Source organism: Brevibacillus sp. AY1 (assembly GCF_029870785.1).
In the GTDB taxonomy this organism is placed as follows: domain Bacteria; phylum Bacillota; class Bacilli; order Brevibacillales; family Brevibacillaceae; genus Brevibacillus; species Brevibacillus invocatus.
Genome location: NZ_JAFLPN010000013.1, coordinates 1 through 57,671 on the forward strand (window position 1 = coordinate 1; position 57,671 = coordinate 57,671).

The following is a 57,671-nucleotide window of genomic DNA, read 5'->3' on the forward strand; positions in this document are numbered from 1 at the left end:
TTTTAAAAAAGGATAAAGAAGAGATTGGGGCAGTCTGTATATTTTTAAGATGAGCAATTATGAAATTGATTCAAGTGTAATGAAATTTACTTATAGGTTTCTCACAATGATTCTCAGCTTCGTAGATGTAAAAATGTTCCTAATAGGGTGCCTAAGATAAACGAACGGCAGTTCAGCGAAAAAAAGGACATGAGTCCGGTACGATCGCGATAACCTCTCACGAACGCACCTGGTGAAAAACCATGCTGGCTCATCCGGCCGCCGCCCACGCTTTTACGACGCAAACGCGGGAGAAGCTGAACAAAATTTTAGAATCGGATGAGGTTTTTGACTTGTCGGGAGCATTTGCAGAAAAAGCCAAAAGCTTGGAAAAGCAAGTCTATCATCCCCTCCTGCGCAGCTTTCGCGATCTCCTGCTGAGACAACAAGGAATTTCTATCACCTATACCAATAAAAACGGAAAAACCTACCTGGATCAGTCGGGTTTCCCGTATAAACTTGAATATTCAATGGTTAAACGAGAATGGTATTTGCTTTGGTACCATTTCAGAATGAACACCTTCATGGCTACCCCAATGACTCGCATCCTGCATGCCTATGAAGCTTTTGTCGATGTACAGGAGGGAGCGGATACGATTTTCTCGGGAGACGTATTCAAGTGGTTCAAGGAGAGCAGCTTCAGCAAAGGATGTATGAAACCTCCGTAAAAGCTCTTCAGCGTTACGGTGTGGATGTTTAGGAAAAAAACAAGCTAGCTGTCTCGTGCAGCTAGCTTGTTTCGTTTTACATCCATCCACCGAGTACGGCTCCTTTAACAAAGAAGCGCTCGATGTTCTTCTCCACAGTCGGATCTGGAATGAGGGGTGGTGCATGATGCGGCTTGATCCGAGCATCTATGATGACAGTATCACAAGCCCAATGCTTGAATTCGTAGTAGCTATTGACTCCGTAAATATCATGGGAAGGATTGCTTCTGGTAAAAGTAGCCCATAGAAAGTTTTTGAGATTCGCACTCATAAATGTACTGTCATCGCACAGAATGATCATCGGACAATCAGCGAGCCCCCCTTTTTCCCGAAGAGCATCGCACAGCTGCTGCAATTCCTGCTGCTCCACCTTGTAATCTGTAAAAGAAGGAGCCTGCAATGCAACTACACCTGGCATGACGAGCCGTGCATTTCCATAGCTACGGATTTCCTTCAAAGCTTCCGGTACTTCTGTGCACAATTCCCTTTTTTTATCTCCATAGGCGGCAAAGACAACCTTGCTTCCGCTATTTAAGCCGGTTCCCGAATAATCCAGCGTATCGATGGTCGTATTGGTGTAAAAATGGATATCTCGTCTCAGATCGATTCGCTCCAATATATAGCGCAGAAAAGCTTCTTCATCATGCGTAGTGATCGGCTGTTGATCTTCTGCTGTAATGAACAAAAACTTCGCCAAACTCAGCTGTCCGGTTCCGAGAATTCGATTGGCGATCGTGAGAATTTCTGTAGGCTGCTTGACTGGCTGATACGGTGTATAGCGCTCGCTGCCAATCGCAAAAAGCAATGGATGTACACCTGCTGCATCGACTGCATGCACTTCTTTTACACCCGGAATTTCCTGTCTGACTGCATCGCCTGTCAGCTCATGGATCAGCGCTCCAAAAGAAGTATCCTCCTGAGGCGGTCTGCCCACAACCGTAAAGGGCCAGATGGCATTTGGTTTCGCGTACACTTTATGAACCTTCATGACAGGAAACGGGTGAATCAAGCTGTAGTAGCCCAAATGATCGCCAAACGGTCCTTCCGGTTTGGTTTCTCCCGGATGAATTTCTCCTGTAATGACAAAATCCGCATCGTTGCTGATGCAATAACCATCGATATAGCTGTGCTGAAAACGACGACCACCAAGCAAACCGGCAAAAGTCAGCTCACTCATTCCCTCTGGCAGTGGCATGACGGCAGACAATGTATGCGCAGGTGGTCCTCCGATAAAGCAGCTCACCTTGAGCGGAACGCCCATACGGTTTGCTTTTTCCTGATGCACGCCGATGCCGCGATGAATCTGATAGTGCAAGCCAACTTCCTTATTCATTTCATACTCGTTGCCAGTCAGCTGTATACGGTACATGCCCAGATTGGAATTCATGATTCCCGGTTTTTCCGGGTCCTCTGAATACACCTGTGGCAAAGTGACAAAAGCACCGCCATCCATCGGCCAGCTTTGGATCAGTGGCAGGTCGGTGATTTTAATTTCTTGCGCCGTTACTGGCAAGCCCGTTGATTTTTTTGCAGGAAGTGCTTTTAATGCAGCCATTCCGTTCCCAACCTGCTTCAGCGGGCTGCGCAATGCTTTCATCGGATCATTGCGCAACGCAATAATATTTTCGGCAGCTTGCCAGGTTTGACGGAATATGAATTTGCTGCGTTCCATCGTACCGAACAGGTTGGATACTGCGCGAAATTTAGAGCCCTTTACGTTTTCAAACAACAGGGCAGGACCATTCGTTTCATATACTTTTAAATGGATCGCCGCCATCTCCAGATACGGATCTACTTCTTCTTTTATTCGAACCAAATGTCCATTTTTCTCCAAGTCGAGAAGGCATTCTTCCATATTGCTGTACATTTCTGTGGCTCCTATCTTAAGAGTCTACGAACGCTCTTCTTATTTTACCAATACTTCTGCTGCTTTCCCACTATGCAGTGATAGTAGGATTGAGAAAGGGGCTTTCTTCACCATAACGGCTGTTTAGAACATCCTATTATTTTTTCTAGTCATTTTTGTTTAGCATATGAATGGCGTGACCGAGGACTCCTTCAGCTGCTTCTTGCCACATTTCACTGAGGGTCGGGTGCGCATGAATAGTCCATGCGAGATCTTCTACTCGTGCAGCCATTTCTAGTGCCAGTGCACCTTCTCCAATAAGATTGGAGGCGTCTTCTCCGACAATATGCATCCCTAGCAGCATATGCGTTTTAGCATCAACAATCACTTCAGCGAAACCATTGCCTGCTCCAGTTGTGATCGCCCTGCCGTTTCCACGATAAGGAAAGGAAGCAGATTTTACCTGGTATCCACGCTCAACTGCCTGCTCCTTTGTCAAGCCTACACCCGCAATTTGAGGTTCAGTAAAAATGACGTATGGGACGTACGGCGTATCAAAGCTGCTAGGTAGTCCTGCGATGCTTTCTGCTGCGACAACCCCTTGCTTTGCTGCTCGATGCGCCAACGCAGGACCTGAGGTCGTGTCTCCAATAGCAAAAATATGACGCTGATTTGTTCTTCCCGTTTGATCCACTGGAATGTATCCCCGTTCATCTAGGTCAATGCCTGCTTGCTTCAGTCCGATCTCATTTGTATTGGGTATACGTCCTATCGTGATGAGTGCTTTTTCGTGAACAATAATTTCTTTGTCCCCCTTTTCTGAGCAAATCATCACTCGTGCAAATCCGTTTTCAACAGTGATTGCTTCCACTTTTGAGGATGTTTTTATTCGCATCCCCAATTTTTTGGCGTGTTTGACGACGTCTTGGGTCAGATGAGCAGAAACCTGTGACAGGATTCGCTCAGCCGCTTCGATGATAGTCACCTCAGTGCCCAGCTTGGCAAATGCCATACCAATCTCCATTCCGATGTAACCGCCGCCAATGATCGCCAATGATTCCGGAACCCTATCTAATTGCAACACATCGGTTGAGTCGAGTATGACTGCTCCATCCGTATGTAGAGGTGACGGAATGTATGGACGCGAACCAGTAGCGATGATCGCATGCTGAAATGTAAAACGTTCAAAATCTCCATCCGTCTCCACGCCGATCCGATCAGAGGACAAAAATATAGCGTTCCCTTTGACGATCGTCACTCCGTTTGCTTCGCACAGTTGTGTGACTCCTTTTTGTAATGTTTTGACAACATCCGATTTCCAAAACTTCCAGTCCGGCATTGAAAAAAAGGCGTTACCTTCTGGTAGATGGATTCCCAAACTAGACAGTTGAGACAACTGGTGATATCGTCCTGCGGCATGGATAAGCGCCTTGGATGGAATACACCCTCGATTGAGACACACGCCACCCATTTCTTCTTTTTCTATCAGCACAACCGATTTTCCCAATTGACCAAGCCTGATCGCAGCAGCATAGCCTCCTGGTCCCCCACCGATAATGACCACGTCTGTTTCAACAGCAATCTCTCCTACTACCATGGCGTTCAACTCCTATCCACTACATCATTTCTGCAAACAATACATGGGGATCTTCCAACAATTCCTTGATTCGATTCATGAATTTGACAGCAGTCACCCCATCGATCAAACGATGGTCAAAAGAAAGGGACATATTTATCATCCAGCGAATGACGCCCTGATCTTCTCTTACAACCCAACGTTTCTCCATTTTATGCAAACTAATAATGGCCACTTCCGGGTGGTTAATGATCGGCGTAGCATGCAGGCTGCCTATGGGACCGACATTGCTTAACGTAAACGTTCCTCCTGTGATTTGCTCCAGTTTCAGCTTTCCATCACGCGCCATTTCTGCCAGATGACTGATCTCCTCTGCCAGTTGGAATAGACTTTTACGATCTGCATGTTTAATGACAGGCACGATCAGGCCTTCCGGCGTATCCGTTGCGATGCCGATATGATAATCGTACTTTAAGACGATTTCCTGTTTAGCATCATCTAGAGACGCATTGAAGATAGGAAATTCTTTGAGTGCAATGACCAGGGCTTTTATAAAAAACGGTAGAAATGTGAGTTTTACACCACGTTTGTCTGCATACGCTTTCATCCGGTTGCGTGCATTTCGGATCTCGTCCATTTCCACCTCATCATAGGAGGTGACATGCGGAATATTCGTGACGGATTTCATCATTTGTTCCGCAATTTTTTTCCTCATTCCTTTCAGCGCAATACGTTCTTCCCTTTTGGTTGAAATTTTTTCCGAAATCTCGGGCAGGGACGAAGATAAATCTGGGTAGTTCGTACTTTTGACTGCTTTGGTCGCGCCTTGTTCTCGATTCACAAAAGCCTTCACATCTGATTCTGTTACGCGGCCCGCCGGTCCAGTCCCCTGTATTTGATCCAGATCAACATTCTTCTCACGTGCCAGTTGACGTACATAAGGAGTGGCAAGTGCACGGTACGAGGTATGGATTGTATGAGCGGTCTCTTTCTTTTGACCTTCATCCGACTGCGTGCTTGGGCGAATATTTTCTGGAGCTGAATGCTGGTCGTCTATCGTCAACAACCGCTCTCCCACTTGAACCAGCTCGCCTTCTTCACAATATATTTCCGTTACAATACCCGAAATAGGCGCAGACAACTCTGCATGTACTTTATCGGTCTGTACTTCCACAATAGGCTGATCCTGTTCAACGAAATCCCCAGACTTTACGAGAATACGCAGAATTTCGCCCTCATGCATACCCTCTCCCACATCCGGGAGTCTAAAATTCACCATGTCGCAAAACCCCCACCCGTCTAATATTGAATCGTTTCGACAATGCCTTGTTTGACTCGAGCAACTGTCGGCAGGTAATCATCTTCAATCGCAAATTGAGGAACCGGCACGTCATAACCGGTAACGCGTTTTACTGGTGCTTTTAAGTACAGCAAAGCTTCATCGTTAATGATCGAAATGATTTCTGCACCCATGCCAGCTGTTTTGTGGGCTTCGTGAACGACTAAAGCCCGCCCGGTTTTTTTGACTGATGCAAGAATCGCATCCCGATCCAAGGGACTGATACTGCGCAAGTCCACAACCTCACACAGCCAGCCACGCTCCCGTTCCAGCTGTTGTGCTGCCTCTTCTGCTACACGTATCATGGCTCCCCAAGCAAAGATGGAAAGGTGACTGCCCTCCCGTATCACTCTGGCTTTTCCAATCGGTACGCGATACAGTTCTTCCGGTACCTCTTCCTTAAAGGCGCGATACAGCTTGGTCGGTTCCAAAAAAATGACGGGGTCCGGATCTTCGATAGCGGAAATAAGCAACCCCTTTGCATCAAAAGGAGTACTTGGCACAACGACCTTTAACCCCGGTACATGTGCGAAAAAGCTTTCCACACTCTCGGAGTGCAGCTCTGGTCCGCGGATGCCGGCTCCAAATGGTGTGCGAATCACCATAGGTACGTGATATTGACCGCGCGTCCGATACCTCATTCTCGCAGCATGTGAGACAATTTGTTCAAATCCCGGGTAAATGAAGGCAAGAAATTGAATTTCTACGACAGGAATCATGCCATTCATCCCCAGCCCGATCGCGGAACCAATGATGCCTGCCTCGGCAAGAGGAGTGTCCACGATGCGTTCACGACCATATTTTTCAAACAACCCCTCCGTGGCTCGAAAAACACCGCCATTGACTCCGATATCCTCGCCCAACAGCATCACTCTATTGTCGTCTGCTAGTTTCTGGTCCAAGGCTTCTGATATCGCCTGAATCATGCTTAGTTTTCTACTCATGCCAATACACCTCGCTTTCCTTCGGGGAAAATCGCATCTTTTTGTTGTTCTTCTACCATCCAACTTGGCACCTCGTAGACGTGCTTGAACATATCAGCGGCTTGGGACTTCGGGTAGCTTTCCGCCTCGATTAGCGCTGCCTCAATTTGTTCTGCCACCTTGGTCTGGAGTGCCGTCTCCTTCCATTCATTCCATAGGCCGCTTTGCTCTAAATAGACCTTCAAGCGTTGTACGGGATCACGCTCTGATCGCCACTCCTCGGCCAACCGTTCTTGATCACGGTATTTTTTGGGATCGTCTGCGGTAGTATGTGCTCCATATCGGTACGTGACGGCTTCAATCAAGGTTGGACCAAGACCTGCTGTCGCCCGTTCCATGGCGGCTTTCACCGTTAGCCAAACTGCAAAAATATCATTGCCATCGATACGAACACCAGGAATGTCATAGGCTGACGCCCGTTGAGCAACCGTACGGGAAGCTGATTGTTGAGAGAATGGAACACTGATTGCATATCCGTTGTTTTGGCAAAAGAAGATCGTAGGCGTCTTGAATACACCAGCCATGTTCAGCGCTTCATGGAAATCGCCTTCTGAGCCAGCTCCATCTCCAAAGTAGGCCAGACTGACATGTGGTTCACCTTTTCTTTTACTTGCCCATGCCGTACCTACTGCATGAACCATTTGCGTAGCGATGGGAACACAGGGAGGCATGATATGTCGATCAGAAGGACTGATGCTTCCGTCCATATGTCCCATCCAATATAGAAAAATTCGAGTCATGGATTGTCCATGTACAATCGAGGCAGCATGATCCCGGTATGTGGGAAACAACCAGTCACCCGGCAATAGTGCCATTGCGCTACCAACCTGTGAAGCTTCCTGCCCTTCGAAAGGAGCATAAGTTCCCATTCTTCCTTGGCGCTGAAGATGGATGGCTTTACGGTCAAAGGCTCGGACTAGCACCATATTCTCGTACATTTTCAACATGGTCTCTTCACTGATCTGGTTCCGGGTATCTTCGAGCAGTTGACCCTTAGGGTCTAGAACTTGATAAAGGTCAGTCATGAAGGGTGCCTCCTTTTCATGTTTCAGTCATTCAGTTCTAAAATGAAAACAATCGCATCACTATGTAGCAATTCATGTGCCAATGGATACAAAAGCATATTGTCAGTAATTTTAGAAAATTTTTATCTATCTTTGCATTTTTGCACATGCAATAATGAGCATGAATGATTCATTTTGCATATGCAGCTATGAACATCCCATGCCTCAACCAAGTAAGGAGGACAAACCAACCATGTACAGGACCAAGTACTTCCAAACAAACGACAGTAGTGAGCTTATGCACCTCATCATGACGATTTTTCATACTTCCCACGATGGATTAGCAATCTGTGACCCGAATGGCTATGTCCTTCTGTATAATGAAGCCTACCTGCAATTAACCGGCGTTCCCGCTGACATTCTCAATCATTACAGCTACATGCAACAGCTTGAATTGGATATTGTAACCGAATCAGCTGCCGTACGGGCCATTCAGACAAAGCAGATATACAGTACCGCAATTGAGTATGCAAACGGCAGGAAAACGATCAATACAGCTACCCCCGTGCTGGATCAAAACGAGGAGCTGTTGTTCGTTGTTGGCAATATTCGGGATATTACAGAGTTGAATCTGTTACAGCAAGAACTCGAAGAAACCAGGCAAATCAATTCCCACTATCAAAAAACACTGGAGCAAATTCAAAACGACAGCGAGAACATGGAACAGCTCGTCTATCGCAGTGCCATCATGCATCGAGTCATTGGATTGGCCGAAAGATTTGCGCAAAATGATTCACCGATTCTCCTACTTGGCGAGTCAGGTGTCGGAAAGGATGTAGTCGCCCATTACATACACCGAAAAAGCGGCAGGGACGGTGACTATATCAAGATCAACTGTGGTGCGATACCAGATCATTTGTTGGAGTCTGAGCTATTCGGCTACGAGAAAGGAGCGTTTACAGGGGCAAACAAATCAAAGGAAGGCTTGTTGGAGCTTGCAGACGGAGGAACTATTTTTCTCGACGAGATTGGTGATCTGCCGTACTCCCTTCAAGTTAAGCTTTTAAATGTTTTGCAGGATGGAGAAATCCGACGGCTGGGGGCAAAAGAGGTCAAAAAAGTAAACATGCGTGTTATCGCCGCTACCAACAGCGAGCTTGAAACCATGGTCGAACAGAAAAAATTTCGGAAGGATCTCTACTACCGATTAAACGTCTTGTCACTCACGATTCCCCCGCTTAGGGATCGACGTGAGGATATTGCGGCACTCGTCTTCTTTTACTTAAAAAAGCTGGAGCAAAAATATGGTCAGGCAAAGCGGATGGACGCTGAAGCGATGGAAGCCTTGACGAGCTATGGTTGGCCAGGGAACGTTCGTGAACTGAAAAATGTCTTGGAACGTACCTACCATATGACAGAAGAAAGTAAAATCACCAAAGAACAGCTTCCCGCTTCTACCCGAATGATCCGCATCTCCCCCCCTGTCTCATTTCCAACGAGCGCCGACGCACACATGTCTCTTCGGGACGCGGTCAAGCAATTTGAACAAGAGTATATTCGTCGAATGCTTGCCAACACCAATACCATGCAAGAGTGTGCAGATTTGCTCGGAGTGAACATCTCCACGCTCGTTCGAAAAAAAAGAGAGTGACCTCATCCAATTGAGGTCACTCCATCCATCCCTAGAACAATCTTTTTCTCGACAAGCAACGCAAGAATCTATGAAATCAACGTTGTAGAGGCTGATCGGACATACCGATTGACCGGTACAGGCAGGCCCAAATTCCCACGCAGCGTATCCTGTTCGTATTCCGTTCGATAAATGCCTCTCTCCTGCAAGATCGGCACAACGAGTTCTACGAAGTCTTCCTCTGTCGTCATAAACTCAAGCGGGATGATGGCATGCTACCCAGTGTCCGCGCTGAATTTCTTGCCAAGCTGGCGGCTCTTCCTTGCACCGGGCTGTAGCCGCCGGGCAGCGCGTGTGGAAGCGGCAGCCAGATGGTGGATTTGCAGGGGAAGGAATCTCACCCTGCAAGGAAAAAGGCTCCCGCTTTTGCTTGGGGTCTGGGACCGGGATAGATGCAATCAATCCTTTTGTATAGTGGTGTGCGGGATGCAGAAAAAGCTCTTCGCTGGCTGCGATTTCGACCAGCTTGCCAAGATACATGACACCAATGCGATCCGAAATATGGCGAACGATATGGAGTCCATGTGCGATAAACAGATACGTAAGTCCCAAATCTCTTTGCAAATCCTGCATCAGATTCACGATTTGTGCCTGAACAGAGACGTCTAGCGCAGATACTGCTTCATCTGCGAGTACAAAGGAAGGATTTAGGGCAATTGCTCTGGCAATCCCGATACGCTGGCGTTGACCTCCAGAGAATTCATGTGGATAGCGCTCGTACCAGCCGCGTTTCAGACCAACCGCTTCCAGAAGGGCCTCCACCCGCTCGCGACGTACTGTTGCATCGAGGTCTTCATGTACCATCAGGGGTTCGCCGATGATATCGCCTATCTGCCAGCGCGGATTGACCGAACCGTACGGGTCTTGGAAAATAACCTGCATGTCTCGGCGAACCTTTTGCAGCTCGGCTGTTTTCAGCTGAGTCAGCTCAAGCCCTTGAAACCGGATACTCCCTTTGCTTGCCTTTTCCAGCTGAAGAAGTACCCGGCCTAATGTAGACTTGCCACTGCCGGACTCCCCTACTAATCCAAAGGTCTCCCCTTTTTCAATCGTGAACGATACATCGTCTACAGCACGGATCAGCGATGAAGCGCGTTGAAGCAATCCCTTGCCAACCGGGTAGGCTTTACTGAGCCCTTTCACATCGAATAACAGCTGGCGTTGCAAAGTGGAATGATGTTGATCATGTTTTGGCTCTATGACAGCGATCGGAGGCATGACTTCGCTTTTTCCAATCCCATCTTCCGATTCGACCAGCTGCTCTCCATGCCAGCACGCCGTCTGCCTACCGTTGATTTCAAAAAGAGGCGGTTCATCAAGCAAGCATTTTTGCGTCGCGTATGGGCATCGCGGATGAAAACGGCAACCGCTAGGCATATCAGTCAAAGGTGGAATGGAGCCTTCGATTGAAAACAATCGATTTCCTCGATGGCTGTCTATCGTCGTGATGGATCGGAGCAGTCCTCGCGTATAGGGATGATGCGGCTTCTCGAACAGCTGTTCTGAAGTCGCTTGCTCGACGACTCGGCCTGCGTACATGACAATGATCCGATCGGCCATTTCGGCAGCGATTCCCATGTCGTGTGTGATCAACAGGATGGACATTTGGTACTCTGCTTTGAGTTCTTGCAGCAATTGCAGGATTTGTGACTGAATGGTCACGTCCAAAGCGGTCGTTGGCTCATCCGCGATCAACAGTTCCGGACCGCATGCTAAAGCCATTGCAATCATCGCGCGTTGAAGCATCCCGCCGGATAGCTCATTGGGGTATTGTTTCATCCTCAACGCAGGCTCGGGTATCCCTACTCTTTCAAGAAGATGGATGGCCTGTTTCCATGCCACATCCTTTTTCACCTGTTGATGCTCAAGGATCGCTTCCATGATCTGATTGCCAATCGTGAATACGGGGTCGAAGGCTGCCATCGGCTCCTGAAAGATCATGGCCATCTTTTTTCCGCGCAGGCCGCGCAGCTCATGTTGCGAGAGCTTTGTCAGGTTCACGCCATCCAAGACAATGTTTCCTTCTGAAATCTGCCCGTGTTCATAATCGATCAAGCGCATGATGGCTTTGGAGGTAATGGTTTTGCCGCTACCGGATTCCCCTACGAGACATACGGTTTCCCCTGCCTTGATTTGTAGGGACACATCTCGGATTGCTGTCAGGAGACCGTTCTTACTTTGGAAATCTACAGTAACATGTTGTAAATCCAGCAGTTGACTCATGCAGCTTCCCTCCTATCTGCCCCTGCTCGTTTTCGGGTCCAGCATATCGCGAAGTTTATCACCGATCAGGTTCACGGATAGCACGAACAGCGTGATAGCCAGCCCTGGAAAGGTGCATATCCACCATGCTACGGTCAAATACCCTCTTCCTTGCGATAATAGGGCGCCCCAGTCCGGAATTTCCTTGATGATGCCCAAACCGAGGAAGCTCAGCCCAGAGCCAATCAGTATCGAGGAACCCAGACCAATCGTCGCCATGACGAGTAAAGGTGACCAAGAATGAGGTAATACATGGCGCAGTATAATGGTTCGATGCGGTGTACCGATCGATCGAGAAGCGGTGATAAAGGGGCGGCTCTTGATGCTCATGATCTGACCGCGCATGACTCTTGCATAGCCCGGTATGGCGGAGATTGCCACGGCAAGTATGATATTGAACAGATGGGGCCCCAGAGCAGCTGCGATTGCCAGGGCAAGCAGGATGCCTGGTATGGTCATGACGATATCGATGAACCGCATGAGTATGGTATCGACGATGCCCCCGATATATCCGGAGAAAGCACCTAGTGCTCCCCCGAACAACCCACCCACCAGAACAGAAGCCACCCCGATGAACAACGAATCCCGACTGCCGTATACGATCAAGCTGAATACATCTCTGCCAAAGTAATCCGTTCCGAACCAGTGCGTACTGCTGGGAGAACTCAGGATTTTGTCAGTCATCATCAAGGTTGGCTCGTAAGGCGCTACCCATTGAGGGGCCAATGCGCTAAGGACATAGAACAAGATAACGAGACCTGAAGCGTAGACAAAAAGCTGGGAGACATCAAACTCCCTCTCCCTTCTCTGCGCGTTAGCCTGAAGCTCTGGCGCTTGCCAAACGGTCTTGGCTGAAATCACTTCCTTCATTTCCGGATCCCTCCTGTGACCAATTCAATCGAAAATGACCGGCTAATCGCGATCATGAAGCACGTCGCACGCGTGGATCGACGAGCGAATACGAAAGATCTACCAGCAGATTGACGACGACATACACGATAGCTGAGAAAAAGATGACTCCTTGGACGACGGGCAAATCTCTTGCCATGATGGCATCTGCGATCACGCGACCGATTCCTTGTCTGGAGAAAACCGTTTCGATGATGACCGTTCCAGCCAAGAGATCGCCGATATGGATTCCAATGATGGTGATGGCCGGAATCAGTGCATTGCGCAAAGCATGCCGGTACATGACCGCCTTTTCCGACAAGCCCTTGGAGCGAAGAGTCACGATAAAGTGTTCATGGATGACTTCGAGCATGCTATTGCGGACCATACGGACGATAAACCCAGCTCCGACAAATCCAAGGGCAAGGGATGGCAGAATCAGGCTCATGAAGCCATCCGAGCCCATCGCAGGAAACCAGCCCAAATACACGGAGAAAATCAAGATCAGCAGGATTCCCGACCAAAAAGTCGGCATGGATATTCCAAAAAGCCCAACGAGTCTGGCCACGATGTCGATCCAGCTATTCCGGTGGATGGCGGATAGAACCCCCAGCACGATACCGATCACAACGGAAAAGATCGTACTTGCGAGGGTTAACGCCAACGTTGCCGGAAAGTGAAGGAGAATCTTGGGAAGAACCGGATCGCTGTTCACCAGTGAGGTGCCAAAATCGCCTTGTAGGATCCCTGCAAAATAGTTTCCAAACTGAATATGAAAGGGTTGATCCAGTCCCAACTCCTTCCGCATGTTCTCAATCATTTCCGGTGTGGCGGTAGCCGGGTCCAAAATGGAGAGTACCGGATCGCCAGGTAGCAGATACAGAATACAAAAAACAAACACCAATGCTCCGAAAACGACGACTATCGACGCCAAAATCCGTCCAAGGAACCTCTTGCACATACGCGCTATCTCCTTTTCTAGTCTTTTTCGAGGCTTACATCATTGAAAAGTGGATAGCCGAGTGCATCAAACTTTAATCCCTTCACCTTTTTGGATGCAGCTACGGTGTAGGGAAACACGTAGATCGGGATAATGGATGCCTGATCGATAATGTAGTGCTGAATTTTTTTGTAGATCTCTTTTCTTTTTTCAGGGTCCATTTCAACCGTTCCCTGCTTCAGTAATTGGTCCAATTCAGGATCAGAAAGACCCGACAGCGTCAGCCGTGATACTCCCGCTTCTTGTGTGTGATAAAACTGGCGCAATGCATTGGGATCGGAGTTGACCTGGCTGTTTCCGTAAAGATCGTACGCTCCGTTCTGATGAATGACGGTCGCAATATCCTTGGTAATCTCGATCTCGACGGCGATTCCGATTTGTTTTAATTGCTGTTGTACGATGATGGCGATGTCATTACGCTTCTCCCTATTGGGTGAACGATCTACATAGCGCAACGTCAGTTTTTTCCCGTCTTTTTCACGAATCCCGTCGGCACCGGGACGATAGCCCAGCTCATCTAGCAAGGTATTTGCTTTGGCGAGATCCGGTTGAATGCCGTTTTCCAGGGAGGCATCATAACCGAATGTTCCAGGCGTTAGCGGCGACCATGATCGAGGATAGGTACCCAGATAGAGCGTTTTGACAATGGCGTCCACATCGACAGCAAGCTGTACCGCCTTTCTCGCTTTTGGATCGTTCCACGGTTCTCTGCGATGATTGAAAAAGAGCGTGTAGGGCAATCCCTCTGTCGCCACTTCCAGCAATTGAAGCTGCTGATCGTTTTTCAATGTCAAAACATTTTGAGGAGGAACGGTTTCACCAGCCAGAACCTGCCCGCTCTGAACACTTCCTATACGGGTCGCTTCTTCCGGAATGATTTTGAACGTAATGGTATCGAGATAAGCCAATCCCTGATTTTCTACGTTCGATGGCGCCCAATTGTATGCTGAGCTTCTCGCTACTTGAATCTCCGCGTTTTCGTTCCATTTCACAAAGGTGAACGGACCTGAACCGACTGGATGTTGTCCAAACTGCTCTCCGTATTTTTGAATGGCTGCAGGCGATGCGATACCCAAAATCGCTTGGCTGAGATTGCCAAGGAAAGCGGCAGAGGGCGTCTCCAGGTTGATTTTGATCGTGTATTCATCGATCACTTCCGAGGATTTGTAAGGTCTGATCAGCGCCAGGGAATTGCTTGCTTTCGTCTCAGGTGCGATGACGCGATCAAAGTTGAACTTCACCGCTTCCGCATTGAATGAAGTGCCATCATGGAATTTCACGTCATCACGCAGCTTGAAAATATAGGTTTTTCCATCCTCTGAGATCGACCATTCTTTTGCCAGCCAAGGCTGTATGGAATTGTCGGGCAACTGGACGACCAGGCTGTCAAAAATCGTACGGTAAACTCTCGTCGCTACTGCCAATCCGCTGCGATGAGGGTCTAGCGTGTCAGGTGAAGTGGCAAGCGCAAAAGTTAATTCTCCACCCGAAACCGGGACGTTGTTTTCAACAGTCTGTGTGTTCGCGGTCGTTGTCGTGCTCGGTTGTGCAGTCTGGCCGCATCCTGTGAGAACAAGCGCCAAACTGGCTATGATCGAAAGACTTTTCAGACTCCTGTGTAGCACCTTCACTTGCTCCTCCTCCTACCCCTATCTCTATTGGGTGATCGTTTCTTTTGTTTTCACATATCGATTCTCAGGGAATGACAGACCCAGGTGTCCCCGCAAGGTATCTGCATCGTATTCCGTTCTGTACAAGCCTCGCTGCTGGAGGATCGGGAAACGCATCATCGAGTGAATATTGCGAAAAGTCATGGTGATCGTAGTATCGCCCTAAATAGTTCAACGCTTGTTCGATGGATACCAGATTGGCGATTTCCTCATATTTGCGCTCTGCCTCCTCATCGGTGCTTCCAATAATCGGTCCGATCCCAGGCAAGACAAGGAGTTCATCTGGATTGCGGCCACGCGCTTGTGCCCTGCTTTTCACGTCCTGATAAAAGTGCTGGGCATCCTCCAGTGTCGGATGTCCGGTAAAGATGGCGTCTGCCGAGCTGGCTGCCAAGTCTTTCCCTGCATCTGAAGAGCCAGCCTGAAAAATGACGGGCTGCCCTTGCTTGGAACGGCCTACATTCAATGGTCCCTAGACAGAAAAGAACTCACCCTGGTGATTCAACGTGTGCAGCTTTTTCGGATCGAAGAATATCCCTGACGCTTTGTCTCTGACAAAGGCATCGTCCTCCCAAGAATCCCACAATCCCTTGGCTACTTCGAGGTATTCGGTCGCGATCCGGTACCGTGTGGCATGATCCGGATGCTGCTCTACCGTTTTGCTAAAATTGAGAGCCGATCCTTCAAGCGGTGAGGTCACCACATTCCACCCTGCGCGTCCTTGACTGATGTGGTCCAGCGACGCGAATTGCCGGGCTACCGTAAAAGGCTCGCTATACGAGGTGGATACCGTACCGACCAATCCAATCCGCTCGGTGACCGCAGCTAGAGCAGACAGGATGGTTAGAGGCTCAAAACGATTCAAAAAATGCGGAATCGATTTTTCATTGATATACAAGCCATCGGCAATGAACACCAGATCAAATTTCCCTGCTTCTGCTTTCAATGCTTGCGCTATATAAAAGGACAAATTAACACTTGAATCCGGCTCGATCTCAGGATGTCGCCAACCGGATATATGGCCGCCAACCCCATGAATGAGTGCGCCAAATTTTAATTGTCTTTTTTGGGTCATCGCGATCTTCCTCCGTTCCTCATTTGCCAGTATTGGAGATGAATGAAACCGGTAGTTCGGTGAAGGCCTCGTGGATCAGCTCGTAGGCGCGCAGTCTTTCGGGATAGCTATTCATTCGAGCGATCAGGATGATTTCATCCACCTCGTATTGCTGTTGAAATTCCAGCAATCGCTCACGTACGGTTTCCTTGGAGCCGTGTATGATCTGGGCGTCCTGTACCTCAAGGGTGTAGCCTTCTTCGGCCTGTCGTCCATATTCCTCTGCGGCCTGCAGACTGTTCACGTTAATGGTCCTGCCGCTTTCCAGATGAATTTTCACATTCTGATGATTGGCGGCCAATGCTTTCGCCTCTTCATCCGTCTCCGTCACGATCACCGAGATTGCGATGATAGCCTGTGGTTTATCGTTTCTGAACGGTTGAAACCTCGAACGGTAAGTATGGAGAGCATCCTGAATGACTTTTTCATTTCCGTTGATAAAGTGGGCAAAAACATACGGGATTCCCGAATGGGCAGCCAGTTCTGCGCTGGATACACTGGTCCCTAACAGAAACAGGCTAGCGGGAGTTTCCGGAATAGGTGTCGCCTTCACTCCATGCAACGGATGATCCGCGGGTAATGTCTGGTGTAGATGATGCACTAGCTCACCCAGCTTCTCGTCCAACGATGTCACTGCTGAATGTTCGGGCTGCAGCGCTTTCGTCGACTTGGGATATCCCCCGGGTGCCCTTCCGATCCCAAGATCGATTCGTCCTGGAGCCAAGGTAGCCAGCAAATTGAAATTCTCAGCTACCTTATAAGGACTGTAATGCTGCAGCATCACTCCACCAGAACCGATGCGAATCGTGGAGGTTTGCGCCAGTAAGTAGGCCATCAGCACCTCCGGAGAAGAACCTGCAACAGCAGTTGAATCATGATGTTCAGATACCCAAAAGCGGTGGTAACCAAGCTCTTCGGCTCTTTTCGCGAGGCGAACGGTATGCTGGATGGCTTCGGCTGTCGTCTCTTTCTCACCTAACGGACTTTGATCTAAAATACTGAATCGCAAGGTCAAGCAGCTGCCCCTCCTTTAAATCAATAATTAAACATACCAGAATACTAGGAATTAATGAATTGCTAAAAGCTTATCACCGCACCTATCCACCGTCAATGGGCTGGGTAATAGACTTCTTTTATCCATTAATCAAAACAATCTATCGATAATCGGCCAAAAACGGGATTTGTCCTCGCACTTCGAGCAATAGCCTGGCAGCATCAGTGCCGCCTTTTTGCGTAATCAGATTGGTACGCAAATACAAATTGGAAAGAAGTGGGAAATGCGCCGGTACCAGACTTTTGGTCAGGGTCTCCTCTCTGACGCATAGCGAGGGCAAAAATCCAATGCCTAGTTTTTTGAGCAGCAGTTTTTTTGCCGTCTCCAGATTATCCACCTGATACTCAATATGCGGCGGGTGATCCAAGCTCTCAAACAAGCGATGAATCCGCATCCAGTCAAATGAGCCGCATTCAAAAAACACCAGTGTCTGTCGCCCGATTTCCTCGATCGTGAGCTGCTCCTTATCGATGAATGGATGGCCCTCATAGACAAATAATTCGATCGGGTCTTCCAGATATTTGACAGAATCCAGACCTGGATGACTGATATTGCGTACAAGACCGACGTCGATCTCCTTGTTCAGGACTTTTTCCATGATGACTTCGCTGGAGGATGTCACCAGCCTGACCTGCAATGCTGGAAACCTCGCTTTGATCACGGGAATGATTTCTGGAATGACGTAGTTGGATACCGAAGCCGTGCAGCCAATTCGGATTTCGTCCGAGGTGGTGTTCATCTGCTGCAGCTGCTGGCGCCCTTTCTTATAGGATTGCAGAATCTGCTGGGCAAAGGGCAGAAATTGCTTCCCCTTCTCCGTTAACGTAAAGCTCCTGCCTTCTCGTTCGAACAATTGGGTATCCAGCTCTCTTTCCAAGGATTGAATGCGCGCAGAGATCGAAGGCTGGGACAAGAACAAGGCATCGGCGGCCTTATTAAAGCTGTTGTAGTGAATCACGTAGACGAAGGCTTCAATATTGGCGATATTCATGACCTTCTCTCCTTCCGAATGAAGATACAAAAAAACTCTCCCTTGATTGAATCCTGCAAGTAGAGAGAGCCGATTGTTACGGATTGGCTGTTTATGGAATTAGGTGTAATCACATTATTCCTACAGGTCAAGTAAGAATTCATTCACGACCTTTTTTGCTTCATTGCTCGAATCCTATTTTTCGTTTCCACATCCACACGATTGGACTCGGTGATTTTTTGCAAGGTCTTATTGTACGTATAATCATCGAGTGAGTTATTCTGCAGGTATTCGAGTGTGGATTGCGCGTCTTTGACATAACAGGTCGATAAAGCCCAAGCCACAGCCATTTTGACATAGTAGCCATCATGCTGGATCGAATCGAGTTTCTCGAATACGCGGCAGAGGTAGACAGCATCGACATAGAAATGGAGGAGCATGACCACACCAAAGCGCAGCTCATATTCTTCCTTGGATCGCAAATATGGCTGAAGAAAGTCCCACACTCGTTCTTGATACTTTCTGGCAACAGTCAGTCCAATGCAAAAGCTATCGCACACGGACCAGTTGTCGATCTTGGGCACAAAGTCGGATACGTAGCGCAGCTTTTCCTCCAGGTCGCATTTGACATATCCGATGACCATTCCCTGCAGCATGATCTCTTCAAAATAGTCGCTATCCGCATGCTTCAGATACGCTCGCCAGTCCCCTTCCGCTATTGTTTTTGCCATTTTGCGCAGCAAGGGCAAGCGAACGCCGAGCACATTGTGAATCGTCGGAATTAAAGAGGAAGAAAATTGCTGGTAGTTTTCCTCCGCCAATTCCAGCAGCTGTTCTCTCACGGTCTTGTCCACTTCACCATTCCTCTTCTCGGTTTGAAATGCTCAATCAACAAAAGAGATGTGCCACAAGTAGATGGAAGCAATCGAGCCAAGTGGTGAATAGCGTTGACGGTACATTTCAAATTGCTGCTTGGTAATCGTATCCAGACCGTACAGCTTCATCATCCCGCGTCGAATCGCAATATCTCCCCAGCTGACGACATCTTTACGCTCCAGACAATTGATCAGCAGCATTTCTGCCGTCCATTGTCCCACACCTTCCAGCTTGGTCAGTTTCTGGATCACTTCCCGATCAGGCAAATCACGCAGCTCTTCAAGGAGAAAGTCTCCTTTGGCAATCGTTGAAGAAATGGCATGAATATAGTTCGCTTTTCTCATCGTCAATCCACAAGCTTGAATATCGTCTGCCGTCTGCTTCACCAGGTTGTGCGCAGATATTTCTCCAAAGCGATTCTGCATTCTGTCCCAGACAGTTTCAGCTGCTTTGACTGAAATAAGTTGACCGACGATGGCATGGATGAGTGCAGCGAAGAGATCGGGGATAATGACACGCTCGATTTTTCCCAAGCGTGTCATCATCGCCCCCAACTCGGGATCAAGTGTTTTCAGGTAGTCCATCTCATCCTGACTGTATTCAAAAAGCTTGGTTTTAACAGTTCCCACGTTCACAAGCCTCCTGATCTTTCTCTCTCGACTATGCTATTTTTACTATACCGCAAGTGCAGCCTCACGTACGCGTTTTACAATAGAACAGCAAGATACTGAAGGACTTAACCAGCCATCCTGCTCTTTTTTGACGCACGCAGGGACAGAAGAAAACAAGCGAACAAAACAAGGGCAGCGGCCAGATAAGGGTAATCGATGTTGATATCAAAGAGAAGCCCAGCGATGACGGGGCCAGCGATATTTCCCAAGCTCGTGAAGGCGGAGTTCAGTCCGGCTACATATCCTTGCTGGTCATGCGCCATTTTTGACATCTGCGTACCGATCGCGGGTCGCAGGATATCGATCGACAAAAACAGGATGAAAGTAACCGAGGTAATGGCCCAGAACTGATGCACGAACAGTGTCAGCACGATGAAAAGGCTGGCTATGATCAAACATGTCGTGATGACTCGTTCTTCTCCAAAACGGTTCAGGATCCAGCCAAAGATGGTGACCTGTACGACAGCACCCGCGATCGATCCAAATGTAATAATAAAAGCGATGTCCTTTGGTGTAAAACCAAACTTGTGATCCACGAACAAACCAAAAATCGTCTCGTAGTTTGCCAGACCGAATGACATGACGAATACGATGATCAGGCCCAAAAAATAAGGCTCTCGATAAGAATACATCAGCTGTTTAAGCAGGCTTTGCTTTTTCTGCGACACAGCTTCAGATGGGCTTGTATTCGTACGAGAGGATTCTGGCAGGATGAGCAATGTGATGAGTGCAGCTATAGCTGCAGCCACCGCAGCCGCGTAAAATGGAACACGAACCCCGTACTCCGCTAAAAACCCCCCGATTCCAGGACCGATGATAAAACCTGTCGTAATAGCTGCATTAATAAATCCCATCCCTCCGGCGCGTTCTTCATCGGAAGTGACATCTGCGGTATAGGCCATGACAGCAGGCATGATCAGTGCCGCCCCGATCCCGCCGATCATTCTCGAAGCAAATAGTAGAAACGGACTACTGGCGAATCCGAACAGCCATTCCGAGAATGCAAAGACGAGCATGCCGACAATGATGATCTTTTTTCTTCCCCATGTATCGGACAGTCTGCCTGCCAATGGTGAAAAAAGTAATTGTGTCAGTGAAAACGCAGCTACCAGCAGACCCAAAATGCTTCCGCTGATATGAAGCACATTCATATAGGTAGGCATGATCGGAATGACCAGCCCTACTCCGGTGAAAATCAGAAAAATGTTGAGCATGAGGAGCAGCATCGCTCCCCGATTTCTAAGTAATAACGACATAAAGGTTCCTCCGACTCCCATTCGGGTTATGACTTACTCGCTGAAAGGGATCTCTATAAACAAACAGCCCTTCATTTTATACTGAACGTTCGTTCTATATAATAAGTGAATGAAAGGATTATGCAACTACTTGCTCTACTGTAATCCTTGGACTTTTTATGCGGACTTTTTTACCATACCGTGCAGAAATATGCCTATAGCCGATTGATATAAGGCCAGTGCTTCATCCAGAGTTAATTTTCGAGCCATCTGACTAAGGCCTAAAAAGAGACTTTCCAATGTGATAGCGACATGTTCTACATTTTCCGATTTGAATTCTTGGTTTTCTATTCCCTGTGAAATGAGCTTTCGAAAGAACTGCAGGTGATTTTCTACCAACTGGGCAATACGTTCCTCCCCTTCAGGAGAGATTTCATCACTATTGAAAAATTCATCGGACGCCTTGGTAAGAGGATGGTTCATATCATCGCGGACCAAATGATCCGTCATGCCGTACAGCTTCTCAGCGACCGACGTATACTGGGCCTCTTTTTGACTCCATTGCTCATCCCATTCGCGATCCCAATCTTCAAGTAAGGTCAGAAACAACCCTTCCTTGCTTTTAAAATGGTAGTAGATATTTCCCTTGCTGCTTCCAGTAGCCGCGACGATATCTTCAATCGAGGTGGCCTTGTAGCCCTTCTGAACGAATAATGCCCTGGCAGCATCAACAATTCGCTTTTTCGTCTGTTCGCTTTGCAATTGCTTCTTGTTCATTTTCGCCACTCCGCTCTTCTTCTTGATGATTTATGGATATGATGTCAACAAACATACTGAACGTTCATTCTGTATCTTATCAAATGCGAAGAACCTGTTTCAATCTTTTTCTTGTTATAGCGTGAGAACAAAGGTAGCTATTATTGTTCCATGAGTTAAAGAAGGTCTCGTGCATGATGTGCGCAAGCGCTTGCCCAAAATGCAGAAAGTATAAAAAAGCGATCCTCCTCCAGCACCTTCTTGTGCATGGAATATGGATCGCTTGTCATATCTCTACCTTGCAGATTCCCATTTCTTCGTCGAACCCCGAACAATTAGCTCAGGAGCCAGGAAAACCCGCTGCTTGACAGCTTTCTCTCCTTCCATTTCTCGCATGAGAAGCTCCACCACTTGTCGTCCCATCTCTTGGATCGGCTGAGCGATGGTGGTCAGTGGCGGATCGACAACGGCAGCCAGAATCGTATTGTTGAAACCCACGACAGACAAGTCTTCGGGTATTCTCAGCCCAATTGTTTTGGCCGCCTGGTATACTCCGATAGCCAAGCTATCGCAACTCGTGAAAATGGCAGTCGGTCTGTCTGAGGAAGAGAGGATCTCAAGCGCTTTTTGCCTGCCATCTTCCATGGTTGAGTCCGTTTCGATCACCCATTCTTCATGTAAAGCAAGCCCGTTTTCTGCAATGACCTGACGAAATGCCTCATAGCAGAGCTTATTACTCGCATGACTGCGATTTCCCGTCATGATCGCCAGTTTTTTATGGCCTAACTGCACGAGGTGAGAAACCGCCTGATGGCCGCCGAGAAAGTAATCGACCAACACAGCATCGATCCTCCAATCCGGTTGATCATACGCGATCCGTGCCACTGGCAGCTTCTCCTGCAGGTATTCTTCTATTACATACGGGTTTCCGCTGATGGTTCCGATGATGATACCGTCCACGCTTTTTTGCTTCAAAAGGTCGAGGTACATCTCTTCCGTGTCCGGATTATTCTCCGTATTGCAAATCAGCAGACTAAAGCCGATCTCCCTGCACTGATCCTCTATTCTTCTTGCTATTTCAGCAAAGAACGGATTGGCTACATCGGGTATGATCAATCCAATTGTCCCTGTACGCTTTCCAGTCAATGCCGTAGCCACCAAGCTGGGCTGATATTCCAGAGCTTCGATGACTTCCAGCACTTTTTTTCGGGTCTTGTCACTGATTCGCCCGGTGTTATTGATGACTCTGGAAACGGTTGAAATGGATACGCCAGCTTTTTCAGCAACATCGTATATGGTTGTCTTCATCGTCTCATCCACTTTCGTCCGAGGTTCTCCTCTTCTTTGCGCAACAAGAAATATCAATTTGCGCAAATGAAAAGGAAAGCGCTTGCTCCTTCATCTTTCAGTTTACAGACAAATCCAGCAATGCGCAAACCATTTTCAGAAAATGAGTACGAAAGGAATGCTCGAAATTAATAGCCAGCTTTCCGATTGACGACTCCCAGCAACGCATCCCCATTCTGGTATCGAGTCAAATTGGAGAGCAGGTATTGTCCTAATCTTTCTTTTGTACTCGGACCGGACATATGTGGTGTGATATAGACATTGGGCAGCTCCCAGAGCGGACTTGTTTCCGATAGTGGTTCTTGTTGAAAAACATCCAGAATAGCAGCACGCAAATGACCTGTACGCAATACGTCGATAAGCTCGTCTTCGGCAACCAAATGACCCCGACCGATGTTGACCAGGCTAGCAGTGGGTTTCATTGCCATCAGGACATCACGATTGACGATATGCCGCGTTTGTTCGGTAAGTGGCAGGATCAAGAGCAGAATGTCCAGGTCTTTAACAAAATCCATCCATTCATCCGGACCATAGTGACGATCTACCAGATGAGCTTCCTTGCCGCTGTAGCTCAAACCATATACTTGCATATCGAAAGCTCTTGCCTTGCGGATGGCCTCTTTTCCGATAGAGCCAAGGCCTGCAATCCCAATGGTCTTTCCTTGCAAGAGTTCAGTCACAAAGGGTTGCCAGCTTTTTTTCTTCTGCGCTACCTGGCTTCTGGCTATATCCTGGTACACATACAACAGCTGTGCAAATACATATTCGGACATCGGACCACCAAACTGATCCACTACTCTGGAAATGGTAACACCCTCCGGGATTGAGGTCGAGCGCATCAGATCATCGACACCTGCGCCGAGAGACTGGATCCATTTCACAGACTTTCCCGCTGGTTTTTCAAGCAAATGGAGCGGAAATTTCCATTGCATAAGAATTTCCGTATCCTGCAATTTTTCTTCTGCTTCTTCAGGAGTAGAAGCTGAACAAACCGACGTGTATCCATCCTTGCGAATCAAATCTGCGTACAATTCTGCTTCGGATGGTGTATAAATCATAATTTTCGATGCTTTATTCATGTGGCTTCCCCCATTTTCAGACAAGTCATTTCTATGAATACATTCATTATAATAGAATTCTTTCAATAGGGTACATGCTGGTATAAAAGCCAAAAACGAAGATGGCCGATTTTTCCCAAATCAGCCACCAAATACTTGAATCGAATTTTTTCTTATTGAGCGGGTGCCGCTATGGCTTCTATTTCAATCAAAAACTCCTCTTTGACCAGCTTGCTCACCTCGACAGCCGAACTGGCAGGAGGGTTTTCCGTATGGATGTATAGATCGCGAATGTCTCTGACGATTTGAATCTGGGAAATGTCCGTCATGAAATACGTGAATTTTACTACATCATGAAAGCTGGATCCTCTGTCTTCCAATGCTGCTTTGATATTTTCAAAAACTTGCCTGGTTTGTGCCGCTAGATCCCCGATCCCCACCATATTCCCTTCTTTGTTTACTGCAACCTGGCCCGAAATATAGATCATCCGACCACTGTTTACTTCTACCACGTTCGTATACCCGGAAGATTTCGGCATTGTGTCCGGATTTCGATATGTAATTCTGTTTTGGATAGACAAGCTCATCCCTCATTTCGTCCAAATATTCCCTATTATAATACTAGTCTACACCTTCTGTAACCACATGAGTTTCTCAATGAACTCGATTCCATTCCTATGCGAGGTTTATGCCAGAAAAGACAAACTGCCAACGAAGGTCGCTGACAGTTTTATTCATACACCCTTAGGTCTGTTTTTTTCCCTGTACATAATTCGCACTGAAGATGAACAATCGCATGAGGAGGATCAAGGAAGGGACAAGCAGGAGGATTCCCCCGATAAACGCTACAATCAATGCCAGTCCCATCGCCTCGCTGGTCACTCCAGACTCGATGGTCAGGTACGGATAGAGCAAATACGGCATATGGGATCTTCCGTACCCGAAGAAAGCGAAGGCAAACTGCAGCATGACGAAGAAAAAAGCGATCCCGTACCTTTTTCGTTGTATGATGAGTGCCAGAGCGACCAAAAAGCAACCAAGTGATACCATGAACATCCAACTGATGGCAAGCATGCGATCAAAATGCTCGGGATTGTGATTGCGCAGTGTAAAGAAAGCCAGAAAGCTCATGAAAATGGTTGGCAAGCTGTTGTAGAGCGCAAAGCGTCGCAATAATTCTCTTGCTCCCGTATCCTTTGCCCGATCCGCATAGTACGTGAGAAATGTTGCACTAATGAACAGAACACTGACGATTGCCAGAATCACAACTACCCACGCGTAAGGACTACCAATCAGTTTACCCAAGAGCAGTTCGACATGCTGCCCCTCTGCAACAATGAATCCCCCTTCTGAGATCGTGAGGAGAGTTGCCAGCGATGCTGGAATCAAGAGCCCTGTTACGCCGTATATGAACAGATAGGCGATATTTTTACGTGCTCCGTAATTGGCAAATGCATAAAACGAGCCACGCAAAGCGATCAGCAAAAGCGCAACACTTCCGGGAACAAGCAAGGCGATGCCGTACATAAAGGCAACATCCGGAAAAAAACCAATCACCGCGTAGACGAAAAAAATCAGGAAAACGTTCGTCACTTCCCACACGGGAGATAGATAGCGATCAATAATAGGATTGATGATGTGGTCGCGTTTGGTCACCTTCCCGTAAAAAGAGAAAAATCCTGCTCCAAAATCGACAGAAGCCACGATGAGGTATCCATATAGAAAAATCCAGGCAATCACGATCCCGATTCGGTGCAGCTCCATGATAACCTCCTACAAAATGATCTTCTTGTCCTCGAGCTCCATTTCAGGTGTGGTCTTCTTGAACAAACGAATCAAGACGATCGATACCAGCACTGCGAGGAAAACATACAGCAGGTTGAAGAGGATAAACATCTCCATCAAGTGCGCTGCAGGTGTCGCTGCATGACTGGTTTGAAGATACCCTCTCAATATCCACGGCTGCCGACCGGATTCAGCAAATATCCAGCCAAACTCAATGGCGAGGATGGACAGGGGACCACCCGCTATAATGCCGAACAGGAGTGGCCGATTCCATCTCGAGAACCTTCGCAGTTTCCCTCTTTTGTGAAAAAAGGACAGGACTACAAACACGAGCGAGATGACAAACAAGTACGCACCTAGACCCACCATGCCATCGAAAAAGTAATGCACATACAGTGGTGGCCACAGCTCCCTTGGAAATTGATCTAATCCAATGACCACGGAGTTGGGATTTCCATTCGCCAATATGCTTAACAGCATCGGTATTCCCAGTGCATACTCCACTTCTAAGGTGTCCTCATTCACGATTCCGCCGACAATCAGCTTTGCTCGGGACTCTGTTTGGAAATGCCATTCCCCTGCTGCCAATTTCTCAGGCTGGTATTCGGCTAAAAACTTTCCGGACAAATCGCCGATGGCCGTATTCAGCAATGAGAAGAGCAAGGCGAAAAACATCGTAAAACCAAGCGCTTTCTTGTAGTATTCATGCTCTTTCTTTTTAAAGAGATGGTAGGCTGCGATTGCCCCTAACACAAAGGAAACGGTCAGAAATGCGGAAGAAAGCACATGTGCTACCTTGGAAGGTGTAGCGGGATTAAACATCGCCAACCACGGATCGATTTTGGTCAGTACGCCATCTTCCAGCGTAAAGCCTTGTGGTGTATTCATGAAAGCATTCACAGTAGTGATAAAAAAAGCCGAGCCAACGGAACCCAGTATAATGGGAATCGATAAAATCCAATGTGTCCAAGGATTTTTGAAGCGATCCCAGGTGTACAGATATATTCCCAAGAAGATCGCTTCAAAGAAAAAAGCGAATGTCTCCATGAAAAGCGGCAATCCAATGACTTTACCAGCAAGCTGCATGAAGCCCGGCCAAAGAAAGATGAGTTGAAGGGCAATGCATGTCCCTGTCACTACCCCGACTGCTACGGTGATGACATAGCCGCGCGACCATCTTCTTGCGAGCAAGAGATAGTGTGCATCCTTCTTCCATATGCCGATACCTTCAGCTGCCGAGATAAAGAGTGGAATCCCTACGCCCAATGTGGCGAAAATAATGTGGAATCCAAGCGTCGTAAAAGTCAACAATCGAGCCAAGAGTACTTGATCCAAGACATTCTTCCCCTTTTCGTTTACCCTTTCATCCACTTCATGAACAATGAGATCAGCAAGATCACGGATATGACAAAGCACAGAGCTGCCAGCTTTAGTTCCTGCTTTTGAAAAGATTGCATATAGAAGCCCTCCGATCCATGCCTTCATTTTCCCCACAACTCACTCAAATATGTAGGATTTACCAAGTCGTTCGACCTTTTCTTACAAAAAGGCTTTTAACTTAGAAAACTTGGCTACGCCAAGCTTTTGGCGGAGCCTTAGTTGCACTTATACTATCTTCCGCTAATCTTTTTAGCGCTTTAGCGCACTCAACACTTTCCGATAGTACAAAAAAAGACCCTACAAGAGGGTCTCTTTCGAATATCAGCTATTTGCTTGTTGAAACGAAACCATAAACTGGCTCAATGCCTTGCATGCTTCATACGGAACCGCGTTGTAAGCAGAAGCACGGCATCCACCTACAGAACGGTGGCCATTCAAGCCTACAAAGCCTTCTTTCTTGGCTTCGGCGAGGAATTTTTTCTCCAATTCCTCATCCTTGACTCGGAAGGTCAGATTCATCAAGGAACGGCTGTTCACATCAGCATGTCCATAGTAAAATCCGTTGCTTTGATCGATGGCATCATAGATCAGTTTGGCTTTTTCTTCATTGCGCTTGGTCAACGCATCCAGACCGCCCGTTTCCTCTACCCAGTTGAGCACTTCACCCAGCAGATAAATACCAAAGGTAGGAGGCGTATTATAGAGGGAGTTGTTTTTCGCATGAATGCCGTATTGGAGCATGGTTGGAATTTTTTTGTTCGCCAACTCCAGCATGTCCTTGCGAATAATCACGACAGTCACACCGGATGGCCCCAGATTCTTTTGAGCTCCTGCATAGATCAGTGCGAATTTGTTGACAGCAATCGGCTTGCTCAAAATGTCACTGGACATATCCGCGATCAATGGAACATCGCCGGTATTCGGGAATTCCCTCCATTGGGTACCAAAAATGGTATTGTTGGATGTAAGGTGTACGTAAGCATCAGAAGCCTCGAATTTCACCTCATCAAGACTCGGGATATAGCGATAATTGCTGTCTTTGGAGCTAGCGGCTTGGTACACTTGACCGAACAGCTTTGCCTCGGAAAATGCTTTTTCCGACCACGCGCCTGTCATAATATAGGCAGCCTTCTTTTCAGGTGTCAAAAAGTTCATCGGAACCATCGCGAACTGCGTGCTTCCTCCACCTTGAACAAACAGAACTTCATACTCATCGGAAATGGACATCAGCTTTCTCAGGTTCGCAATGGCCTGGTTGTGTACTTCTTCATACGTTGCGCTTCGATGGCTCAATTCCATAACGGACATGCCGCTGCCACGGAAGTCGATTAGTTCTTGTTGCGCTTTCTCCAAAACGGTCAATGGCAGTGCAGATGGTCCAGCATTGAAATTGTATGCACGTGTTCCTTGATGATTCACAACTCTCACTCCTCTATATCTCTTCTAAGCCCGGTGAAAAATGCATCTACCCAGCAAGTGTTTCTCATCCACGTACTATTATGCACTCTCTTTTCTTATTGTACATAGAAATCCGTACATTTGCAGTAAAAAAAACAAAAAAATTGAGCAAAAACTTAACAAAAGCAGCCGATTGACTGCTTTTGTTAAGAAAACCTAGCTTGATGCTATATCTTAAGAGGCGTAACCGCGTCTGGACTAAGCTATTACGAGCGGTTGTATTGTTCTTCGACGAGCTCCAGAAGCCCTATTTTCCCTAATAATTCAGTCGGTGCCAGGAATGTGACAGTTACGACACCCGGATGGCGACCGATCTGAATCGAACCAGTGATGGTCGCGCGGTTTAGTACCTCGGGAACAGTGATGCCCAAAACTTCCGCTGCACGAGCCAAGCCATTCTCAGTTGCTTCATTTAAGTTGCTACCGGTACCAATAAAGGAGATGGGCAGCGAGTCTTCCAGAGCATCAAGCTCCCAGCCTTTTGCAAATTGTAAGGCTTTTGCCTTCTCTTCAGCCGTGAAAGGCTTTGCCAGATAAGGCAAATCCTCTTCTACTGGCAGCAAAATGGGTCCATCCAGCTTTAAGCCAGGAATGACATGGACTTGTAAGGTTACGATGCCTGCTACATCTGTGGTATGACCGGCAATCTCACCGTCCCCTTGCATCGCGTGCATATCTCCAAGATAGACACCACCGCCAGGCACTTTGACTGGACAAATCAAGATAGCATCCTGTCGAACTCGGTTGATATCCATGTGTCCATCTGTTTTGTACTCCATCAATTGTTCCTTGGTCAGCGCATATTCATGGGGAGCATCGATCAAGAAAGAACCAAAATCCCCGGCGTTATGTGAGTCAGGCATTGGGTGGGACGGTGTCGTCCCCAACTGTCCGAGGAATGGACGCACACGTGCCAAGACTCCAACCAAATCATGAGGCGCAAATGTGACGACAGGATTTTGCATAGATGCTTCCGGTGTGTTCATATAGTATCGGCCATTCTCAGCCACGCGTTCAGCTGCTTGCTTCGGCAGGGTTACGCCGAATTCCTTTTGTTCGTTAAAAGCGATCGTGTATCCATTCGTAAAGGTGAACGGAGTCGTATCTGATCCGCACTCCACACAACGGATGGATTCCGGACCAATCCCTTCAATCCTCGTTTGTGGATAAAGTGTCCCACAGCCTGGACATTTCGCTGCCACGAATGGGTCCCCAAGAAATCTTCCCTCAATCGTTCTTTCGTTTCCGGATGCGGTCACTATCGACGTCACTTCAATCGATTTGATCCGAATGGCAATCGCATCACCTACGTTCGCACCTTCGACGAAAACAGGCTGAGTGACTTCGTGTCCGCCCCTCAGTGCAGGGGTAATCATGGGTCCCCAGCATCCTGGTGTTGTATTGGCGACGATATAACCGCCATCACGCACAGGGCCGAGCATGGGCTGGGCAGGGTCAAGTATTCCATTGATAAAGCTGTTCACATAAACCGTTTGCTGGGCAACTGTCTTTTTCATAACCATCGCTCCTCTTCCGGCTAAATGCTTACAACCCTATTATACATCTTAAAGCCTAGCACTTGGAACGTGCTAGGCTTTATGTCGATGACAAAGTGTAGGCAATTTTGATTACGAACGATGCAGATGGCAAGCAACGAAATGTCCTGCCCCATCCATCGCCTTCATCTCCGGACGCTGCGATTTGCAAATGTCCATCACATGCGGACAACCCGTATGAAACGCACAGCCACTTGGAAGATGGATTTCATAGTCACACTTCTTCTCCATTGGCTGCCATCAGCAATGCCGTTGCCAGTATTTGAGCTCCCGCTACCAGTGCTTTTTTATCAAATGACATGTTGGGGTGATGCAAGCCTGGAGATAGTCCGCAACCCAACCCTAGCATGGTTCCAGCCAGCTGTGGATTGTTGAAGGTATAGAAATGAAAATCTTCACCACCTGGTGAAACACAAGGCTGCGCGACTTTATCTGCTCCCAGCACCTTGGCAATGGCTTGATTCATGATGGCAACAGCCTGCTTGTTCTTTGTTGCGGCTGGTGCAAAACCGACCCATTTCCACTCCATGCTGGATTGCATCAAGGCTCCAACATGCTCAAACAAGTGCTTCAGCTTTTCTTGGAGCTCCGTCATTCCTTCGTTGGTCTGTGCGCGCAAATCCAGCTTGAAGGTAGCACGATCCGGTATGACGTTGGAGGTTTCTCCACCAGCGCTAAACTGCGTCATTTTGACGGAGAAAGGACAACCTGCTTCCAAACGGATGTTTTGCATCACCTGTACCAGAAGCGCAGCTGTTTCGATCACGTTTTTTCCTCGCTCCGGCCTGGAAGCATGCGCCTGAAGTCCATCGATCGTACCATGAAGCGATGCGCTCGCACCGTGCAAAATAGCAGGTGCTGCGGTTCCGTTGTCCAATTCCATGACGGGACGTACATGAACGCCAAAGAGAGATTCGACCCCGTCCAACGCACCATCCTTCATCATCTGCAAAGCCCCGCCTGCCTTTTCTTCTGCTGGCTGGAAGAGGAAGCGAACTGACTTCTTTGGGCGAATGTTCAGCGCCGAAAAAGCCAATGCCGCATATAACGTCATTGTACTGTGGCCATCATGGCCGCAGGAGTGATTCGGTTTCACCACTCCGTCCACTTCCTGCACCAGTGCATCCATGTCGGCTCGCAGCGCGACGATTTCTGGTTGATCGCCTTCAATATCGACTGTTAGACCAAAGTGATCCGGATAGGTCTGCACTTGGAACCCAGCATGCCGCAAGCGTTCAGCCAAGTACTGGGAAGTTTTCTCCTCCTGCCAACTGGGCTCCGCCAATCCATGCAGCTCATTGTATGTTTGGATGATCTCGCCTTGACGTTTGCCGAGGTAGTCAACAATCGCTTGTGCACTCATGGCGTTACCCTCTCGTAACAACCTTGATGGCTGTCGTGTATTTTTCAATCAATTCTGGTACAGGCTTGTAGCCGATCCCTGGTGTATCGGGAACCGTAATGGTCCCGTCTGCATTTACTTCCACCCACGGCGCAATGATATCTTCTTTCCAGTAACGGGAAGAGCCAGCCGTATCTCCTGGCAGGGTAAAGTTCGGGAGTGTTGTGATCGCTACGTTGTGCGCGCGACCTATCCCGGATTCCAGCATGCCGCCGCACCAAACCGGAATGCCTTTTTCCTGACACAGATCATGAATGCGCTTCGACTCGGACAGACCCCCTACACGACCTACCTTGATATTGATGATTCTGGTACTTCCCAGCTCGATCGCTTTGCGTGCGTCCTCATAGGAATGGATGCTTTCATCGAGACAGATGGGAGTATTCAGTTCTTTTTGCAAGCTGGCATGATCGATGATGTCGTCGTGCGCCAGAGGTTGTTCAATCATCATCAAGTTGAACTCATCCAATTGCTTCAATAACGCCACGTCGTCCAGTGTGTACGCAGAGTTCGCATCGGCCATCATCGGGATATTGCCAAAACGCTCACGCAAGCCTCGAATCACTTGAACATCCTTGCCCGGAGCAATCTTGATTTTCATTCTGCGGTAGCCTTGCTCCAAATACTGCTCGACATTGCGATAGAGATCCTCAATGTCCGCCTCAATCCCAAGGCTGATCCCTACTTCGATCTTGTCTTTGGTTCCCCCCAAAGCTTTCGCCAGCGACATGTTGCTTTGCTTCGCATACAGATCCCAGTAGGCAGCTTCGAAAGCCGATTTTGCCATATTATTGCGGCGAATCGGGGCGAACAATTCGTTCACATCATCGGGATGATTGAATTCCCCTTTTTCGAAAATCATTGGGATCAGGAAATCCTCCATCATGTGCCATGCTGTTCCGACTGTCTCTTCACTGTAAAATGGTTGGCCGGAAACCACACACTCTCCATACCCGATGAGATCCTTCGTGTGTACCTCCACCAAGATAAAATCCCGCACAGTCTGCGTACCAAAACTGGTTTGAAAAGGTGCATTGAGCGTCATGCGCATTTTTCGAAGAACGATTTTTTCAGCTTTCATGGATGAACAACTTCCTCTCCATCATCATTTTCGATCTTTAATCAGCTTTCGGGTCCAACAAGTCTCGGATTCGATCCCCTGCCAGATTGATTCCGAGCACGGTAATCAGGATGGCAATGCCAGGCAAGGTTGCAACCACAAAGCAGTCGCGATGTAAGGTCGTCCGGAGCTCATCATGAAATTCCAGCTGCGCGTAGGAGAGCTCACACCATCACCGAGAAAGCTGAGTGAGGATTCCATCAAAATAGCCCGCCCCATAGCCAATGTTGCCAGGACGATCACCGAAGGAAGACAGTTTCTCTCTTCTCTTCTCGACCCATCTTACTCCTCGAACACTTCCCACTGGGAGTACAGCACTTCTACTTTTTTGATTCGATCCTTTGTTTGATCGCTGTACTTTTCTTCGATCCCTGCCATCAACAGATTCAACAGGTTGATGACTGATGCATTCGAGTAGTGACCGGATACGTTGTTAATATCCGTGATAAAGGAAATATCCGATAGTCTGCTAACCGGAGACAATGTCCGATCTGTCGCAGCGACAATACGCGCACCCATTCTCTTGCACGCTTCCGTGATCTGGATTGTTTCCTTCGAGTAACGTGGAAATGAAATAACCACCACAACAGATTTTTCCGTCAAGCTGATGATCCGCTCTTCGATTTCACTGCTGAGTGGAATGATCGATACGTGCTGACGAATCATACTCAACATGAAGTGAAACCAATGTGCTGCAGCATACGAAGCGCGATACCCGACAATCAGAACCTGATCAGCCTGCATCAACCAGTCTACCGCTTTCCAAACGTCCTGATAATTCAACTGGTGATGGGTTTGGCGAAGATTGGCAATATCGCGTTCCAGCACTTTCGCGAAGATGTTGGATTCTTCGTCCTGGTGCGGTGAGTCTTCGATAAAACGTGAGGTGCTGTTTTCCAAGACGTACTGCTGAATAGCCGCTTGCATTTCAGAAAATCCCTTAAAGCCAAGTGCGTACGCAAAGCGGATAACTGTTGTTTCACTGACCTCGGCCTCTCTTCCGATCTGCACTGCCGTGTAGAACACGACTTTTTCCAAGTTATCCAGCAGGAAAGTAGCAACTTTTTTTTGTCCTGAAGAGAGCTGTGAGAATGAACCTTTGACGAGTTGCTCAAACGACATGCATGATCTTACTCCCATTTCGCTAATTTGCAGTATGAAATCCTTCATATTCTATTCGTTGTTGCAGAATATCCTGCATGCGATACCCTAGTTATACCATATTGCTAAAATACGTCAATTACTTTTTAAAAATTTTCTGAATGTTGGGTCGTTTATGATTTGTTCATAGTAAAAAAAGGAAGATGAGCAGTTCTCCACGCCCATCTTCCTTCATGAGATTTTTAATCAATCGTACTAGTTCAATTGAATACCTTGCTCTTTTACGAACTCCTTCATATGCACTCTGCGCGGTTTATTTACATAATGAGCCATTTGCTTGGTCCATCCATCTGTTTGCTTGCCATTCGACCGACGTTCGTAATAAGCGGCCGATAGGCTTTCGTAATCCTCCAACGCTGCTTTTATGCCTTCTTTTTGGTAGCGCTCTTCATGAATGTAAGCTTGCTGAGGAAGACGGGGCTTTTGTTCAACCTCTTGGGCCGGATAACCGAGGCACATTCCCATAATCGGGATGGTCAAAGGTGGCAAATCCAACAGCTCAGCTACTTCACGCGGGTTGTTCCGAATTCCCCCGATCATGACGCCACCTAGTCCATAGGAACGTGCTGCGAGCAGTACGTTTTGAGCAACCAAAGCCGTATCTACAGCGCCTACGAGAAAGTTCTCAACGCCATCGGCAGCAAGCGTCTCCCCGTTCATCTCACACGCCTGCTTCAGCTTGTAAAAATCTGCGCAAAACACAAGAAAAACCGGGCATTCCTCTACCCATTTCTGGTTTCCGGTCATTATGGATAATTGCTTCTTGCTCTCATCGGAACGAACGACGATCACACTGTACGCCTGGACATTGTGGGACGAAGGTGCCCATTGTCCGGAAGTGAGAACATCGGAAAGAATCTCTGGAGAAATCGTTTCATCCGTAAATTTGCGAATGGAACGATGTGATTGGATCAATCGAGTTACTTCTGTGGACATAAATAGCCTCCTTGTGTGTTCGCAATGTAAGATTGAATTTCTAGTTATAAAGTAACAAATTGCAGTCACACTTGCCATCTTTGCAAGGGACCCATGCGATCCGCTTTTATCCAACCTTCTTCCCCAATCACTCTCTCGTTTCAGAGAGCGCTGCGTGTGAAGGAAAGGTTTGCACCATCGTTTGCAAAGTAGATTTATCGAGTAACTGGCCATCCACGACCACGGCTTCAATCAAGCGAGTATGGACGATATCCTCAAGCGGATTCTGGTCAAGGAGAACGAGATCTGCCCACTTTTGTTCCTCAATGCTCCCGGCAGAATCCGCGATTTCCATAAATCTTGCAGGTGTAATAGTAGCTGCCTGTAGCGCTTCCAACGGTGATAAGCCTGCATCCACCAATAGCTCCAATTCGTCGTGGAGAGTAAAGCCAAAAACCTGATTGGGAATCGGCTCCATCTCGCTCCAAAGAGTATCGGTTCCTGCCATGATCGGGACACCAGTCTGATTCAAATCCGCAACCAATGCAAGAAATCGCTCATATAATGGTCTGATGATGGACTTGGAATATTCGAGATTAGCTGTCCCCTTTTCCTGATAATCGGCCCAGAATTGTTGCACGTCGGTTGGTGCATATTGCGAGCGTGAGGGGTCCATGGGGCTTAACAGGTTATGAAAGGTGACCAATGTAGGAACGACATGCGTTTCATTACTCGCTAAAGTTTCAAACAGCTCTTGGGCGATCTGTTCGTCATACGATTGCGCTGCTTCGAGATCTACAGAAAAAATGTAGGGCACATCATTTTGGTATTTTTGCCGAATTAGAGCTTCTTGCTTGGATGAAGCGATCAGAATCCCATAGAGATGTTCAATGCTTCTTTGTCCCATTTCCGAGGCTTCTCTCGCACTGACTGAAAATGGAACATGCCCAGCAATCGGGATACCCTGTTTTTTCGCTTCATCTACAATGGCCACATACATGTTGCGGGGCAAGTACGTATATATTTTGAGAAAATCGACCCCATACTGGGATAGTGCCTGGACAGCGGATTTCGCTTCATCCTCAGATTTCAAGTTGACCTGCATGAGGGTTCCGTCTCCCGATGTTTTGGGCCCGTCCAATGCAGGTCCGGAAAAGAACACTCGCGGAGCCAACTGCCCTGCTGAACTTGTTTTAACCCATCCTTCCATCTGTGAAAGGGAAGCACCCATATCTCTCACACCGGTTACTCCATTGGCCAATAATGATGGAAAAGCATATTTTTCATCATCCAGCAGGTGCACGTGCATATCCCACAAGCCAGGAATCAGATACTTTCCCTCCGCTTGATAAACGTACGATTCTTTTGGCACTAGAGCTTTATCGGTTTGCTCCACTTGAACGATCCTGTTCCTTTCTATGACTACAGTCATGTTCGGCAACAGCTGACCATCCACTACATCCACAATCGTGACATGGGTAAAAGCAAGCGGCTTCTGATCAGCTGTTTCGACTGCAGAAGCTGCTGGAGCGATACTGAAAGCAATAAATGGAAGGAATAACAGGAATTTGAGTTTAGAGAATCGACTTTGTATGGCTTGCTCCCCCCTCGCATATTGCTCAACCCTTATATGTACCACCATGATTGTAACATAAATAAGCGGGATAGTAGGTCTTCTCATCGGTCAAACTGCCACTTTGATCATTTGCAGTGGTCGCAGATGCAAAGGCGATTTGACGATCAACACAATGGCAAAAAACAAAGAACAACTGCTCGCAGAAGTCGAACGGCTGTTCTTTGTTTTGCTAATGCTTTTGATTTTTCGTTTGGTTCCATTGCTTGATTTGCTCGATCATACCACGTATTTGATCGCGTGCTTCGGCATGCTCCGGCTCACTTGCCCAGTGCTGAATGAGTGGCGGCATCACTTTCGTCATCTGGGTATACAGGCACCACACCTTGACCATTTCCACTCGCTCAGGCGTTGCTTCGCCAGTCAAAAGCTCTGTAAACTTATACAAAAGTTCCTCTAGCTCTGGTATCGCTGCCTCTTTTTGGGGTTCCATATGTCAACCTCGCTTTCGAAAACCATCCTGATATTCTACATTCATTGTACCGAATCGGGTCACCAGAAGGAAAGGCGTATGTTGTGAAGCCTACTCCACAATTTTAAGCAAATCGATCAGCTTCTCGATCTCATAGGTTGGTTCAATCCCTGTCGTGTTGTTCTTCTTCCCAGGATTGAACCAGCAAGTATCGATGCCATATCGATTTCCACCTTGAACATCAGAGGTCAGTGAATCCCCGATCATGAGCACATTTGATTTGTCCGTGATGTTCATTTTGGAAAATGCGTAATCAAAAATCTCTTTTTGCGGCTTCTGATAGCCAGTCTCCTCGGAAATAATGATTTGCTCAAAGGTTTGGCAAAGCGGGGAATGGGTGACTCGAGGGATCTGTACTTCTTTAAACCCATTTGTAATGATCCCCAGACGCAAATGGGACAAGGACTTGCACAATTCCTCTGCACCTTCCGTCAAAAAGACACCTTCCCCCAAAAAGCGTAGATAGTCGTGGCTAAAAGCCTCGGCATCTGCCATTACAGCATGAGTATTAAACAAACGCTTAAATCTTTCCACGCGCAATTCTGAAAGTGTGATAGTCCCCTCTTCCAGTTCTCTCCAGATACTTCTGCTGATCTCTTTATAGGTGGTTCGATACAGCTCTGCATCCTGTAGAAGGTGGTAGGCAGCGAATACTTTATCCAAGGCATGCTTTTCAGCCATTTGAAAATCAAACAAGGTATCGTCTAGATCAAATAGAAGAATGTCGTATCTCATGATGTCCTCCATAGATCAAACAGCAAGATCACAATAAATGTGACCTTGCTGTTTGGTGATGTCTTTTGTAAAATACTAAAACTTGAATCCGGATATTTGCTGTTTCATATCATCAGCCAACGAAGCGAGATTCTGTACAGATGAAGTAATCTCTTCTGAAGTCGCCAATTGTTCTTCCGATGCAGCAGAGCTTTCCTGAGACAGCTTGAGCCCGTTCTCCGAAATACTTGCTACTTGTTCAATACCTGCAGCTACCTGGGCACTGAATTCACGAATTTCCTCTACAGACGAGCTTACTTCACGAACATGCGTCGTTACGTTGTCCATGGAAGCTTCAATATTCGCAAACGCCTGTTTTGCCTGTTCCGTATAAGACAAGCCGCCAAGCACCAGTTGATTGCCTTGCTCCATCGACGCAACGGCTTGATTGGTGCCTTGCTGAATCAATTGGACCATCTGAATCACTTGCTCTGCCGAGTGGCGGGATTCCTCTGCCAGCTTTCGTACCTCTTCTGCTACCACTGCAAATCCTTTACCATGTTCCCCGGCTCTTGCAGCTTCGATCGCCGCGTTGAGTGCTAGTAAATTGGTTTGCTCGGAAATGGATGTAATGAGAGACACAATACCCGTAATTTCTTTGGCGTGGTCAGCCAGAGTACGAATGAGGACCGTTGTATCTTCGGTTGACGTATGAATAGCATTCATCTGCGTCAGTACATTGCTGATATAGGTGGCACCTTGCTTGGTCATTTCGGTCGCACTGACAGACGCGCTAAGCATGGTTTCACTTGATTCCGAGATATGAACGACTTCTTCCGCAATCTCTTCTACCTTGGATGCCGTCTCCTTGAAGGTATCCAACTGCTTTTCAGCACCTACCGCATTCTGTTGGGAAAGAAGCGCGACCTGCGCTGCAGATTCGGCACTTTGCTCTGTCGAAGCAGATAGCTCTTCTGTAGAAGCAGCGATGTATTCGCTGGAAGCAGATACCTGCGCCAAGATCTTCTTCAGATCCTCGACCATCTGATTCATAGATTGGACCAACACACCGATTTCATCACGATTTTTCACTCGAAGCGGCTCGATTGAAAAATTGCCATTTGCCAGCTGACGACCGGATTGGAGATGAATCGGCTGATAAACAAACTGATCACAAGCCCGAGCACAAATGCCACGACTGTTGCAATAATCAACATATTGATGATAAAGTTTGACGTCTCTTTTGTCGATACCCGATCGTTGTCCATGACAGTGTTGGCTACATTCAAGATATTATCTGCATGCTCATGAAAAATCTGTCCCGCACTTTCGAGTGAATTATTCTGGTAGGAAATGATAGCTAGTTCTGGGTTGCTCTCCTGTGCAGACATAATATCTTCCATGAGTCTTTGATAGGTTTGATAAGCATTCGCAAGGTCATCGATCTGTTTTTTCGCTTCCTCGTTCGGAGCGGTAGAAGCAAACTGCTCCAGCGCCTTAGCGAAAACTTCCTTAGACTTTGCATACTCCTCGCGATATTCTACTTTACCTGTCAGCAGTAATCCTCTGAGTGCGTTTTCTTGCGTAATGACCTCGGTCTTCAAGCGTTGCACATTTTCAATGACCAAGGAACGTCGATCCAGCAGATTGGAGTAAGAAGAATCGACACTTTGTACCTGTACGATGGAGATCCACGAAACGATCGAAAAAAGCAAAAGGACTGCCATAAAGCCGCCAACGATTTTTTTGGCGATCGTGAATTGAAAAATTTTCTTCATGAATGACTTTTCTCCTATTCCATTAGCAACATTTTTTTCTCTACAAAGGTTGCTGCATCATGAATAGGTTCAAATAGCAAGTTCGTAATCTCCTTCCCTTCTTGATGCATAACTAGCTGCGAATAATACAACTCCTCATATTCCGTTTAATTGAAGGTTAGGCTCCATGTCGGTAAGAAAACAATCAGCAAGTATCAAAAATACGTATATTTTACACTGGAAATGCCTTATTCGCTTTTTTCTCAATCATTCTTGCCTGAAGAACCTATTACCATGCCTCACTATTTGGATTCATGCGATCCTGTAAAGAAGTGAAAATGCAGCAATACCAGCCACTGTTTTGCGAAAAAAGTGGTTTTGTGGAACTCAATATGCAAATATTGGTATACATCTTGAGATTATACATTTCTCATAAACTTGTCAACGCAGGATTCGACAAATTATGACTGCTTCAGCAATTCTCTCAGCGGGTCATTTTCCAATTTGAATGAACAATGGCTTTGCTGCACTTTCTCTCATTTCCTGATCACACGATAAACTTCCCAATGCTCGTTTTCAGTACGTTTGCATTTCCGTTTAGATATGCAACAGACTCTTGAACCGTTTCCATGGCAGACATCTGATTTTCGATCTCAAGAACAACCTGTGTAGCTGCTGACGATGATTCCTGTGCAATGTGGTGCAGAGAAGATACGGTTGCGAGAATTTATTGAGAGCCGGCTGACATTTCCTCTGCAGTAGCGGATACCTCTTGGATTTGGGAATCAACCTTGTGGGTCACGTCAATCATCGATTTGAACAACCCTCCAGCTTCACTGGCTATTTCCAAACCGTGATCCACCTCTTTCGTCCCATGATTCATGGACGAAACAGCTCTGTTTGTTTCCGATTGAATTTCTGTGATAAGCTGCGAAATTTGCTGCGCTGACTGATTCGATTGCTCTGCCAGCTTTCTTACTTCATCTGCTACGACAGCGAAGCCACGTCCAGTTTCGCCTGCTCTTGCTGCTTCAATCGCAGCATTCAGAGCGAGGAGATTGGTTTGTGAAGCAATGGCTGATATCACTTCTACGATTTGTGCGATTTCTTGGGAACGGCTGTCCAGCAGATGAACCACGGAAGCGGTATGATACACGGAGGTACGAATCTCATCCATCTGTGTCATCATTTGCGTCATGGCGTCATTACCACGATTGGCCTGTTGCGTCATATCCGTGGATATTTCAGCTACGATGAGCGGAGGTTGTGGGAATACCTCTCCTAGCTTCACCCCAAAATCGAGTATGCCCTCTGGCTTGATCCGCAATGGTTTGTTTAATCACTTAAGCTACGGTAAGGGACAGTCCAATCAATAAAACGCTCAGGCATGAAAAGATAAAATTCTTTGAGAAAAATGATAATTTCATACTATGACCTCCATATCTTCCTGTCGTACGTGAAAATGGGCTGCAATCTTTTTCATTTTCTTCAAATTTTTACACACATAGCTCATCATCCTTTACCTTTGTATCGGAATGTAACGGCAGAAATTTAGTTATTTTACAAATATCGACAACAAACTACAAATATTATCTTAACAGAAAATGAATTCTTTCTCTTCTTTTTACAGGACCAACTAGCGCATGAGATGGAAACAAACATTCAAAACTCGTGGTTTGTATTCTCTTGGAATCAAGAAGGAAAAATTCGAATTACCGATCTTGAACGTAATGAAATTCTGTCTGCCAGCCAATATCTGGCCGAATATGGTGAAATCTATAATGCACTCAGCCCCACTCTTCCGAAGGGATCTGCGAGCATTACATTTGATAAGGCCCTAGATCTTGCTGCTGGTTCATTGATTGAGCTTCGTTCCGAGTCATTTGCTGGAAGATTGAACAAGCCATTGATCCATCAGGCAAAAGTGACAGCATAGCCCGGAAATCAAGGTCAACGTAAAAACCAAGTATAAAAAGGATGTAAAAGTCTTTCGAGAAACCTTAGCCCTTTATTTCAGGCCAAATGTAACCGAAGTCTACCGGAAGAATCGAATCGTGGATACACGCGGATTTCAATCCCATTACTGTCTGGATCATGAAGGAGTCCGATTTGGCGCTGGCAAACAGTCAGCTCTGCTCTATCATCCGTCGAAGGTCTCTTCCCTTGAACTGAACACCGGGAAAAAAGAGTTGATCATCAATCTGGATCACATGGGCGATCATCACTATGTTCAACAGACGACCAGCAATCAAGGGGGCAAGGTGCGTCACCCTTCCGAGTACCGTACCAATGAAGAGCGTGTTGATTCCTTTTCCCTCGTGGTCGGCTATCAACCCAAAGTAATGGCGAGATTTATAAGTCAGCCCTATGGATATTTGGCTACCCACGTGTGGACGGAGCACGCAGATAAACAAACACTAGAATCTAATCGCGCTATCTACTTCGGCTCGGAAAAAAGTACGCAAGCTTAGCAGGCGGTTGGCGGTTTCGTCAAGCATCGGATTCCGGTGACCAAAAGCGTGTTCTACTCCAATCCCTATTACAAGCCGTACTTACGCTCCCATATTGCCATCGAGCAGCATCCGCAATTTCTTTCCTTTCTCGATGAGCTGTATAAACAGGGAAATGAGATTGTTCTGCACACGCTGTACCCTTTTGAGCTCCGTCATTATCAAAGGACTACGGAAAATATCCTGGCCTTTATGAAAAATCGTTTTGGCAGTGTCACTTGGATCGATCATGGATACCTGAAATCCAGCTTTGCGTTTGATGCACTTGATAAAAAAACACCCCACTATCTGGCACAAATGTGGGAAAAATACGATACGAAATATTTTTGGCACTATAGCGCAGAGGATACCATGTATCAATACAGTGGTAAAAACCTGTACGAGCTGATCCATAACCGAGGTGTTTTCATCAATCATACGTATCTGGCACGAGTACCTTCTTCGGAACGTGCAGGTCGCTTTATGATTCGGAATGCCAATGGCGAATGGGTCATCCATCCTGCTTTCGATCAGCTGTTAAAAAAGCTGTCAACCCTACGAGATCAAGGTGATCTGTATTTGACCACGGTGCGCGATATCATGAATTACTGGATTGCAATTTCCCAGGTTCGCATGGAATATGCCCCGAGTGGTGCTATCTGGTTACATAATCAAGGTAACCAGAAAATATCCGGCTTATCGATGGCAACGCAAAGCAAGGAAGTCTATGTGAATGGAAAAAAACCTCTCCAAAGAGAGGCTGATGGGGAGCGAATCTCCTGGTTTGATCTGGAGCCTGGCGCACGAGCTGTGATCTCCAGCAACCCAGCTGATCATTAAGCAAGCATCAATATTTCTCGAATCTCCTCTTCTGTAAGTGCGGACATGACTTCTTCGCCAGGCTGAACGACTTCATCAAGAAGGTGCTTTTTCTTTTGTTGAAGCTCATGCATCTTCTCTTCTACGGTACCTTGACTGATGAGTCTGATGACTTGGACGATCTTCTTCTGTCCGATCCGATGCGCACGATCTGCTGCCTGCTCCTCAACAGCAGGGTTCCACCAGAGATCGTAGAGGATCACGGTATCAGCTCCGGTCAGATTGAGTCCGGTTCCCCCTGCTTTCAAGGATATCAGGAACAAATCTCGCTCCCCTTCATTGAACCTGTTGCACAACGTGACACGTTCGGAAGCGGGAGTTTTTCCGTCTAGATAGAAATAAGATACGCCAAGCTCGGTCAATTCTCGTCCGATGAGTCCAAGCATCTCAGTAAATTGGCTGAAGACCAGGATGCGTTTGCCTGCATTTTGACATTCTTCTATTGTCTCTAGCAATTGCTCGAACTTCGCCGAGCTTCCTTCGTAGTCTTCCACGAACAATGCTGGATGACAGCATAGCTGGCGCAACCGTGTCAATCCGGCCAGAATCTTGATACGATTTTTCTGGAAGTCTTTATCCTGTAGATGCTTCAACGTTTCCTGCTGCAATTTGGCCAAGTAGGACAAGTAGAGCTTCTTTTGATCTGGCAAAAGCTCCGAGGTTTGCATAGACTCGATCTTCTCCGGCAATTCCTTTAGAACATCACGTTTCAAACGGCGCAACAAAAATGGTTTGACTCGTTTGGCTACCACTTGCGGATGCAGCTCGTTGAATTTTCGTCTACTTGGAAAGAGAGCTGGCGTTACTGCATCGAGGATGGACCAGAGCTCCTCCAGTCTGTTCTCCACCGGGGTACCGGTTAAGGCAAAGCGGTAAGTCGATTGAATTCTTTTTACAGCTTGTGCGGTTTGGGTCGCATGGTTTTTGAAAGCCTGTGCTTCGTCCATGATCAGGGTATGAAAAACCGATTTTGCAAAATGGTCGTGATCCCGCCGAACGAGGGGATACGAGGTAATGATTACATCCGCATCCTCCATTTGCTTATACGCCTGCTGTCTCTCATCTTTGCTTCCATCTGCCAGTAGGGTTTTGATCTGAGGTGCAAATTTTTTCAATTCATTGCGCCAGTTGTACATCAGCGAAGCTGGTGCGACCACGATCGCTGGTCTCTTCTGCTCCCTGATTTCCGGCAATACGGAGACGAGAAAGGAAATGCTTTGCAGCGTCTTGCCAAGCCCCATGTCATCTGCCAATATGCCTCCAAAGCCATACTGCGCAAGCGTCTTCATCCATTGATAGCCATAGACCTGATAATCACGCAGGACAGCGCTCACACCGTCCGGTACAGGAAAGTCCAGATTGTCCGGGTTCCGCATGTTTTCCAATAGACGTCGCAAGGATTTTCCCAGCTGTACGGTTTGGCTGGATTTGATGTCCAGAAAACGCATGCCGTGAATCAAAGGAAGCTTCAGCTGGCTTCCGTCCAGATCCTTTTCACGGAAGCCGATCTCGTCCAGAACATGGTTCAGCTCATCAAAAGCCTCCCCTTCCAGCGGCATGAAGGCACCATCAGGCAAAGAATAATACCTGCGTTTCTCTTCGACCGATCGCAGCACATTGCGAATCTCGGATTCTGGTATTCCATCGAAATCAAAGGTCACTTCCAGCCAATTGGTTCTTTCCTTCATGTCCACCTTGATTTTGGGTGGTGCTAGATTGGTATACACCCTGTTTTTCACCGATGTCGTTGCGTATACCTTGACGAGCTTTTCCATTTCTGGCAACACATGATAGAGAAAGTCATACTCTGCTTCGTCCTCTTCCAGATAAAATCCGCCTTCTGTTCTCGTAAACAAGCTTTGCTCTAATAGTTCCAGGATGCGTTGCTCTTTTTCTGTATCTCGAACCAGAATGTGCGCAGATGTCCTCTTTTTTTCATCCAGTGGGTCAATGACGATTTGTCCATAATGAAATTCCAATCCCGCTAACAGTCGATCCTTTACGCGATCCAAAAAAAGTTTGGCCCTAAGCTCTGTTTTTAAGATTCGATCCGCGATCGTCTTTGCAATTTGCACGTCTCCCAGCTTCATCAAACCCGGAACGACATGCTCCATGAAGGGGTCCATTTGTTCGGGCAGCAATCGAACGAACCCATTTGAGGATGCTTCCATCAGCTGCTTTAGCTTGAATAATCGCGAACAGTGCTCTCTGGATAAGGAATGGATTTTCCCCCCGTACAGGATGTGACCGTAGTCCTCCATCACCGTCAACTGTTCAAACCCCTTCACATGTAGCAGGTAGTGCTGACCCTGTGGGGATTCTTCCTGATCCAGCTCAAAATGAAGCGGAAGTGAATCTTCTGCCTTCATGACTCGATCATGCGTAACCTCACCTTGAGTGAGTTTCGCCGAGGGAGCTTGCAATAAATGCGGCAGCATCTGTTCCCACAGTACGGGTGGAATCAAAAGATATCGATCACCGTTGCGGCTGCTATGATGACTGCTCTGGAGATTACTTGCATCCCGGTACATCGTCTCGTTTTGATAGACTTGCATAAGCTGTTTGATAAGCACTTCATTTTCGGCATGAAAACAATGCTGTTTGGGATCATACGTAAAATGCTTCGAGAATACGAACGTTTCCCCTCTGATAAGGCTGCTGAGAAAATCCCGGATTTTCTGGACGATATATAATCTCTTTGACCCTAGCTTCATTTCGATACCAAACATAAACTGACGATATCCGTAAGGGATTGTCTTGACGTTGAATTCTACATCGAGGGTTTCCCTGGTATCAAATCGGCTACGTCCAATTAGAGCCGCCTTTTTCTGTTTAGCTGGCACCTGGAACAAATCCAGAACACTTTTCGCCACATGTGCATCTCGAGAAGGATGATCCTGTTGCCTATATTCGAATGATCGGGGAGCTCGATAACCGTTTTTATTTTCATATAGGAAGATCAGTACCCCCGCGATATGCTGGCAATATTGATCATAGGAAGACAATGAGGGGCATGTACACGCTGCCTGTAATTCCTGTCTCGGTTCCTCTTGGATGGTGACCGTGAAGTCTTCCTTTGCATGAACAATTCCTTGGTATACGCCGAATTCTTCATCACAGACGACAAGCTCGATCTTTCGCTCGCGGAAGTATACTTCGCCCTTCTCATAAGCCATTCGTCCGCAAAAGGATTGAATTTCTTTCCTCGTTAACTGAAAACCCATCATCTGATTCCTTTCTGTTGCTTTTATCATCCGTGCAGCTTTTCTTCATCATACCATGACTAAAAAGAAAAAAGCTCTCTCGCGCAGTCGTTTTCACATGGAAACAACTGAACAAAAGAGCGAATGTATGTTTTCTTTTTATGGATTACAGACTTCCTTGTGCCTGGAATATTTCCTTGGCTTTTTGAGAGCGCTGATCATGCAGCCAGCAGGAAGTCAGATGTTGATCATCCAGCCTGGTCTCTGGCGGAGAATGGTGATGGCAAACCTTCATCACATACGGACAGCGTGGGGCAAAAGCACAACCAGCCCCTAGCCTGCTCACATCTGGTGGAGAACCCGGAATTGGGACGAGTGGCTCCTGACGATTGGCATCCAGTCTCGGCATCGACTTCAGCAAGCCTTTGGTGTAAGGATGCTGCGGATTGGAAAAGATCTCATCGGTCGGTCCGATTTCTACGATTTCACCCGTGTACATGACCGCGACACGCTGGGCCATATTGGCTACTACACCGAGATCGTGCGTGATCAGGATGAGACCCATTTGCGTCTGCTCCTGAACACTTTTCATCAAATCAAGGATTTGTGCCTGAATCGTGACATCGAGAGCGGTAGTCGGCTCATCCGCAATCAATACATTGGGACGGCATGCTAATGCAATCGCAATGACGACGCGCTGTCTCATACCACCTGAGAACTGATGGGGATAGGCTTCGATTCTCTCTTCCGCGTTCGGAATCCCAACCAACTTCAACATCTCAATCGCTTTTTGACGTGCCTCAGCTTTAGTCAAAGTCTGGTGCTGCACGAGTCCTTCCATGATCTGCTTGCCGATCTTCATGGTCGGATTGAGAGAGGTCATCGGGTCCTGGAAGACCATCGAAATTTCCTTCCCACGCAAAGCTTCGATCTCGCGAGGAGAATACTTCAAGATATCCTTATTCAAGTAGTGGATGCTGCCATCTGTAATTTGGGTCGTCTGAGGCGGCAGCAAGCGCATCAGGCTTTTTGCTGTTACGGATTTTCCTGATCCGGACTCTCCCACAATAGCTAAAGTCTCGCCTTTTTTGAGAGAAAAGGAAACCCCGCGAACTGCCTGGATGACTCTATCTTGGAGGTGAAAAGAGATACGCAAATTTTCAACAGAGAGGATTGTCTCGTTCATCAGATACCTATCCCTTTCCTATTTTTTCATTCTTGGGTCGAGAGCATCGCGAAGTCCGTCAGCCAACAGGTTGAAGCTGATCATCAATACGCTGATGATAATACCCGGAAATACGAGTTTGTAAGAGAAATACCGCATGGCAACATATCCGTCCTGGATGAGCATCCCCAAAGATGCGAGAGGTGGTTGTAGACCCAAGCCGATAAAACTCAGGAATGCTTCGAAAAAGATTGCACTGGGAATCGTGAACATGATTGTTACCAGAATTGGGCCAATGGCATTTGGCAGCAAATGCTTGACGATCAAGCGAGAGTTGGAAGCTCCCAATGCTTTGGAGGCAATAACAAACTCCTGCGCTTTGATTTGAAGGATTTGTCCGCGTACGACACGCGCCATACTTACCCATCCAGTTACAATCATCGCTAACACAATCGAGAATATCCCAGGTTCCAGGATCAAGATAAACAGGATGATTACGATCAGGTTTGGAATCCCTACCAGCACCTCGATGATCCGCTGCATGACGTTGTCGAGCTTGCCACCGTAGAATGCAGAGATACCACCATAGGCAACCCCAATGATCAAATCGAGGATCGCTGCCAAGGAAGCGATGAGCAACGAAATTTGTGTCCCCTTCCAAACTCGCGTCCAGAGATCACGTCCGAATTCATCCGTACCGAACCAAAAATTCTCTGTAATTCCCCGTTTTTCATATTGGTCTACACCGTTGTTGTCTCTTCCGTCCAGTCCGAGCCATTCAAGACCGGCGACTTTTGGAGGCAAATTGGTGAACAAGAGATTTTGTTCGTCATAGGTACGACCAGACATTTGCGGACCTACCAAGGCCAGAAACGTAATCAACACAATCATGATCATGGACAAGACGGCACCTTTATTCTTCAATAATCGCTGCCAGGCATCTTGCCATACGGATTTCATGGGACCGCTAATTTGTTCTTGCAGACTCGAGTCCACAGGCTCTGGGACGAACAGATCATCACTGATGGTATCCCGAGGGGAAACAGTGGAGACGGATTGTGGAAGCTGTATATTGTTTTTGTTCTTTTCTAGTTCCATGCTCATCCTTTTTGTTTTCCTCCTCGCAAATTGATTCGTGGATCCAAAAGCCCATACAGGATATCTACCAAGAACACCATGAAGATAAAGAGAAAACTGTAAAACAAGGTAATCCCCATAATCACACTGTAATCATTGACAATGACGGACAATGAGAACTGCTCCCCAAGTCCTGGTACAGAGAAGATTTTTTCAATGACCAAAGTACCAGTCATGATATTAATCGCCAATGGCCCCAGCATGGTGACGACAGGAATCAACGCATTTCGCAGTACGTGGCGAATAATCACCTTGCCGTTATTCAAACCTTTCGCACGAGCAGTCAAAACGTAATCCTGGCTGATCACATCAAGCATTTCCGTACGGATAAAACGGGCCACGGTCGCAATCACTGTAACGGACAGCGCAAGCGTAGGCAAAATGGTATATTCGTAGCCTTTCCACAGGGCAGGCGGTAGAAGTCCCCATTTCAAGCCAACGTAATACTGCAAGAGTGCTGCAAAAACGAATGATGGAATCGACATCCCCAGTACAGCAAGTGTAACCGAGGTATAGTCCAGCAAACTATTATGACGCAGGGCCGAAGCGACCCCCAAGACCAGACCAATCAAGGTACCTAAGACTAAAGCCTGAAAACCGATTAGCGCAGAAGGTCCAATGCGCTCTGATATGACTTCTGTCACACTTCTGCCGACATACTTGTATGAATCACCCAGGTCACCTTGGACCAGATTGCTCATGTATTTCAAATATTGAATAGCAACAGGCTGGTCTAATCCGTATTTGGCGTTCAAGTTGGCCAGCTGCTGCTCGTTTAGTCGGTCGTTATTAAAGGGCGTACCTGGAAGCATTTTCATCAAAAAAAACGTCGCGGTCGCGATAACAATAAGTGTGACCAGCATATATCCCAACCGTCTAAGCAAATATGCTCCCACTTCGTCCACCTCATCTCATTCCAGCATCATATTGTACATCCTTACAGGGGCAAAGAGGATGCTCGCAGGCACCCTCTTTACGTGTATCCCTTTTTTATTTCGCGATATCTACCCATAGGTAGTTGTTTGATGGTGCGGTTGGCAGGTATACATAATCCTTCACGAACTCTTTTTGCAAGATAGCTAGTCCCTCTTGGTACATCGGAGCAATCGCCACATCTTCTTCAATCAGGATTTTCTCAAGCTCAACCATTTGTTGGAAGCGCTTTTCCAAATCAGTGTTTACTTTTGCTTGTTGAACCAGTTCATCGTATTTCGGGTTGGAATACTTCATGCGGTTTGCAGAACCACCTGTTACCCACATGTCGATGTAAGTCATAGGGTCAGCGTAGTCTGGTCCCCACGTACCCAGAGAAAGATCGTATTGAATCGCTTTCTCAATTTCTAGGCGTTGGTTGGAAGGCACGTTTTTCAACTCGAGAGTCAGACCTGGGAGGTTTTTCTCCAGTTGGTTTTTCAGGTATTCACCGATTTTTTTCGATCTGTCTGTATCAGCCGCGTTGACGCCCAATTTCACTTCGGTTACGCCAGCTTCTTTCAGACCTTGCTCCCACAGAGCTTTTGCTTCATCCACGGATCCTTTTTGCAAGTCACCGTTGTACTCTCTGAAGTCTTTACCCGAAGCATCCTTCGAGAAATTCTTTGGTACGAGACCGTTCAGCGGCGAAGAACCATCATTGAGAATAACATCAGTCAAACCTTGCTTATCCCAAGCCATTGCAATGGCTTTACGGACGTTTTTGTTTTTAAGGACAGGATGCTCATGGTTAAAGCGGAGGAAATAGATAGTAGGTGTTTCAATAATATGGAATCGAGGATCTGCTTTGAACTGGTCCACGTAGGAAGAGTTCAATTCAACACGATCCAATTGTCCGGATTCAAACAAAGTAAGGGCAGTAGAAACGTCTTTTACAACATAACCATCAATCTGATCGAGTTTGATGTTAGCTGCATCCCAATAGTTCGGGTTTTTCACGTAAGTCCAGCCTTGGTCATGCTTCCAATCTGTCAGCATGAATGGACCGTTATACAGCGCATTGTCGAATTCGAGACCGTATTTGTCGCCTTTGCTTTCGACAAACTCTTTCTTTTGCGGATAGAAGGTTGGGAAGGACAGCAATTGATTAAACAATGGGTTTGGATATTCCAGCGTTACTTCCAGTGTCTTGTCGTCGATTGCCTTGACACCCAGTTCGTCTGGCTGTTTCTCACCTTTTTCGATCGCAACCGCATTTTTCACAGCAAGCGATTCAAACATAAAGCTGTAGTGACCAGCTTCGCGGAAGACTTTTTTCCAAGAAAACTCGAAATCGTGTGCTGTAACAGGTGAACCGTCGCTCCATTTTGCATTGTCGCGAATGGTGAAGGTGTGGACCAGATTATCCGCGCTCACATCATGCTTTCCAGCGATTGCGAGATAAGGTTGTCCATTTTTGTCACGACGATAAAGTCCATCCATCGTGTTGTTCAATACGGTAAACGAAACCGTTTCATGGACATGTGCAGAGTCCAAGCTAGGAATTTCGTCCGTATTGTAGACCTGCAAAACTTTTTTGTCGCTTTTTGGCTGTTCGGTTGTGGTGCCTCCGTTGTTGCTTGGTGCTGGTGCTTGGCTGTTCGACTCACCTGAGTTGAAGTTACATCCGGTCACTGTCAATGCTGCCATCAACGTAAGAGCCAGGAATCCATTTCTTTTTTTCATAGTGCCCCCCTACCATCCAAATCTAGTGTATAGACGTTATATCCATATGTGGATATACTATATAAAGTACAATTTTTCTGAACTCTCAGTCAAGCCTTTATGAAAATATTCCTAATAAATCGAAAGGTTTTTTCACCTATGACAAAAACTCAACAAACTCTACTGAATCTATCACCTGTATTAGGTGCATGTTTATACACGCTTCTAAGTGAAAAAATCTCCTCCTTCCTCGCCTGGATTGATGGAATCACCTACTCCTCGTTGCTGTTGTTGATGGTATCCGGTGTTCTATTTATACGAAATGGCAAATTCTTCAGCGCGTTTGCAAACAGCTGCAAGCGTTTTTTTAGCTCCTTACGCAAAAAAGAAGCCTACATTCGAGAACGAGAAGGACGAAAACAGCACATAGGATATCAGTCTCGCTCTCTTCCGTTTTTACCTGTTTTTGGCGTTGGAATCTCTTATTTTCTTGTCAGCCTGCTACTCTCTTTTTTATATGTTTTCGTATTATAGGGATCGGTATGCGCAAGGAAAAGGCTGATCACGCCCTGCATAGTAATCAGCCTTTTCTTTAGCTAGGATATCTGCCAACTTTTTTTCACAGAACGAATTTCGATGCCTTCATTTTTAAAAGCAGCATGAATCGCTCTCGTTATCTCCACAGCGCCTGGAGTGTCTCCATGGATACAGATCGTATCCGCTTTTACATTGGCGTCCTTGCCGTCCGGTGTACGTACTTTTCCTTCCTTCACCATCCGTACTACACGATCAGCCATTTCCTGCGGATTGGTGAAAGTAGGCCCGGTGCGAGTCAGAACAATCGAGCCATTTTCGGTATGCTCTCGATCAGCAAAAACCTCCAGCGCTACCGGAATCCCCATCTTCTGACCCATCCATGCAACTGCAGAGCCGTTCAACGCAAATATCACTAGTTTTTCCGATATCATCGCCAAACCTTCCAGAATGGCTTGGGCAATCTTCTCGTCTGACATCGCCATCATGTACAAAGCACCGTGCGGCTTGCAATGATCCAGATCCAGCTTGTAGGCCTTGGCAAATTCACGCAAGGCTCCCGTTTGGTAGATGATGTAGTCTCTTATTTCCTCTGCCGTGCAGGTCATATACCTGCGCCCGAAGCCCATCATGTCAGGAAAACCTGGGTGAGAGCCTATACTGACTCCATACTCCTTGGCTAGCTGAACGCTTTTTCTCATGACATGTGGATCTCCCGCATGGTAGCCACATGCGATATTGGCAGAGGAGATCAGCTTCATCATCTCTTCGTCGTTACCCAACTGGTAATTGCCGAAGCTTTCTCCCATATCACAATTCAGGTCTACGTACATGATCCCGTCCCCTTACTTCGTCAGCGTGACGAGCTCTTGTCCTGCGTCCACCAGCTCTTCATCACCGACGACAAATTGGTCCACGACCCCGTCTTCTTCCGCCTTGATTTCATAGTAGTTTTTCATGACCTCGATCAGCCCGATTACATCGCCCACCTTGATCGCCTCGCCTGCTTGTACGAACTCCGGACTATCCGGACTTGGTCTCCGATAAAAAATACCAGGCAATGGGGATACGATTGCTGTTTTTTCTGCCATATTCGATTCCTCCTACATCCCGATTTCGATCAATTGAGCGACTCGGCTCAGCTTTTGCTGGACGGCTCTGCGAGCATCAAGCGCATCTTCCAGACTGACTGAGACAAAGCGCACCTTCTCATTGGTCTTTACCTGCGCCATCCGATCCAGGTCACTGCTGATGACCGTCGCGATGGTCGCATACCCACCGCCCGTCACTGCATCGTGCAGCAGTACGATCGGCTCCACGCCGTCTGGAACCTGAATCGAACCGATGGGATACCCCAAGTCCGTCACATTGGAAGGGTTGCTACCTGCGCCAAATGGCTGTTCACGCTCCACAAAATGCAGCTTCTCACCTCTGTGGCGATACCCTGTACGGTTGGCTTCAGGGGTTACTGTCCACTCCGTATCCAAAAATGTTTGCTTGCTCTCCTCTGTCAGCCGATAGCTGCAAAGTCCCACAACGACCCGTATTTCATGTGTTTTGCTGTATGCAGGTATCAGATCCGGGTCAATCCGGGTGCCGACGGGAATTTCTTTTTTCCGCATATCTGCGGTATAAATCACATCCCCTTCCGCCACAGCTCTGCCCTCAAATCCCCCAATTCCGATTAAGGTATACGTTGAACGCGAGCCCATGATCAGTGGTACCGCAATACCCCCTTCAATGGCCAGGTAGACACGCGCTCCGCCTTTTACAAAGTCAAAAGAAAGCTGGTCTCCCTCACGTACCTCCAGCGTAGTCCACATCGGAACAGGCTGCCCGTTGATTCTCGGTGGAATTTCTCCACCTGTCAGGCTGATCTTCATGGCTTTGCCAAATTCCAAAACAGGGCCCAAATAGGTGATTTCCAGCACTGCTGCATTCGGATCATTTCCAACCAGCAGATTGGCGACGGTGAATGCGTATTTGTCCATTGCACCAGAGGGAGGCATTCCGATCTCGTAGTAACCGATCCGGCCACGGTCCTGAACGGTTGTCTGCAGTCCGGGTTTTTTTACGTTAATCATGGTACAACCTCCTTAACGCCCGCTCGGCAAAAGCTTCCAAATCAGAGAGAACTTCACCTGGGGTGAATCGAATCTCTTTTTTGTGGTAGACAAAGCTGCCGTCCTCTACCTGCTCGCGAATCGCCTGATACTCGTCCGCATGAATGCTGCGATAACGGAAGATGTCTCCTTGTTTCGGAAACACGATCGAGTCCTGAAAATCAAATAATGTCTGTTCTTTTTGATAAATAGGTGCAGGGGCAATCCCATACAATTGATAGCCGCCAGCCCCTTGGACAGGATAGATCACGGAAAACGCCCCACCAAAACCAAATGCTCGCTCGGGAGTAAACGTACGTGGCCGTACATACTTGGGCACCTCAATCTGTTTTTCCTGGCGCACCATCTGAAAGCACCACGGCAAACCAGGCACAAAGCCGATCATCGAGACGAGAAAAGGGGCACTGGTGATCGCTTCGATGAAATCATCCGTATTGGCGTAACCATTGATTTTTGCGGAATATTCCAAATCCGTAGAATCTGGAGCCTGATGCCGATCGCGAAAACGCATCAGTGCTTCATGTGTCCACGGATCATTAAAATAGACCGGAACGTCGACTAATCGGGAAGTAATCGTGATCTCGTCCAATCCACCCAAATCACGCTCGATCTGCTGCAGCTTCTCCAGCAATGCTTGCGGGGCGATGATTTCAGGTTCGAATCGCACCATGTAAGAAGCATTGGAAGGACAAATATCATAAACGCCCTCCAGATTTGCTTCTTTCAGCTTACGGGTGATGGCCATTCCTTTAAAGTTTGCCTCCAAGCTCATCGCTTCCGACAACTGGACGAAGATAAATTCATCTCCGCCATACTCGTAACGCGTCTGCAATTGACTAACTTCCTTCACCTCGATCACCTCCATAGACATATGAAACAAGACCAAAATCAAGCAGGCGCAGTATTAGGAAAGAAGGGACACACTTGACGTTTGCGACCTGCGGTGAATGGATGACAGATCGCGCAGAAACCCGCCTTCATGCCCTCTCTGTACTGCCAATATTTCAGCAACAATACTAACTGCAATTTCCTCCGGCGTTTCAGCACCCAGATTCATGCCGATCGGATTGAACAAGCGGGCAAGCTCGCCATCTGTAAAACGTATGCCCTGCTCCTTAAGCGAATTCATGATTCGCTCACATCGCTTCCTCGGCCCCAACAGGCCCACATAAGGTGCTTGGGATCGAAGGGCCAGCTTTAGCGATTCCTGATCTCTTTCCAAATGGTGGTTCATGATCACCACATAGGTCCGATTGCGGATCGGGATCTGCTCATTTTCGTGCGGCCGAACAAGAAGCCGCTGTCTTGCACGAGGAAATCGATCAGTTGTATTGTAGGCCGGTCGCGGATCGATCACGGTAATCGACAAACCGAGAGAAGCCCCCATCTCAGCAAGCGGAATGGCGTCGTGACCAGCTCCAAATATCATCAATTCCGGTGGGGGCTGGTAGACGTCAAAGAATACTTGATGGGTACCATCAGATAAATCACGCCACATGGACTTTGCATGCGGAAGGTTTATCAATTCATGAGCCCATGCAAGCACTTCTTCATTCCAAGCAGATTTACCCAGATCGCCAATGAAACTTCCCGTCTCAGATATAAACAATCTTGCAGGCTCATCATCCCATTTCTCTACCGAAGAAGGAAAAAGGGTGCAGAGAACTCCGGATGTCTCCTCTTGAACCGTTCTCATCCAATGAAGTCGAGGATCATGCTCCTGAAAAGACGATGGAAGCGGTTCTATGTATAGTTCGACGGTGCCGGGACAGCCAAGACCCAGACCCCACACGAGATCTTCCTCCATCACGTACTGCTTTCGCACTGCTAAGGAAGTCTCCATGACTTGCAAGGCTACATGCGCCACATCACTTTCCAGACAACCACCGGAAATCATTCCCGTGGAGTTCCCTTGCTCATCGATAAACATCTTCGCACCCGGATGGCGATAAGCCGAGCCAATAACTCCGATTACCGTCGCAAGCGCTCCTTTACTTTTGGTGCCGTTCGCCCGGTCGATCGCTTCGACAATTTCGATCTGTTCTTGCATCCGCTCACCCCTCACGGTGGATAGATGGCCCATTCCAAGAACAGAATGGACCATCCAGCTGCTCATGGTTTAAAGCAAAATGGAACGTAAAGCTCTTTCGGTATAGACCGTGCAGAGATGCTTGCGATACTCGGCTGAAGCGAAATGATCGCTGCCCATTTCCCCTTCCTCAGCGGCCATTGCTGCTGCCTCCCGAATTCTATCCGGAGTCGGGGAATGCCCGAGCAGCTTATCCTCCACGCTCCTCGCGCGATACGCGATGTCACCAGCTCCATTGATCCCAATGCGAATGTAGGATATCAATCCATCAGGGTCTGTAGCGGCTATTGCACACACACCCACGACGGCGTAACCGGAAGCAGGATGAGCGTATTTCAAGTAGGTGCTTTTCGCGCCATCCGGTGGGATCAGGAATGAAACGGAAGTCAGGATACTGGTTTCCGGTAAAGCTGTCACAAGCGGCCCTAGAAAGAAGCCGTCCGCCTCAACAAGCTCTGCTCCGTCTTCTCCCTGTATCTCCAGCAAAGCCTCAAGGGCGAGAGCAACGCCCGGAATGTCGGCAGCTGGGTCCGCATGAGCGAGGTTGCCGCCAATGGTTCCGCGATTTCGGATTTGGATATCTCCGATTTGCCTGACTGCTTCAGCCAGCACAGGAAGATGCTCCGATACGGTAGGATCCCGAAGAATCTGCTTATAGGAGGTTAATGCCCCCACGACAATCCGATTCTCTTCTTTCCGAACCCCGCGTAATTCCTCTACACTCCCGATGTCGATCAACGTACCGGGTGTAGTCAGCCGAAACTTGAGGAGTGGCACTAGGCTGTGTCCGCCTGCCAACAGCTTTCCTTCTCCGTTGCTCTCCTGCAATAGCTGTATGGCTTCTCGTACAGACTGCGCTTGTACGTAAGAAAATGTGCTTGGAATCATCCGTTATCCCTCCCGCTACGAATAGCTCGCCATACTTTTTCGGGTGTGAGTGGCATATCCAGATTGTGAATGCCAAACGGCTGTAACGCATCCATGACAGCATTGACGACAGCAGGTGGAGCAGCAGTGGTGCCCGTCTCCCCAACACCCTTTGCACCCAATGGATTGACTGGGGACAATGTCTCTGTAAAGGCGGATTCTATCGGTGGGAAGAAACGTGCCTTTGGCATGGTGTAGTCCATGAAGGTTCCGGACATCAGCTGTCCTTGATCCGTGTACACAGCACCTTCCCACAGTGCCTGACCCACGCCTTGGGCAATTCCACCGTGCACTTGACCTTCAGCAAGCAGCGGGTTGATCACACGCCCCACATCGTCAACGGCTACATAACGCTTGATTTCGATCTCTCCCGTATGTTCGTCTACCTCGACTACACAAATATGGGTTCCGAAAGGATAGACGAAGTTGGAAGGATCGAAGAAGGATTGCCCTTCAAGGGAAGGCTCGACACCTTCTGGAAGATTCCACGCGTAGTTTGCGGACTTGGCAATTTCCTGGAAGGTCCTGCATCTGGTCAGATCACCTTTTACTGTGAACTGTCCATTGATAAATTCCACCTGATCCAAAGTCGTCTCCAGCTCGTGGGCTGCGATTCGGCGCGCTTTTTCAATTACGCGGTCTGTTGCAATCGAAACGGCAGCACCACCAACTGCTGTCGCTCGAGAGCCATATGTACCCCAGCCCATGGAAACGCTTTGTGTATCGCCGTGAACCAGCTCAACATCTTCGATCGGAATTCCTAATTTTTCAGCTACGATTTGGGCAAATGTGGTCGCAGTTCCCTGTCCATGCGGTGAAGTACCTGTAAAGACGGACACCGTTCCACGCGGATGGACTCGAACCGTACTGTTCTCCCATACCCCGCCCTGAAACCCTATCGCACCTGCGACTGCCGACGGCCCAAAGCCGCAGAGCTCTACATAGGTAGAAAAACCAACGCCCAGATACTTGCCCTTCTTCCTTTGTTCTTCCTGCTCATTGCGAAATGCTTGGTAATCAAACAACTCCAGGGCTTTATCCAAAGTGAGC

General features: G+C 47.5%; 51 protein-coding genes and 2 pseudogenes (1 of these 53 running past the window's edge). 6 read left to right on the forward strand and 47 right to left on the reverse strand.

Annotation, left to right across the window (positions count from 1 at the left end; all coding sequences use genetic code 11):
- Positions 1 to 242 precede the first annotated feature (242 nt).
- On the forward strand, positions 243 to 707 hold the full coding sequence (locus JZI27_RS12470) for a hypothetical protein (RefSeq protein WP_348521364.1): 465 nt from the start codon (positions 243 to 245) through the stop codon (positions 705 to 707).
- Between the two features lie 76 nt (positions 708 to 783).
- Here JZI27_RS12470 and JZI27_RS12475 read toward each other — a convergent pair whose 3' ends face one another.
- The 5 genes from JZI27_RS12475 to pdhA form a co-directional block, all read right to left on the reverse strand.
- Entirely contained in the window at positions 784 to 2,613 is a 1,830-nt protein-coding gene (locus JZI27_RS12475) for a UbiD family decarboxylase (RefSeq protein ID WP_280207687.1), read from the reverse strand.
- Between the two features lie 145 nt (positions 2,614 to 2,758).
- A complete protein-coding gene (gene lpdA, locus JZI27_RS12480; protein WP_280207688.1) occupies positions 2,759 to 4,189 on the reverse strand; it encodes a dihydrolipoyl dehydrogenase in 1,431 nt (476 codons plus the stop codon).
- A gap of 19 nt (positions 4,190 to 4,208) precedes the next feature.
- The gene (locus tag JZI27_RS12485) at positions 4,209 to 5,447 is read right to left on the reverse strand and encodes a dihydrolipoamide acetyltransferase family protein (RefSeq protein ID WP_280207689.1); all 1,239 of its coding nucleotides are present in this window, start codon (positions 5,445 to 5,447) and stop codon (positions 4,209 to 4,211) included.
- A 20-nt stretch (positions 5,448 to 5,467) separates the two neighbouring features.
- Positions 5,468 to 6,451 carry an alpha-ketoacid dehydrogenase subunit beta gene (locus JZI27_RS12490; RefSeq protein ID WP_122911281.1) on the reverse strand — a complete coding sequence of 328 codons (984 nt, stop codon included), beginning with the start codon at positions 6,449 to 6,451 and terminating at the stop codon, positions 5,468 to 5,470.
- Positions 6,448 to 7,515, reverse strand: a complete 1,068-nt coding sequence (gene pdhA / locus JZI27_RS12495) for a pyruvate dehydrogenase (acetyl-transferring) E1 component subunit alpha (RefSeq protein WP_280207690.1) — start codon at positions 7,513 to 7,515, stop codon at positions 6,448 to 6,450. The genes JZI27_RS12490 and pdhA overlap by 4 nt, the downstream gene beginning before the upstream one ends.
- A gap of 232 nt (positions 7,516 to 7,747) precedes the next feature.
- Here pdhA and JZI27_RS12500 point away from each other — a divergent pair, with 232 nt between their 5' ends.
- On the forward strand, positions 7,748 to 9,145 hold the full coding sequence (locus JZI27_RS12500; protein ID WP_280207691.1) for a sigma-54 interaction domain-containing protein: 1,398 nt from the start codon (positions 7,748 to 7,750) through the stop codon (positions 9,143 to 9,145).
- A gap of 68 nt (positions 9,146 to 9,213) precedes the next feature.
- Here JZI27_RS12500 and JZI27_RS12505 read toward each other — a convergent pair.
- The 30 genes and pseudogenes from JZI27_RS12505 to JZI27_RS12650 form a co-directional block, all read right to left on the reverse strand.
- A pseudogene (locus JZI27_RS12505) lies at positions 9,214 to 9,363 on the reverse strand (LLM class flavin-dependent oxidoreductase); the annotation flags it as partial.
- Positions 9,364 to 9,379: 16 nt separating this feature from the next.
- Positions 9,380 to 11,407: an ABC transporter ATP-binding protein gene (locus JZI27_RS12510; protein ID WP_280207692.1), complete on the reverse strand. Its 2,028-nt coding sequence runs from the start codon at positions 11,405 to 11,407 to the stop codon at positions 9,380 to 9,382.
- 12 nt (positions 11,408 to 11,419) lie between these two features.
- Complete coding sequence (locus tag JZI27_RS12515; RefSeq protein WP_280207693.1) at positions 11,420 to 12,316, reverse strand: ABC transporter permease; 897 nt, start codon at positions 12,314 to 12,316, stop codon at positions 11,420 to 11,422.
- Between the two features lie 52 nt (positions 12,317 to 12,368).
- Positions 12,369 to 13,295 carry an ABC transporter permease gene (locus JZI27_RS12520; RefSeq protein ID WP_280207694.1) on the reverse strand — a complete coding sequence of 309 codons (927 nt, stop codon included), beginning with the start codon at positions 13,293 to 13,295 and terminating at the stop codon, positions 12,369 to 12,371.
- A gap of 17 nt (positions 13,296 to 13,312) precedes the next feature.
- Complete coding sequence (locus JZI27_RS12525; protein ID WP_280207695.1) at positions 13,313 to 14,965, reverse strand: ABC transporter substrate-binding protein; 1,653 nt, start codon at positions 14,963 to 14,965, stop codon at positions 13,313 to 13,315.
- 64 nt (positions 14,966 to 15,029) lie between these two features.
- Positions 15,030 to 16,079 (reverse strand): annotated as a pseudogene (locus JZI27_RS12530) (LLM class flavin-dependent oxidoreductase).
- A gap of 19 nt (positions 16,080 to 16,098) precedes the next feature.
- Complete coding sequence (locus JZI27_RS12535) at positions 16,099 to 17,133, reverse strand: LLM class flavin-dependent oxidoreductase (protein WP_280207696.1); 1,035 nt, start codon at positions 17,131 to 17,133, stop codon at positions 16,099 to 16,101.
- Positions 17,134 to 17,272: 139 nt separating this feature from the next.
- Positions 17,273 to 18,163: a LysR family transcriptional regulator gene (locus JZI27_RS12540; RefSeq protein WP_280207697.1), complete on the reverse strand. Its 891-nt coding sequence runs from the start codon at positions 18,161 to 18,163 to the stop codon at positions 17,273 to 17,275.
- A 143-nt stretch (positions 18,164 to 18,306) separates the two neighbouring features.
- Positions 18,307 to 18,996, reverse strand: a complete 690-nt coding sequence (locus tag JZI27_RS12545; RefSeq protein WP_280207698.1) for a DNA alkylation repair protein — start codon at positions 18,994 to 18,996, stop codon at positions 18,307 to 18,309.
- 30 nt (positions 18,997 to 19,026) lie between these two features.
- Positions 19,027 to 19,602, reverse strand: a complete 576-nt coding sequence (locus tag JZI27_RS12550) for a DNA-3-methyladenine glycosylase family protein (RefSeq protein WP_481752810.1) — start codon at positions 19,600 to 19,602, stop codon at positions 19,027 to 19,029.
- Between the two features lie 152 nt (positions 19,603 to 19,754).
- Entirely contained in the window at positions 19,755 to 20,945 is a 1,191-nt protein-coding gene (locus tag JZI27_RS12555; RefSeq protein WP_280207700.1) for an MFS transporter, read from the reverse strand.
- A gap of 156 nt (positions 20,946 to 21,101) precedes the next feature.
- The gene (locus JZI27_RS12560) at positions 21,102 to 21,701 is read right to left on the reverse strand and encodes a TetR/AcrR family transcriptional regulator (RefSeq protein ID WP_280207701.1); all 600 of its coding nucleotides are present in this window, start codon (positions 21,699 to 21,701) and stop codon (positions 21,102 to 21,104) included.
- 273 nt (positions 21,702 to 21,974) lie between these two features.
- Complete coding sequence (locus JZI27_RS12565; protein WP_280207702.1) at positions 21,975 to 22,988, reverse strand: LacI family DNA-binding transcriptional regulator; 1,014 nt, start codon at positions 22,986 to 22,988, stop codon at positions 21,975 to 21,977.
- A gap of 167 nt (positions 22,989 to 23,155) precedes the next feature.
- Complete coding sequence (locus JZI27_RS12570; RefSeq protein WP_280207703.1) at positions 23,156 to 24,106, reverse strand: D-2-hydroxyacid dehydrogenase; 951 nt, start codon at positions 24,104 to 24,106, stop codon at positions 23,156 to 23,158.
- A 152-nt stretch (positions 24,107 to 24,258) separates the two neighbouring features.
- Positions 24,259 to 24,624 carry a RidA family protein gene (locus JZI27_RS12575; RefSeq protein WP_481752811.1) on the reverse strand — a complete coding sequence of 122 codons (366 nt, stop codon included), beginning with the start codon at positions 24,622 to 24,624 and terminating at the stop codon, positions 24,259 to 24,261.
- 205 nt (positions 24,625 to 24,829) lie between these two features.
- Complete coding sequence (locus tag JZI27_RS12580) at positions 24,830 to 25,849, reverse strand: cytochrome d ubiquinol oxidase subunit II (RefSeq protein WP_122911293.1); 1,020 nt, start codon at positions 25,847 to 25,849, stop codon at positions 24,830 to 24,832.
- Between the two features lie 9 nt (positions 25,850 to 25,858).
- Positions 25,859 to 27,205 (reverse strand): cytochrome ubiquinol oxidase subunit I, encoded by a 1,347-nt coding sequence (locus JZI27_RS12585; protein WP_280207704.1) that lies wholly within the window; start codon positions 27,203 to 27,205, stop codon positions 25,859 to 25,861.
- Positions 27,206 to 27,571: 366 nt separating this feature from the next.
- Entirely contained in the window at positions 27,572 to 28,669 is a 1,098-nt protein-coding gene (gene serC, locus JZI27_RS12590) for a 3-phosphoserine/phosphohydroxythreonine transaminase (RefSeq protein WP_280207705.1), read from the reverse strand.
- Positions 28,670 to 28,914: 245 nt separating this feature from the next.
- Positions 28,915 to 30,225: an acetamidase/formamidase family protein gene (locus tag JZI27_RS12595; protein WP_280207706.1), complete on the reverse strand. Its 1,311-nt coding sequence runs from the start codon at positions 30,223 to 30,225 to the stop codon at positions 28,915 to 28,917.
- A 111-nt stretch (positions 30,226 to 30,336) separates the two neighbouring features.
- Complete coding sequence (locus JZI27_RS12600) at positions 30,337 to 30,495, reverse strand: hypothetical protein (protein ID WP_280207707.1); 159 nt, start codon at positions 30,493 to 30,495, stop codon at positions 30,337 to 30,339.
- A complete protein-coding gene (locus JZI27_RS12605; RefSeq protein ID WP_280207708.1) occupies positions 30,479 to 31,627 on the reverse strand; it encodes a M20 peptidase aminoacylase family protein in 1,149 nt (382 codons plus the stop codon). The genes JZI27_RS12600 and JZI27_RS12605 overlap by 17 nt, the downstream gene beginning before the upstream one ends.
- 4 nt (positions 31,628 to 31,631) lie before the next feature.
- Positions 31,632 to 32,747 carry an o-succinylbenzoate synthase gene (menC, locus tag JZI27_RS12610; RefSeq protein ID WP_280207709.1) on the reverse strand — a complete coding sequence of 372 codons (1,116 nt, stop codon included), beginning with the start codon at positions 32,745 to 32,747 and terminating at the stop codon, positions 31,632 to 31,634.
- 321 nt (positions 32,748 to 33,068) lie between these two features.
- Positions 33,069 to 33,908 carry a MurR/RpiR family transcriptional regulator gene (locus JZI27_RS12615; protein ID WP_280207710.1) on the reverse strand — a complete coding sequence of 280 codons (840 nt, stop codon included), beginning with the start codon at positions 33,906 to 33,908 and terminating at the stop codon, positions 33,069 to 33,071.
- A 234-nt stretch (positions 33,909 to 34,142) separates the two neighbouring features.
- A complete protein-coding gene (nfsA, locus tag JZI27_RS12620) occupies positions 34,143 to 34,883 on the reverse strand; it encodes an oxygen-insensitive NADPH nitroreductase (RefSeq protein ID WP_280207711.1) in 741 nt (246 codons plus the stop codon).
- Between the two features lie 127 nt (positions 34,884 to 35,010).
- Positions 35,011 to 36,543 carry an amidohydrolase family protein gene (locus JZI27_RS12625; RefSeq protein WP_280207712.1) on the reverse strand — a complete coding sequence of 511 codons (1,533 nt, stop codon included), beginning with the start codon at positions 36,541 to 36,543 and terminating at the stop codon, positions 35,011 to 35,013.
- Positions 36,544 to 36,667: 124 nt separating this feature from the next.
- The gene (locus JZI27_RS12630; RefSeq protein ID WP_122908142.1) at positions 36,668 to 36,928 is read right to left on the reverse strand and encodes a DUF2573 family protein; all 261 of its coding nucleotides are present in this window, start codon (positions 36,926 to 36,928) and stop codon (positions 36,668 to 36,670) included.
- A gap of 90 nt (positions 36,929 to 37,018) precedes the next feature.
- Positions 37,019 to 37,702 (reverse strand): YjjG family noncanonical pyrimidine nucleotidase, encoded by a 684-nt coding sequence (locus tag JZI27_RS12635; protein ID WP_251245435.1) that lies wholly within the window; start codon positions 37,700 to 37,702, stop codon positions 37,019 to 37,021.
- A gap of 75 nt (positions 37,703 to 37,777) precedes the next feature.
- The gene (locus tag JZI27_RS12640; RefSeq protein ID WP_280207713.1) at positions 37,778 to 38,773 is read right to left on the reverse strand and encodes a methyl-accepting chemotaxis protein; all 996 of its coding nucleotides are present in this window, start codon (positions 38,771 to 38,773) and stop codon (positions 37,778 to 37,780) included.
- A complete protein-coding gene (locus tag JZI27_RS12645) occupies positions 38,770 to 39,459 on the reverse strand; it encodes a CHASE3 domain-containing protein (protein ID WP_280207714.1) in 690 nt (229 codons plus the stop codon). The genes JZI27_RS12640 and JZI27_RS12645 overlap by 4 nt, the downstream gene beginning before the upstream one ends.
- 706 nt (positions 39,460 to 40,165) lie before the next feature.
- Complete coding sequence (locus JZI27_RS12650) at positions 40,166 to 40,765, reverse strand: methyl-accepting chemotaxis protein (RefSeq protein ID WP_280207715.1); 600 nt, start codon at positions 40,763 to 40,765, stop codon at positions 40,166 to 40,168.
- Positions 40,766 to 41,086: 321 nt separating this feature from the next.
- On the opposite strand from JZI27_RS12650, the gene JZI27_RS12655 reads away from it, so the two are divergent.
- The 3 genes from JZI27_RS12655 to JZI27_RS12665 all read left to right on the forward strand — a co-directional run bounded on the left by JZI27_RS12655 (position 41,087) and on the right by JZI27_RS12665 (position 42,767).
- Entirely contained in the window at positions 41,087 to 41,374 is a 288-nt protein-coding gene (locus tag JZI27_RS12655) for a hypothetical protein (RefSeq protein WP_280207716.1), read from the forward strand.
- A 118-nt stretch (positions 41,375 to 41,492) separates the two neighbouring features.
- Positions 41,493 to 41,909, forward strand: coding sequence for a hypothetical protein (locus tag JZI27_RS12660; RefSeq protein WP_280207717.1), 417 nt, complete (start codon positions 41,493 to 41,495; stop codon positions 41,907 to 41,909).
- Between the two features lie 48 nt (positions 41,910 to 41,957).
- Entirely contained in the window at positions 41,958 to 42,767 is an 810-nt protein-coding gene (locus tag JZI27_RS12665) for a hypothetical protein (protein ID WP_280207718.1), read from the forward strand.
- Here the strand turns inward: JZI27_RS12665 and JZI27_RS12670 are convergent.
- From JZI27_RS12670 to JZI27_RS12690, 5 genes are all read right to left on the reverse strand, one after another.
- On the reverse strand, positions 42,764 to 46,030 hold the full coding sequence (locus tag JZI27_RS12670; protein ID WP_280207749.1) for a DEAD/DEAH box helicase: 3,267 nt from the start codon (positions 46,028 to 46,030) through the stop codon (positions 42,764 to 42,766). The genes JZI27_RS12665 and JZI27_RS12670 overlap by 4 nt on opposite strands.
- Positions 46,031 to 46,175: 145 nt before the next feature.
- Positions 46,176 to 47,195, reverse strand: a complete 1,020-nt coding sequence (locus tag JZI27_RS12675; RefSeq protein WP_251245035.1) for an ABC transporter ATP-binding protein — start codon at positions 47,193 to 47,195, stop codon at positions 46,176 to 46,178.
- A gap of 18 nt (positions 47,196 to 47,213) precedes the next feature.
- Positions 47,214 to 48,278 carry an oligopeptide ABC transporter permease gene (gene opp3C / locus JZI27_RS12680; protein WP_276531955.1) on the reverse strand — a complete coding sequence of 355 codons (1,065 nt, stop codon included), beginning with the start codon at positions 48,276 to 48,278 and terminating at the stop codon, positions 47,214 to 47,216.
- Positions 48,275 to 49,207, reverse strand: a complete 933-nt coding sequence (locus tag JZI27_RS12685) for an ABC transporter permease (RefSeq protein ID WP_280207719.1) — start codon at positions 49,205 to 49,207, stop codon at positions 48,275 to 48,277. The genes opp3C and JZI27_RS12685 overlap by 4 nt, the downstream gene beginning before the upstream one ends.
- 94 nt (positions 49,208 to 49,301) lie before the next feature.
- The gene (locus JZI27_RS12690) at positions 49,302 to 50,969 is read right to left on the reverse strand and encodes a peptide ABC transporter substrate-binding protein (protein WP_122908151.1); all 1,668 of its coding nucleotides are present in this window, start codon (positions 50,967 to 50,969) and stop codon (positions 49,302 to 49,304) included.
- Positions 50,970 to 51,107: 138 nt separating this feature from the next.
- Here JZI27_RS12690 and JZI27_RS12695 point away from each other — a divergent pair, with 138 nt between their 5' ends.
- On the forward strand, positions 51,108 to 51,482 hold the full coding sequence (locus tag JZI27_RS12695) for a DUF3899 domain-containing protein (protein ID WP_183184860.1): 375 nt from the start codon (positions 51,108 to 51,110) through the stop codon (positions 51,480 to 51,482).
- Between the two features lie 62 nt (positions 51,483 to 51,544).
- Here the strand turns inward: JZI27_RS12695 and JZI27_RS12700 are convergent, their stop codons facing one another.
- The 7 genes from JZI27_RS12700 to JZI27_RS12730 all read right to left on the reverse strand — a co-directional run.
- Positions 51,545 to 52,315, reverse strand: a complete 771-nt coding sequence (locus tag JZI27_RS12700; protein WP_122908153.1) for a LamB/YcsF family protein — start codon at positions 52,313 to 52,315, stop codon at positions 51,545 to 51,547.
- A 12-nt stretch (positions 52,316 to 52,327) separates the two neighbouring features.
- On the reverse strand, positions 52,328 to 52,573 hold the full coding sequence (locus tag JZI27_RS12705) for an acetyl-CoA carboxylase (protein ID WP_122908154.1): 246 nt from the start codon (positions 52,571 to 52,573) through the stop codon (positions 52,328 to 52,330).
- Positions 52,574 to 52,585: 12 nt separating this feature from the next.
- Positions 52,586 to 53,566 carry a 5-oxoprolinase subunit C family protein gene (locus JZI27_RS12710; RefSeq protein WP_280207720.1) on the reverse strand — a complete coding sequence of 327 codons (981 nt, stop codon included), beginning with the start codon at positions 53,564 to 53,566 and terminating at the stop codon, positions 52,586 to 52,588.
- Entirely contained in the window at positions 53,559 to 54,455 is an 897-nt protein-coding gene (locus JZI27_RS12715; RefSeq protein WP_280207721.1) for a 5-oxoprolinase subunit B family protein, read from the reverse strand. The genes JZI27_RS12710 and JZI27_RS12715 overlap by 8 nt, the downstream gene beginning before the upstream one ends.
- Positions 54,456 to 54,509: 54 nt before the next feature.
- Positions 54,510 to 55,655: an XdhC family protein gene (locus JZI27_RS12720; RefSeq protein ID WP_122908156.1), complete on the reverse strand. Its 1,146-nt coding sequence runs from the start codon at positions 55,653 to 55,655 to the stop codon at positions 54,510 to 54,512.
- 69 nt (positions 55,656 to 55,724) lie between these two features.
- On the reverse strand, positions 55,725 to 56,582 hold the full coding sequence (locus tag JZI27_RS12725) for an FAD binding domain-containing protein (RefSeq protein WP_251245042.1): 858 nt from the start codon (positions 56,580 to 56,582) through the stop codon (positions 55,725 to 55,727).
- A protein-coding gene (locus JZI27_RS12730; RefSeq protein WP_122908158.1) for a xanthine dehydrogenase family protein molybdopterin-binding subunit crosses the window boundary here: on the reverse strand, positions 56,579 to 57,671 show its final stretch. 1,256 nt of this gene lie beyond the right edge of the window; only the last 1,093 of its 2,349 coding nucleotides appear in the window; its start codon lies beyond the right edge, outside the window — the gene reads right to left on this strand; the stop codon is at positions 56,579 to 56,581. Before JZI27_RS12730 ends, JZI27_RS12725 begins: the two co-directional genes overlap by 4 nt.

Coding starts and splice junctions, on each gene's coding strand:
- JZI27_RS12565 (WP_280207702.1), bottom strand. CDS start 22,988: ATGAAGACAACCATATACGATGTTGCTGAAAAAGCTGGCGTATCCATT.
- JZI27_RS12615 (WP_280207710.1), bottom strand. CDS start 33,908: ATGTCGTTTGAGCAACTCGTCAAAGGTTCATTCTCACAGCTCTCTTCA.
- JZI27_RS12560 (WP_280207701.1), bottom strand. CDS start 21,701: ATGAACAAGAAGCAATTGCAAAGCGAACAGACGAAAAAGCGAATTGTT.
- JZI27_RS12470 (WP_348521364.1), top strand. CDS start 243: ATGCTGGCTCATCCGGCCGCCGCCCACGCTTTTACGACGCAAACGCGG.
- JZI27_RS12605 (WP_280207708.1), bottom strand. CDS start 31,627: ATGAGTGCACAAGCGATTGTTGACTACCTCGGCAAACGTCAAGGCGAG.
- lpdA (WP_280207688.1), bottom strand. CDS start 4,189: ATGGTAGTAGGAGAGATTGCTGTTGAAACAGACGTGGTCATTATCGGT.
- JZI27_RS12555 (WP_280207700.1), bottom strand. CDS start 20,945: ATGTCGTTATTACTTAGAAATCGGGGAGCGATGCTGCTCCTCATGCTC.
- JZI27_RS12500 (WP_280207691.1), top strand. CDS start 7,748: ATGTACAGGACCAAGTACTTCCAAACAAACGACAGTAGTGAGCTTATG.
- JZI27_RS12595 (WP_280207706.1), bottom strand. CDS start 30,225: ATGAAAAAGACAGTTGCCCAGCAAACGGTTTATGTGAACAGCTTTATC.
- JZI27_RS12600 (WP_280207707.1), bottom strand. CDS start 30,495: ATGGAGAAGAAGTGTGACTATGAAATCCATCTTCCAAGTGGCTGTGCG.
- JZI27_RS12515 (WP_280207693.1), bottom strand. CDS start 12,316: ATGAAGGAAGTGATTTCAGCCAAGACCGTTTGGCAAGCGCCAGAGCTT.
- JZI27_RS12630 (WP_122908142.1), bottom strand. CDS start 36,928: ATGGAACCCCAAAAAGAGGCAGCGATACCAGAGCTAGAGGAACTTTTG.
- JZI27_RS12570 (WP_280207703.1), bottom strand. CDS start 24,106: ATGAATAAAGCATCGAAAATTATGATTTATACACCATCCGAAGCAGAA.
- JZI27_RS12575 (WP_481752811.1), bottom strand. CDS start 24,624: ATGCCGAAATCTTCCGGGTATACGAACGTGGTAGAAGTAAACAGTGGT.
- JZI27_RS12580 (WP_122911293.1), bottom strand. CDS start 25,849: ATGGAGCTGCACCGAATCGGGATCGTGATTGCCTGGATTTTTCTATAT.
- JZI27_RS12520 (WP_280207694.1), bottom strand. CDS start 13,295: ATGTGCAAGAGGTTCCTTGGACGGATTTTGGCGTCGATAGTCGTCGTT.
- nfsA (WP_280207711.1), bottom strand. CDS start 34,883: ATGTCCACAGAAGTAACTCGATTGATCCAATCACATCGTTCCATTCGC.
- JZI27_RS12700 (WP_122908153.1), bottom strand. CDS start 52,315: ATGTACGTAGACCTGAATTGTGATATGGGAGAAAGCTTCGGCAATTAC.
- JZI27_RS12635 (WP_251245435.1), bottom strand. CDS start 37,702: ATGAGATACGACATTCTTCTATTTGATCTAGACGATACCTTGTTTGAT.
- JZI27_RS12720 (WP_122908156.1), bottom strand. CDS start 55,655: ATGCAAGAACAGATCGAAATTGTCGAAGCGATCGACCGGGCGAACGGC.
- JZI27_RS12725 (WP_251245042.1), bottom strand. CDS start 56,582: ATGATTCCAAGCACATTTTCTTACGTACAAGCGCAGTCTGTACGAGAA.
- JZI27_RS12670 (WP_280207749.1), bottom strand. CDS start 46,030: ATGGGTTTTCAGTTAACGAGGAAAGAAATTCAATCCTTTTGCGGACGA.
- JZI27_RS12510 (WP_280207692.1), bottom strand. CDS start 11,407: ATGAGTCAACTGCTGGATTTACAACATGTTACTGTAGATTTCCAAAGT.
- menC (WP_280207709.1), bottom strand. CDS start 32,747: ATGAAAGCTGAAAAAATCGTTCTTCGAAAAATGCGCATGACGCTCAAT.
- JZI27_RS12540 (WP_280207697.1), bottom strand. CDS start 18,163: ATGAATATCGCCAATATTGAAGCCTTCGTCTACGTGATTCACTACAAC.
- pdhA (WP_280207690.1), bottom strand. CDS start 7,515: ATGACTGACCTTTATCAAGTTCTAGACCCTAAGGGTCAACTGCTCGAA.
- JZI27_RS12705 (WP_122908154.1), bottom strand. CDS start 52,573: ATGGCAGAAAAAACAGCAATCGTATCCCCATTGCCTGGTATTTTTTAT.
- JZI27_RS12695 (WP_183184860.1), top strand. CDS start 51,108: ATGACAAAAACTCAACAAACTCTACTGAATCTATCACCTGTATTAGGT.
- JZI27_RS12625 (WP_280207712.1), bottom strand. CDS start 36,543: ATGAGAAGACCTACTATCCCGCTTATTTATGTTACAATCATGGTGGTA.
- JZI27_RS12655 (WP_280207716.1), top strand. CDS start 41,087: ATGGAAACAAACATTCAAAACTCGTGGTTTGTATTCTCTTGGAATCAA.
- JZI27_RS12710 (WP_280207720.1), bottom strand. CDS start 53,566: ATGATTAACGTAAAAAAACCCGGACTGCAGACAACCGTTCAGGACCGT.
- JZI27_RS12675 (WP_251245035.1), bottom strand. CDS start 47,195: ATGAACGAGACAATCCTCTCTGTTGAAAATTTGCGTATCTCTTTTCAC.
- opp3C (WP_276531955.1), bottom strand. CDS start 48,278: ATGAGCATGGAACTAGAAAAGAACAAAAACAATATACAGCTTCCACAA.
- JZI27_RS12490 (WP_122911281.1), bottom strand. CDS start 6,451: ATGAGTAGAAAACTAAGCATGATTCAGGCGATATCAGAAGCCTTGGAC.
- JZI27_RS12690 (WP_122908151.1), bottom strand. CDS start 50,969: ATGAAAAAAAGAAATGGATTCCTGGCTCTTACGTTGATGGCAGCATTG.
- JZI27_RS12485 (WP_280207689.1), bottom strand. CDS start 5,447: ATGGTGAATTTTAGACTCCCGGATGTGGGAGAGGGTATGCATGAGGGC.
- JZI27_RS12645 (WP_280207714.1), bottom strand. CDS start 39,459: ATGAAGAAAATTTTTCAATTCACGATCGCCAAAAAAATCGTTGGCGGC.
- JZI27_RS12475 (WP_280207687.1), bottom strand. CDS start 2,613: ATGTACAGCAATATGGAAGAATGCCTTCTCGACTTGGAGAAAAATGGA.
- JZI27_RS12550 (WP_481752810.1), bottom strand. CDS start 19,602: ATGGACTACCTGAAAACACTTGATCCCGAGTTGGGGGCGATGATGACA.